Below are 57,671 nucleotides of genomic sequence, written 5' to 3'. Positions count from 1 at the left end.
CGCCTTGGCGATGCGCCGCGCAGCCTCTTCAGTATTCAGACCACGCTTTTCAACCCACAGCCACAGGTGCTCACCGTCGCCGGTCAGCGGGATATCCAGCACTTCGTCTACTTGGAAATCTTCAGCCGTCGCCTTCAGGACCGCGCTGCCCAAGGCCTCGCCATAGGCCCGTGGGCCCAGCAATTCCAAGTCATTCATGCGCGCAGCAACAAGGCAACGGAGTGCACCGCGATGCCTTCTTCCCGCCCGGTAAACCCGAGCTTTTCGGTGGTGGTGGCTTTCACGTTGACTTGATCCAATTCAATTTGCAGGTCCGCGGCAATCAATGCGCGCATTGATTCGATATGCGGGGCCATTTTCGGGGCCTGGGCGACAATGGTGTTGTCGACGTTGCCGACCTTCCAGCCTTTGGCGTGGATCAGGCCGACCACGTGGCGCAACAGCACGCGGCTGTCCGCGCCCTTGAAGGTTGGGTCGGTGTCCGGAAAGTGTTTGCCGATATCGCCCAACGCCGCCGCGCCGAGCAAGGCATCGCTCAAGGCATGCAACACAACGTCGCCGTCAGAATGAGCCAGCAACCCATGGTGGTGTGCAATGCGCACGCCGCCCAAGGTGATGAAATCGCCTTCAGCGAAACGGTGCACATCATAGCCGTGGCCAATACGCATAAAAAAACGCCCCGATTTAATTCAGGGCGTGATTCTACCTACTTTTGCCTCACATTAACCGAGCAAAGCACGACCATGATGTCGCAAATGATCTTCGATGAAGCTGGCGATAAAGAAGTAGCTGTGGTCATAGCCAGGCTGCAGGCGCAATTGGAGCGGGTGGTTGACCGCCTTGGCTGCCTGCATCAGGGCCTCGGGCTTGAGCTGCACGGCGAGGAAATCGTCGCGATCGCCTTGGTCCACCAGCAATGGCAGTTTTTCCGAGGCTTCGCTGATCAGCACGCAGGCATCCCACTCACGCCATTTAGAGCGCTCTTCGCCCAGGTAACGGGAGAAGGCTTTCTGACCCCACGGGCAATCCATCGGGTTGTTGATCGGCGAAAACGCCGACACCGATAGGTAACGCCCAGGGTTGCGCAAGGCACACACCAACGCCCCATGGCCGCCCATGGAGTGGCCGCTGATGCCGCGTTTATCTGAAGCCGGGAAATGCGCTTCAACCAACGCCGGCAATTCCTGCACCACGTAGTCATGCATCCGATAGTGCTTGACCCAAGGTTCCTGGGTGGCATTCAGATAAAAGCCCGCGCCGAGGCCGAAATCCCAGGCGTTGTCCGGGTCGCCCGGCACACCCGGCCCACGCGGGCTGGTGTCCGGTGCGACGATGATAAGCCCAAGCTCAGCGGCCATGCGCTGGGCGCCGGCTTTTTGCATGAAGTTCTCGTCGGTGCAGGTCAACCCGGACAGCCAATACACCACCGGCAACTTGCCGCCCTGCTCCGCTTGGGGCGGCAGGTAAACGGCAAAGGTCATGTCACAACCGAGCACATCGGAATGATGCTTGTAGCGTTTATGCCAGCCGCCGAAGCTCTTCTGGCAGGACAGGTTTTCCAGACTCATGGCCGACCTCAGAAATGGATGACGGTACGAATGCTCTTGCCTTCATGCATCAGGTCAAACGCTTTGTTGATGTCTTCCAGGCCCATGGTGTGGGTGATGAAGGTGTCCAGCGGGATCTCGCCGGTCTGGGCCATTTCCACGTAGCTTGGCAATTCGGTACGACCGCGCACGCCGCCGAACGCCGAACCGCGCCAGACGCGCCCGGTCACCAATTGGAATGGACGAGTGGCGATTTCCTGGCCGGCACCGGCAACGCCGATGATCACCGATTCGCCCCAACCTTTATGGCAGCACTCGAGGGCCGCGCGCATCAGTTGCACATTGCCGATGCACTCGAAGGAAAAGTCCACGCCGCCGTCGGTCAGGTCGACGATTACGTCCTGGATTGGGCGATCGTAGTCTTTCGGATTGAGGCAATCGGTGGCGCCCAGTTGCTTGGCGATTTCAAACTTTGCCGGGTTGATGTCGATGGCAATGATGCGACCCGCCTTGGCTTTCACCGCGCCGATCACGGCCGACAGGCCAATGCCGCCGAGGCCAAAGATCGCCACGGTGTCGCCCGGCTTAACCTTGGCCGTGTTAATCACCGCACCGATGCCGGTGGTGACGCCGCAACCCAGCAGGCAGACTTTTTCCAGTGGCGCTTCTTTAGGGATTTTGGCCACGGAGATTTCCGGCAGCACGGTGTACTCGGAGAACGTCGACGTACCCATGTAGTGGAAAATCGGCTGGCCTTTGTAGGAGAAACGCGTGGTGCCATCGGGCATCAGGCCTTTGCCCTGGGTGGAACGAATGGCCTGGCACAGGTTGGTCTTGCCCGACAGGCAGAATTTGCACTTGCCGCATTCCGGGGTGTACAGCGGGATCACGTGGTCGCCGACGGCCACCGAGGTCACGCCCTCGCCGATCGCTTCAACCACCGCGCCGCCTTCATGGCCGAGGATCGACGGGAAGATGCCTTCCGGGTCAGCACCCGACAAAGTGTAGGCGTCGGTATGGCACACACCGGATGCGACTACGCGCAACAGCACCTCGCCAGCCTTGGGCATGGCGACATCCACTTCAACGATCTCAAGGGGCTTTTTCGCTTCAAAGGCTACGGCGGCGCGAGACTTGATCATCCGGGATTCTCCAGGCAATTAAAAACTGAGGCGGTGAGTGTAAAACATGGCCCAGTGATTAATAATCCGGGCGAAAGCAAAACTTTATTGCTGTACAGGGATAATCGACATGCTGGAGAACCGCTGGGAAGGCATCGATGAGTTTGTTGCGGTGGCCGAATGCAGCCAATTCACAGCGGCAGCTGAGCGCCTGGGCGTGTCGTCTTCGCACATTAGCCGCCAGGTTGCACGCCTGGAGGAGCGACTACAGACGCGCTTGCTGTATCGCAGCACCCGCAAGGTGACCCTGACCGAGGCCGGCCAGACTTTCCTGCAACACTGCCAGCGTTTACAGGACGGTCGCGAAGAAGCCTTGCGCGCAGTGGGTGACCTCACCAGCGAACCCAAGGGCATGCTGCGCATGACCTGCGCGGTGGCGTACGGCGAGCGCTTCATCGTGCCGCTGGTCACACGGTTCATGGGCCTCTACCCGCAATTACGCGTGGATATTGAATTGAGCAATCGCCAGTTGGACTTGGTGCATGAAGGCCTCGACTTGGCGATCCGCCTGGGTCGCCTGCAAGATTCGCGCATGGTCGCCAGCCGCCTGGCCCCACGACGCATGTACCTGTGCGCGTCGCCGTCCTACTTGGCTCGTTACGGTCGGCCACATAGTTTGTCGGAATTAAGTCGGCATAACTGCCTGATTGGCAGCTCGGACATTTGGCAACTGGCGCAGGATGGGCGGGAATTTTCCCAACGGGTGCAAGGCAACTGGCGCTGCAACAGCGGGCAAGCGGTACTGGATGCCGCCCTGCAAGGCGTAGGGTTATGCCAATTGCCGGACTATTACGTGCTGGCGCATCTGCACAGTGGCGCACTGGTGTCGTTACTTGAAGCGCATCAGCCGCCGAACACCGCGGTGTGGGCGCTGTATCCGCAGCAACGGCATTTGTCGCCGAAGGTTCGCAAGCTGGTGGATTACTTGAAGACTGGCCTGGCTGAGCGGCCGGAGTATGGCGGGTAGTTATTCAGTGCCTGCACTGACCTCTTCGCGAGCAAGCCCGATCCCACAGGTTGGAATGCATTCCAAATGCAGGAGCGGGCTTGCTCGCGAAGGAGTGGACACGGTTTAACTGGCTACCTGCGGTTCACCCACCGCAGCCGGAGCCATTCCAGATCTTCCGGGCGGGTAACCTTGATATTGTCCGCACGCCCTTCGATCAGGCGCGGCGCCTGGCCCGACCATTCCATGGCCGAGGCTTCGTCGGTGATCACTGCGTCTGCCACCAGGCTGTCGGCCAGGGCGCGATGCAAGGCACCCAGGCGGAACATCTGCGGTGTATACGCCTGCCAGATGAGGCTGCGATCGACGGTTTCCACCACACGGCCGCGCTTGTCGATACGCTTGAGGGTGTCGCGCGCCGGCACAGCGAGCAAGCCGCCGACCGGATCATCGGCGAGTTCCGCCAACAACTTGTCGAGGTCATCACGGCTCAAGTTAGGGCGCGCAGCGTCGTGCACCAGCACCCAGTCGTCATCACTGGCGCCAAGCGCATTGAGCTGCAGCAACGCATTGAGCACTGAACCCGAGCGTTCGTCGCCGCCGTCCGCACGCACAATGCGAGAGTCGTTGGCACACGACAGGCTTGGCCAATAGGGATCATCTACAGCAAGACTGACCACCAGCCCCTTGAGGCTTGGATGGTCGAGAAAACAGTCGAGGCTGTGTTCAAGAATAGTGCGCCCGCCCAGTTGCAAATATTGTTTGGGACGGTCCGCGGCCATACGGGCACCGACGCCCGCGGCAGGAATCACGGCCCAGAAGGCCGGTAACGAAAGGTTCATTGGGCCAACTGGTAGAGGGTTTCGCCCTCCTTGACCATGCCCAACTCATGACGAGCCCGCTCTTCAACGGTCTCGGTACCTTTTTTCAGCTCAAGCACTTCGGCATCAAGGACGCGATTGCGCTCCAGCAGGATTTCGTTTTCGGCGTGCTGATCGGCAATTTGCTGGGTCAGTTCTTTCACCTGCGCGAAGCTGCCATTACCGACCCATAGGCGGTACTGCAGGCCAGCCAGCAATAAGAGCAAGACGAGGAACAACCAATTGGGACTGCGCATCGAAATCCGGGTATCCAGTAAAAAAAGACAGCCATATAAAACTTTTGAAGCAACTGATAGCACGAAGCCTGGATGAACCAGGCTTGTGCTTGTTAGTCATGAGATTAGCGTCGAAATTCACGCTGTCGTGTTTTTTCCGACGTAATCCGCTGACTTTTTACCATGCTTTACCACCAAGGAGCGATCAGCCGCGAAACTCGCTGCGACCGTTGTACTTGGCTTTACCTGCCAGTTGCTCTTCGATACGCAGCAATTGGTTGTACTTGGAAACGCGGTCGGAACGGCACAGGGAACCGGTCTTGATCTGCCCAGCCGAAGTGCCCACGGCCAGGTCGGCAATGGTCGAATCTTCGGTTTCGCCGGAGCGGTGCGAGATCACGGCGGTGTAGCCCGCGGCCTTGGCCATCTGGATGGCTTCCAGGGTCTCGGTCAGGGTGCCGATCTGGTTGAATTTGATCAGGATCGAGTTGGCGATCTTCTTGTCGATGCCTTCTTTCAGGATCTTGGTATTGGTCACGAACAAGTCGTCGCCCACCAGTTGGATTTTCTCGCCGATCTTGTCGGTAAGGACTTTCCAGCCCGCCCAGTCGGACTCGTCCAGGCCGTCTTCGATCGAGATGATCGGGTAGCGCTCACTCAGGCCCTTGAGGTAGTCGGCAAAACCTTCGGAGGTGAACACATGGCCTTCGCCGGACAGGTTATATTTACCGTCCTCGTAGAACTCACTCGCGGCGCAGTCCAAGGCCAGGGTCACGTCGGTGCCCAGCGTGTAGCCGGCATTGGTCACGGCTTCGGAGATCACTTTCAGTGCATCTTCGTTGGACGCCAGGTTCGGTGCAAAACCACCTTCGTCGCCCACTGCAGTGCTCAGGCCACGGGCCTTCAACACCGCTTTGAGATGATGGAAAATCTCGGTACCCATGCGCAGGCCTTCTGAGAAGGTCTTGGCGCCAACCGGCTGCACCATGAATTCCTGGATGTCGACGTTGTTATCAGCGTGCTCGCCACCGTTGATGATGTTCATCATCGGCACCGGCATCGAGTAAACACCCGGGGTGCCGTTCAGGTTGGCAATGTGTGCGTACAGCGGCAGGTCCTGATCCTGTGCGGCAGCCTTGGCAGCAGCCAGGGACACGGCGAGGATGGCGTTGGCGCCCAGGCTGCCTTTGTTTTCGGTGCCGTCGAGCTTGATCATCGCATGGTCCAGAGCTTTCTGGTCCAGCGGGTCCTTGCCCAGCAACAGGTCACGGATCGGGCCGTTGATGTTGGCTACAGCCTTGAGTACACCTTTGCCCAGGTAACGGCTCTTGTCGCCATCACGCAGTTCCAGCGCTTCGCGCGAACCGGTAGAAGCACCGGACGGCGCGCAGGCGCTGCCGATGATGCCGTTATCGAGAAGCACGTCGGCTTCGACGGTGGGGTTGCCACGGGAGTCGAGAACTTCACGACCTTTGATGTCGACGATTTTTGCCATTGTTGTAAACACTCCAAAGTTGACGAAAACGACGCAGCTGAAGGAAATCTTTTGACCGACCGCAAGGGTGGAACAACGGGGCAGGCTTGCAGGCGACAAGGCTCAGGCCCGCAGGCCTGAGCGTAAAGCGGGGAAAGTCTACCGGAGAAATGGCGCTTACGCGGTCTCTACTGTCGGAAAACTCTTGACCAGTTCGTCCAACTGCTTGAGCTGGGCCAAAAACGGCTCCAGCTTGTCCAGGCGCAGGGCGCATGGGCCGTCGCATTTGGCATTGTCCGGGTCCGGGTGAGCTTCCAGGAACAGGCCCGCCAGCGACTGGCTGATGCCCGCCTTGGCCAGGTCCAACACCTGGGCACGCCGCCCGCCGGCGGAATCGGCACGACCACCGGGCATTTGCAGCGCGTGGGTCACGTCGAAAAACACCGGGTATTCGAACTGTTTCATGATGCCAAAACCAAGCATGTCCACCACGAGGTTGTTGTAGCCGAAGCTCGAACCACGCTCGCAGAGGATCAACTGGTCATTACCCGCTTCCACGCATTTGTTCAGGATGTGTTTCATTTCCTGGGGCGCGAGGAACTGGGCTTTCTTGATATTGATCACAGCGCCGGTCTTGGCCATGGCGACCACGAGGTCGGTCTGGCGCGACAGGAAGGCCGGCAACTGGATGATGTCACACACCTCGGCGACCACGGCGGCCTGTTCAGGCTCGTGGACGTCGGTGATGATCGGCACGCCGAAAGCTTGCTTGATGTCCTGGAAGATCCGCATGCCTTCTTCAAGGCCCGGGCCGCGATAGGAGGTCACGGACGAACGGTTGGCCTTGTCGAAGCTGGCCTTGAACACGTAAGGGATACCGAGTTTCTGGGTAACCTTCACGTACTCTTCACAGACCTGCATCGCCATGTCGCGGCTTTCCAGCACGTTCATGCCGCCGAACAGCACCATGGGCTTGTCGTTGGCAATCTCGATGTCGCCTACGCGAATGATCTTCTGGGCCATCAGGTTTACGCCTTCTTCTGATGTTGCGTCAGTGCAGCTTTAACGAAACCGCTGAACAACGGGTGACCGTCGCGCGGCGTCGAGGTGAACTCAGGGTGGAACTGGCACGCCACGAACCACGGATGATCCGGCGCCTCGACCACTTCAACCAGCTTGCCATCACCGGATCGACCAGAGACTTTCAGGCCGGCTTCTTTGATTTGCGGCAGCAGGTTGTTGTTCACTTCGTAACGGTGACGGTGACGTTCGACGATCACGTCCTTGCCGTAGCAATCGTGAACCAGCGAGCCCGGCTCCAGCAGGCAGTCTTGCGCGCCAAGGCGCATGGTGCCGCCCAGGTCGGAGCTTTCGGTACGGGTTTCAACGGCGCCAGTAGCGTCTTCCCACTCGGTGATCAGGCCCACGACCGGATGGCCGCTGGTGTGATCGAACTCAGTGGAGTTGGCGTCTTTCCAGCCCAGTACGTTACGGGCGAACTCGATAACGGCCACTTGCATGCCCAGGCAGATACCCAGGTACGGCACTTTGTTTTCACGGGCGTACTGCACGGCGGTGATCTTGCCTTCCACACCACGCAGGCCGAAACCGCCGGGTACGAGGATCGCGTCAACACCTTCGAGCAGCGCGGTACCCTGGTTTTCGATGTCTTCGGAGTCGATATAGCGCAGGTTGACCTTGGTGCGGTTGCTGATACCGGCGTGGCTCATCGCTTCGATCAGCGACTTATACGCATCCAGCAGTTCCATGTACTTGCCGACCATGGCGATGGTGACTTCATGCTCAGGGTTGAGCTTGGCGTCGACCACGGCTTCCCACTCGGACAGGTCCGCGCCGTTGCACTGCAGGCCGAAACGCTCGACCACAAAATCATCCAGGCCTTGCGAGTGCAGGATGCCCGGGATTTTGTAGATGGTGTCGGCATCTTCCAGGGCAATCACCGCACGCTCTTCAACGTTGGTGAACTGCGCAATCTTGCGACGTGAGGAAATGTCGATCGGGTGATCGGAGCGGCACACCAGGACGTCCGGCTGCAGGCCGATGGAACGCAGTTCCTTGACCGAGTGCTGGGTAGGCTTGGTTTTGGTTTCGCCAGCGGTGGCGATGTACGGCACCAGTGTCAGGTGCATCAGCATCGCGCGCTTGGCACCGACTTCGAAACGCAACTGGCGGATGGCTTCGAGGAACGGTTGGGATTCGATGTCACCCACGGTGCCACCGATCTCGACCATCGCCACGTCGGCATCGCCTGCACCCTTGATGATGCGGCGCTTGATTTCGTCGGTGATGTGCGGGATCACCTGGATGGTTGCACCCAGGTAGTCACCACGGCGCTCTTTGCGCAGCACGTGCTCGTAGACACGGCCAGTGGTGAAGTTGTTGTTCTGGGTCATGGTCGTGCGGATGAACCGCTCGTAGTGGCCCAGGTCCAGGTCAGTTTCGGCGCCGTCGTGTGTGACGAACACTTCACCGTGCTGGAACGGGCTCATGGTGCCCGGGTCAACGTTGATGTACGGGTCCAGCTTGAGCATGGTGACCTTAAGTCCCCGCGCCTCCAGGATGGCCGCCAATGAAGCGGAGGCAATGCCTTTCCCCAATGAAGAAACAACACCGCCCGTGACGAATATGTAGCGCGTCATGAAAAACCCTAGAAGTCTGCGTTAAAGCGGTCCGAGCCGCCGGGGAAAGCGAAGGAAGGCCGAAGCCCCCGATCACCTGCATTAATCACAGTGCACCTTTCAAAAAAACCGCCGCGTTGTGACAGACCAGCAATGAAACACCGGTACGTTGATCGCTACACATTTTTTGGAATCGCCCAGCAAAGACTGCTTGGTAATCGGCAACTGCTGCGATTCAGTCGAATCCACAGAAGTTGTATCAAGAAGGGAGCGTAGTCTACCGGAAAGGCTCTATCAGCTCAAACCTTGATCGCACGTCTGTGGCATCCAATGTAATTGCCAGTCGCCCGGCGACATGGCCCATAGCCCTGCAAGGGTTGGGACAGCCAGCAATTGCTCACCCTGATAGAGCAGCGGCAATCTGCCACGCACGAAGCCTGGCAACCCACATTCGTTAAGCAGACGCTTCAAGTCACGCCGGCCCCGACCTGGCACTTCAATGATTTCGCCGCCCTGGCGGTAACGGACCGCCAACGGGCCCTCGGGGGCCTTGCCGATAAATTTCAGCTGGCCATTGCCGGGTAACTCTAGTGGGTTTTGCGGGCAGGGCCAGCTCACCGATGCGTCGGAAAATTCCGACCAAGTGGTGGGCAACCACCAAAGGCGTTCGCCGCAACGATGCAACTGACCGTCGGCCAGGCGCCACAGCGGCTGTGCGTCGCCCTTGGCGTCACGCAGGGAATACCAGCCGGCCCAGTGGTCGCTGTCGGGTAAACGGGTCAGCGGTGTCAGCCAGTGGCGCAGGACGTTGCGTTGACGGGCGTCGGAAAGTTCGCGCAATGGCGCAAGCACCAGCGACGGCAAAGCCAGCCAGGGAAACGGCGAAGGTTGATCGGCGGTTTGCAGGTCCATGCGCGCCAACTCGTCGAGCAGGCCTTGGGCTTCGCTCAGATGCTCAGCAGTGCGAGCCAGGCTGGAAACTGCTTGGGGCCAACGCTGCGTCAGCACGGGGAAAACACGGTGACGCAGGTAATTACGCGAGAAGCGTGGATCAGCATTGGAGGGATCTTCGATCCAGGCCAACTGATGCTCACGGGCGTAGGCTTCCAATTCAGCACGCGAGGCTTTCAGCAGCGGCCGCACCAAGTGGCCACCCGCCAAAGGGCGATGTGCGGGCATTGCCGCCAACCCGCGCACGCCGGCCCCACGCAGCAGGCGAAACAACAAGGTTTCAGCCTGATCGTCGCGATGCTGCCCGGTGAACAACACCTCCCCTGCCCCGATGACTTCGGTAAACGCCTGATAACGCGCGTCACGCGCCGCACGCTCAAGGCTGGCGCCCGATTGCACTTGCACGCGCATCACCCGCAAAGGCATGCCAAGGCTGTCGCATACCGCCTGGCAATGACCGGGCCAGGCGTCGGCGGCAGCTTGCAGGCCATGGTGGACATGGATTGCGCTGAGCGGTGGAAGGGTGTCGGTGTTTGCCAGGGTGGCCAGGAGGTGCAGCAGAACGGTGGAGTCCAGACCACCCGAGAATGCGACATGCCAGGCCGGGGCGTTGCGCCAGGGAGCCAGGGCTTGCAGAAGTTTGGCAGATAGGACCGATGTCATCGAAGCACCCCGAGCATGATCGTTCCCACGCTCTGCGTGGGAATGCATCGCGTGACGCTCCGCGTCACCTATGCGCAGGACTCAAGCCTTGCACCGCCCTCGGGACGCGGAGCGCCCCAGCCGGCGTTCCCACGCAGAGCGTGGGAACGATCGTAGCGTCGACTTTAGAGACCGTAGCTCATCAGGCGCTCGTAACGACGGGCCAGCAGCGCCTCGTTATCGAACTTCTTGAGCATCGCCAGTTGCGAGCCCAGCTCAGCGCGGATCGTCGCGGCCGCGGCGGCCGGGTCGCGGTGGGCGCCACCCAATGGCTCGGCGATGACTTTATCAACGATACCCAAGCCCTTGAGGCGATCAGCCGTGATGCCCATGGCTTCAGCAGCATCCGGCGCTTTTTCGGCGGTTTTCCACAGGATCGAGGCGCAACCTTCCGGCGAGATCACCGCGTAGGTCGAATATTGCAGCATGTTCAGTTGGTCGCAGACGCCAATGGCCAGTGCACCGCCAGAACCACCTTCACCAATTACAGTGGCGATGATAGGGGTTTTCAGGCGCGCCATCACCCGCAGGTTCCAGGCGATGGCTTCGCTCTGGTTGCGCTCTTCAGCGTCAATACCAGGGTACGCACCCGGGGTGTCGATGAAGGTCAGGATCGGCATCTTGAAGCGCTCGGCCATCTCCATCAGGCGGCACGCCTTACGGTAGCCTTCAGGGCGCGGCATGCCGAAGTTGCGGCGGACTTTCTCGCGTACTTCACGGCCCTTCTGGTGACCAATCACCATCACCGGCTGGTCGTCCAGGCGAGCGATACCGCCCACGATGGCTGCGTCGTCGGAGAAATGGCGGTCGCCGTGCAGTTCGTCAAACTCGGTGAAGATGTGCTGAATGTAGTCCAGCGTGTACGGACGGCGCGGGTGGCGAGCCAGACGCGCGATCTGCCAGCTGGTCAGCTTGCCGAAGATGTCTTCGGTGAGCGTGCTGCTCTTGTCTTGCAGGCGAGCGATCTCATCGCCGATATTCAGCGAATTGTCATTGCCGACCAGGCGCAATTCTTCAATCTTGGCTTGCAGGTCAGCGATCGGCTGTTCGAAATCAAGAAAATTCGGGTTCATAAGCGTCCGTCTTGGGTCGACGGCCAAGGAGTGCCTGGCCAGCCGGTTGTCTATTCGCGCCCTACCTTAAGGGAGAGGCGCGTTTAGGTCGAGATTAAATGTTCAGTCGAGATCAGACATATCTGACCGTCAACGGTATTGGAGGAAGACGTTGTCTCGCCCGAACTGGTCACGCAAAGCTTGAATCAAGCCATCAGCGGGATCAATTCGCCACGTCTCACCAAACTGCAGCATTGCCTTGGCGTCGTTGCCGGTGTACTCCATGGTCACCGGGCACGCGCCACGGTGGCGCTTGAGCAGATCACCCAACCAGCGTAGCTGATCGCCCTTGAGGGCTTCAGTCTTGACCTTCAAACGCAGGCTTTCTGCGAGGTTGGTGCGTGCGTCTTCCATGCTCATCACCCGCTTGATCCGCAGGCGCAGGCCACCGGAGAAGTCGTCGTTGCTGACCTCCCCTTCCACCACCACCATCGCATCAGTCTGCAGCAACGACTGCGCGGAATGGAAGGCGTCGGCAAACAGCGACGCTTCGATCCGGCCCGAGCGGTCGTCGAGGGTGATAAAGCCCATCTTGTCGCCCTTCTTATTTTTCATCACCCGCAGGGCGATGATCATGCCGGCGACGGTTTGGGTGTCGCGTGCCGGTTTCAGGTCGATAATGCGCTGACGAGCGAAACGGCGGATTTCACCCTCGTATTCGTCAATCGGGTGACCCGTCAGGTACAGGCCCAAGGTGTCTTTCTCACCTTTGAGGCGCTCCTTGAGAGTCAGCTCCTTGGCCTTGCGGTGGTTGGCGTACACGTCCGCGTCTTCTTCGACGAACAGCCCGCCAAACAAGTCGGCATGACCACTGTCGTGGGTGCGGGCGGTCTGCTCGGCAGCCTTGATCGCTTCTTCCATGGCGCTCAGCAACACCGCACGGTTGCGGTCGATATTCGCCTGATAAGCCTTCGGCTCATCATGGAAATACGGCCCAAGACGGTCGAGTGCGCCACTACGGATCAAGCCATCAAGGGTGCGTTTGTTGATGCGCTTGAGGTCCACCCGCGCGCAGAAGTCGAACATATCCTTGAACGGCCCATGCTGGCGCGCTTCGGTGATCGCTTCTACCGGGCCTTCACCAACGCCCTTGATTGCGCCGAGGCCATAGATGATGCGGCCTTCGTCGTTCACCGTGAACTTGAACTCCGAGGCGTTCACGTCCGGCGCGTCGAGGCGCAACTTCATGGTGCGCACTTCCTCGATCAAGGTCACGACCTTGTCGGTGTTGTGCATATCCGCCGAGAGTACCGCGGCCATGAACGGCGCCGGGTAGTGGGCTTTCAGCCAGGCGGTCTGGTACGACACCAGGCCGTAAGCGGCGGAGTGAGATTTGTTGAAGCCATAACCGGCGAATTTTTCTACCAGGTCGAAGATGTTACCGGCCAGGTCCGCGTCGATATTGTTGGTGGCGCAACCTTCAATGAAACCGCCGCGCTGCTTGGCCATTTCCTCGGGCTTTTTCTTACCCATGGCGCGACGCAGCATGTCCGCGCCCCCAAGGGTGTAACCGGCCATCACCTGGGCGATCTGCATCACCTGTTCCTGATACAGGATGATGCCGTAGGTCGGCGCCAGCACTGGCTTGAGGCCTTCATACTGGTAGTCGGAGTGCGGGTACGCCAGCTCGGCGCGACCGTGCTTACGGTTGATGAAGTCATCCACCATGCCCGATTGCAGCGGGCCGGGACGAAACAGTGCCACCAGTGCGATCAAGTCTTCCAGGCAGTCGGGCTTGAGCTTTTTGATCAGCTCCTTCATGCCGCGCGACTCAAGCTGGAACACCGCCGTGGTTTCGGCTTTTTGCAGCAGTTGGTAGGTCGGTTTGTCGTCCAGCGGGATAAACGCGATATCCAGCGGCTCTTCGTCGACCTTGGCGCGCTCACGGTTGATGGTCTTGAGGGCCCAGTCGATGATCGTCAGGGTCCGCAGGCCGAGGAAGTCGAACTTCACCAGACCGGCAGCTTCCACGTCATCCTTGTCGAACTGGGTGACCAGGCCACCGCCCTCTTCATCGCAATAGATCGGCGAGAAGTCGGTGAGCTTGGTCGGTGCGATCACTACACCACCGGCGTGTTTACCGACGTTACGCACCACGCCTTCCAGCTTGCGCGCCATGTCCCAGATTTCGGCGGCTTCTTCATCGATCTTGATGAAGTCGCGCAGAATTTCTTCCTGCTCGTAGGCTTTTTCCAGGGTCATGCCGACTTCGAACGGGATCATCTTCGACAGACGATCCGCCAAGCCATAGGACTTGCCCTGCACCCGCGCCACGTCACGGATTACAGCCTTGGCCGCCATGGAGCCGAAGGTGATGATCTGGCTTACCGCGTTGCGGCCGTATTTTTCGGCCACGTATTCGATCACGCGGTCGCGACCATCCATGCAGAAGTCGACGTCGAAGTCGGGCATGGAAACCCGTTCAGGGTTCAGGAACCGTTCGAACAGCAGGTCATATTCCAGCGGGTCAAGGTCGGTAATCTTCTGCACATAGGCAACCAGCGAACCAGCACCCGACCCCCGGCCCGGGCCAACCGGCACGCCGTTGCTTTTAGCCCACTGGATAAAGTCCATTACGATCAGGAAGTAACCGGGGAACCCCATCTGGATAATGATATCCAGCTCGAAATTCAACCGATCAACGTAGACCTGGCGCTTGGCCTCGTAGTCTTCGGTAGTGTCCTTGGGCAGCAGAACGCTGAGGCGCTCTTCCAAGCCATCGAAGGACACTTTGCGGAAATATTCGTCGATGGTCATGCCATCGGGAATCGGGAAGTTGGGCAGGAAGTGCTTGCCCAGCTTCACTTCGATGTTGCAGCGCTTGGCGATTTCGACGGAGTTTTCCAGGGCTTCAGGCAGGTCGCTGAACAGCTCGGCCATCTCGTCGGCGCTTTTGAGGTACTGCTCTTCGCTGTAGTTCTTCGAACGGCGCGGGTCATCCAGAGCCCGGCCCTCACCGATGCACACGCGGGTTTCGTGGGCCTCGAAATCTTCTTTCTTGATAAAACGCACATCATTGGTCGCGACCAGCGGCGCGCCCAGCTTGTCAGCCAGGGCCACGGCGGCGTGCAGGTGCTCTTCATCATTGGGGCGGTTGGTACGCTGGACTTCCAGGTAGAAGCGGTTGGGAAAAACCTGCATCCACTCGCGTGCTAGCACCTCGGCTTCCTGCGGGTTGCCGCCGAGCAGCGCGATACCGATCTCACCTTCTTTGGCCGCCGAGAGCATGATCAGACCCTCGCTCGCTTCAGCCACCCACTCGCGCTCGATGATGATCGAGCCATTGCGCTGGCCGTCGATAAACCCCCGGGAAATCAGTTCGGTGAGGTTGCGATAACCCACGCCGTTCATCGCCAGCAGGCTGATGCGGCTCAGGGGGTTATCCGGGTCTTTGTTCGACAGCCACAGGTCGGCGCCGCAGATCGGCTTGATGCCGGCACCCATGGCATTCTTGTAGAACTTGACCAGGGAACACATGTTGTTCTGATCGGTCACCGCTACCGCAGGCATGTTCATGCCCACCAGGGTTTTGACCAGCGGTTTGATCCTTACCAGGCCGTCGACCAGAGAGTATTCAGTGTGCAGGCGCAGGTGAACGAATGAAGCCGGCATAGTGATCCTGTCTAATACGTGGAGACAACAAGGCCCGGATTGTACCGGGCCTTGAGTAAAACATCAGCCTCGCGACTAAACCTCGCTGAGGCTTTCACGCCGCTCGTAAGCCTGACGCACCGGCGCGAACGAGCGGCGGTGGATTGGCGTGGGGCCGAGGCGAGCCAAGGCTTCCAGATGAACGGGCGTCGGGTAGCCTTTATGGCCGCCAATGCCGTAGCCGGGGTAGATCAATTCAAACGCAGCCATTTCACGGTCACGGCTGACCTTGGCCAGGATTGAGGCTGCGGCAATGGCCGGAACCTTGCTATCACCCTTGACCACCGCCTCTGAGGGCATTGCCAGTTTCGGGCAACGGTTGCCGTCGATCATCGCCATTTTTGGCGTGATGTGCAGGCCCTCCACTGCGCGCTGCATGGCCAACATGGTGGCGTGAAGGATGTTCAGCTCATCGATCTCTTCGACTTCGGCCCGGGCGATGTGCCAGCTCAACGCTTTTTCGCAGATCTCGTCGTAGAGCTTTTCACGGCGCGCTTCGGTGAGTTTTTTCGAGTCATTGAGACCGAGGATCGGGCGATTTGGGTCGAGGATCACCGCCGCCGTCACCACCGCGCCACACAACGGGCCACGCCCCACTTCATCAACACCGGCGACCAGTGCGTCGGCGTGTGCGACCAGACTGAAATCCAGGCCCATTTGCGTGGTCATAAAGCGTCCTGTTTTTGCCCGATCAAGGTCAGTACGGCATCAGCCGCCTGGTTCGATGCATCACGCCGCAGGGTGCGGTGGATGTCGTCAAAACCACGGGTCTGCTCTTCGCCGCCGTCGATCAAGGGTAGTAGAGTTTGTGCCAAGGCTTCGGGCGTTGCATCGTCCTGCAACAACTCCGGTACCAGCAGGCGTTGGGCCAGCAGGTTAGGCAAGGAGATGTAAGGGCTCTTGACCATGCGCTTGAGAATCCAGAAGGTCAGCGGCGCCAGGCGATAAGCCACGACCATTGGACGCTTGTAGAGCAAGGCCTCCAGCGTGGCGGTGCCCGATGCGATCAGTACCGCATCACACGCTGCCAAGGCCAGGTGCGATTGACCGTCCAGCAAGGTCACCGGCAGGTTGCGCCCTTCAAGCAGCGCTTCAATTTGTGCACGGCGTTGCGGGCTGGCACACGGCAACACGAAACGTATGCCGGGCTTCAAAGCCTGCAAGCGCTCGGCGGCATCAAAAAACAGCGCGCCCAGACGACCCACTTCACCACCACGACTGCCCGGCATCAGCGCGACGAGAGCACCGTCGGCCAGGCCTAGCTCAGCACGGGCGGCGGCGCGGTCGGCCTGCAAGGGAACGGTGTCGGCCAGGGTGTGGCCGACAAATCGGACCGGCACGCCTTTGTCTTCGTAAAACCTGGCCTCGAACGGCAGCAACGTCAGCATCAAGTCGCAGCCTTCACGAATCTTCAGCACACGCTTCTGACGCCACGCCCATACCGATGGGCTGACATAGTGCACGGTCTTGATCCCGGCCTGACGCAACTTGAGCTCGATATTAAGGGTGAAGTCCGGCGCATCGATTCCGATAAAAACGTCGGGATTTTCTTCGATAAGGGTCTGAATCAGCAGCTTGCGGCGAGCCAGCAACTCACGCAGACGGCCCAGCACTTCGACCAAGCCCATGACCGACAAGCGCTCCATGGGAAAGTAGGAAACCAGGCCTTCGGCCTGCATGAGCGGGCCACCCACACCGATAAACTCCACTGCAGGATGCTGGGCCTTGAGCGCCCGCATCAGGCCTGCCCCCAGAATGTCGCCGGAAGCTTCTCCGGCCACCAGCGCGATACGCAGATTAGCCATGATCAGCGAGTGATGCCGCGAGTCGAGGCCTGGATCGAGTCACGGAAGGCCGCGACTTCCGGGAACAACACTGCCGGCTCGGCCAGTTCGGTCAGAGCCTGATCAACCGTCAGCCCTTGGCGATAGACCACCTTATACGCGCGGCGCAGGGCGTGAATCGCGTCTTCGCTGAAACCGCGACGGCGCATGCCTTCGAAGTTCATGCTGCGCGCTTGCGCAGGGTTACCGAATACGGTGACGAACGCCGGAACATCCTTGCCGATCGCAGTGCCCATGCCGGAGAAGCTGTGAGCGCCAATATGGCAATACTGGTGCACGAGGGTGAAACCGGACAGAATCGCCCAGTCGCCAACATGCACATGACCCGCGAGCGCGGTGTTGTTGACCAGGATGCAATGATTGCCGATCACGCTGTCATGACCAATATGCGCATAAGCCATGATCAGGTTGTGATCACCCAAGGTGGTCTCGGCACGATCCTGTACGGTGCCGCGGTGAATGGTCACGCCTTCTCGGATGATGTTGTGGTCACCGATTACCAAGCGCGTTTCTTCACCCTTGTACTTCATGTCCGGGGTATCTTCGCCTACCGAGGAAAACTGGTAGATTCGATTGTGCTTGCCAATACGGGTCGGACCTTTAAGGATCACGTGCGGCCCGATGACAGTCCCCTCGCCGATTTCAACACCTGCGCCGACGATCGACCAAGGGCCGACCTCAACGTCGGCGGCCAGAACGGCCGACGGATCGATGATTGCGCGAGGGTCAATCAAACTCATAGTTTGCGTTCCGCGCAGATGATCTCAGCGGAGCACACGGGCTTGCCGTCTACCGAGGCCTGGCATTCGAACTTCCAGATCTGGCGCTTGCAACTGATGAACTTGGCTTCCAGGATCAACTGGTCACCCGGTGTGACCGGGTTGCGGAAACGCAGCTTGTCGGAGCCCACGAAATAGTAAAGCGTGCCATCGGCAGGCTTGAGGTCAAGCATTTTAAAACCAAGGATACCGGCAGCCTGGGCCATCGCTTCGATGATCAACACGCCCGGCATGATTGGATGCGCAGGAAAGTGACCATTAAAGAATGGTTCGTTGATGCTGACATTCTTGTAGGCACGAATGCGCTTTTCCTCGACGTTGAGGTCCACTACACGGTCCACCAGCAGGAACGGGTAACGGTGAGGCAGGTATTCGCGAATCTCGTTGATGTCCATCATTTCGGGGGGAAGCCTGTAATAAAGATTGGGGGCAGGCGGACTAAACGCACGCCCCGCTAGCAAATCAAGGAGGCAGTCTAGCGGCTGTGCACACTTGATATGGAAATGGTATCAGCCTTCTGATGAAGCATTACCGCCAGGGGTCACGTCCCCAACACGCTTTTCCAGCTGTTTAAGGCGTCGAGCCATGTCGTCAAGCTGCCTCAAGCGCGCTGCACTCTTGCGCCATTCATCCGCAGGCTGCATGGCCGTACCGGATGAGTAGGCCCCAGGCTCGGTAATCGAGCGGGTCACCATGGTCATGCCAGTAATGAATACGTTGTCGCAAATATCAATATGGCCCACCAGCCCAACGCCACCGGCGAGCATGCAATGCTTGCCAATCTTGGTACTGCCGGAAATCCCCACACAGGCGGCCATGGCGGTGTGATCGCCAATCTGCACGTTATGGGCGATCTGGATCTGGTTGTCGAGCTTCACACCGTTACCGATTACGGTATCGGCCAAGGCCCCGCGATCCACAGCCGTGTTGACACCGATTTCCACATCATCGCCGATCAATACGCCGCCGACCTGGGCAATCTTGTGCCAAACGCCTTTGGAGTTGGCAAAGCCGAAACCTTCACCACCAATCACAGCACCCGACTGAATGACAACCCGCTCACCGATACGCACGTCGTGGTACAGGGTCACGCGGGGGGCCAGCCAGCCATCGGCTCCGATTTCACAGCGCGCACCGATAAAGCAATGCGCGCCCACAGTGACACCCGCGGCAATGCGCGCGCCGCTCTCGATCACGGCGAATGCGCCAATGCTGGCCGCAGGATCAACCTGAGCATCATCGGCGATAAGGGCAGACGGGTGAATTCCACCAGCAGCCTTGGGCTTCGGATCAAACAGGTGCGATGCCCGGGCATAGGCCAGGTAAGGATCGGCCACCACCAACGCATCCCCGATAAACCCCTCGGCATCGGCGGCCTTCAGCAATACAGCTGCGGCTTGGCTGTCGACCAGGTATTTACGGTATTGGGGATTTGCAAGGAAGCTCAACTGAGCTGGGCCAGCCTCCTGCAAGGTGGCTAGCCCAGTGATTTCTTTCTCCGGGGAGCCACGTAAGGTGGCCCCCAGGAACTCGGCCAACTCGCCGAGTTTGATAGTCGCGGTCATGGCTTACTTCAGCTGGTTCATGCGCTCGATCACCTGACGGGTGATGTCGTATTGAGGCTTGACGTCAATCACGGCGCCGCGTTCGAACACCAGGTCAAAGGCACCTTTCTTGATGACTTCTTCCACGGCGCTGTCGAGTTTCGGCTTGAGCTGCTTTAGCATTTCACGGTCAGCAACGGCTTTGGCCTCGTTCAGCTCCTTGGACTGGAACTGATAGTCACGAGCCTTTTGCTTGAATTCAAGCTCCAGACGCTCACGCTCGCCTTGCTGCATTTTGTCGCCACCCGCTACCAGGCGGTCCTGGATACCCTTGGCACTGCTTTCCAGGGTCTTGAGCTTGGTCAACTGCGGACCGAATTTCTTCTCGGCATCTACGGCGTAACGCTTGGCCGCGTCGGATTCCAGCAGAGCCATCTGATAGTTCAGGACGGCGATTTTCATTTCGGCGAAGGCCGGGGTCGTTACCAGCACGGTGGCCAGCAGAACCAATTGAGTCAACTTACGCACGATGTACTCCTACAGAATCCGTTGTCGTTATCTTGGGTCAGACGCTTAGAACGTCTGGCCGAGGGAGAATTGGAAAATCTGGGTCTCAGCGTTATCTGGTTTCTTGATCGGCATGGCCAGAGCAAAGCTCAGTGGGCCAAGCGCGGTCACCCATGTAACACCAACACCCACGGAGCTGGCCAAGTTAGTCAGGCTGACGTCGTTGCACTGAGTCTGGGACTTCACGCCGCTCGGGTTGGTGACCTGCTGACACTTGGAGTCGAACACGTTACCCACGTCCCAGAAGAGCGAGGTCCGCAACGAACGCTGGTCCTTGACGAACGGCAGTGGGAACAGAAGCTCCGCGCCACCCTGAATCAACACGTTACCACCGAACGCCAGAGCATCATTGTTGGAGTCAACGGTGGTGCCCTGGTTACCGGTTACAGCCTGACCACGGCTTGGGGTACCACGTGGGCCCAAGGTGCTGTCCTTGAAGCCACGTACCGAGTTGAAGCCACCCGCATAGTAGTTCTCGTAGAACGGCAGCCCATTGGTCGAACCATAACCGTCGCCATAACCCAGCTCAGTGTGCAGGCGCATGGTGTAGTTATCGCTCAGCGGCTGGAACAACTGGCCACGGTAGTCGAGCTTGAAGAACGACAGGTCGCTGCCCGGCGTAGTGGCTTCCGCAGTCACACTTTGCGAATGACCACGGGTCGCCAGAACACCTTTGTTCAGGGTCGATTCCGACCAACCGACCGAAGCCTTGAAGTTCAGGAACTGGTCACCTTCACGGCGCACGAAGTCGAAAATCTCGTCCGTGGTGTACACGCCGGTCTTGATTTTGTCCTGTTGCGCAGTAAAACCGAAGGTCAGGCGCGAAGTCTCGCTGATCGGGTAACCAACGTTGACACCAGCGCCGAGGCTGTCGATCGCATAGCTTGCAACGTCAACGTTAAGGTCTTTGTAGTCGGTGGTGCGGTAGAAGGCGTTGTAGCCAAGGCTCACACCGTCAGCAGTCCAGTAGGGGTCGACATAACCGAAGTTATAGCGGCTCTGGTATTCGCTTCGGGTCAGGCCGATGGAAACCTTGTTACCCGTACCGAGGAAGTTGTTCTGGGTGATCGAACCACCGAGGATCAGACCCGCACTCTGTGCGAAACCGACGCTGGCCGTGATCGAGCCCGACGCTTGTTCTTCAACGGCGTAGTTCACGTCAACTTGGTCATCCACACCCGGTACGGCCGGGGTTTCGACGTTGACTTCTTTAAAGAAGCCCAGACGTTCAAGACGGGTCTTGGACTGGTCAATCAGGTAAGTCGACGCCCAGCCACCTTCCATCTGACGCATCTCACGACGCAGCACTTCGTCCGCAGACTTGGTGTTGCCACGGAAGTTGATGCGGTTTACGTAGGCACGCTTGCCTGGGTCGACAACGAAGGTGATGTCCACAGTGTGGTCATCATCGTGCGGAGTCGGCACGCCGTTGACGTTGGCGAAGGTATAGCCTTCGTTACCCAGACGGCGGGTGATCAGCTCGGAAGTGGTGGTCATCAGCTTGCGCGAGAACACTTGGTTCTTCTGCACCAGCAACAGCGCCTTAATCTGGTCTTCAGGTACTTTCAGGTCGCCGCTGAGCTTCACGTCACGAACGGTGTACTTCTCACCTTCGTTGACGTTAACAGTGATATAGACGTGCTTCTTGTCCGGGGTGATGGACACCTGGGTCGAAGCGATATCCATGTTGATATAGCCACGGTCTAGGTAGTAGGAACGCAGGCGCTCCAAGTCACCAGAGAGCTTTTCACGGGCGTACTTGTCGTCGTTCTTGAAGAACGACAGCCAGTTGGTGGTCTTGAGCTCGAACAGGTCGATCAGGTCGTCATCAGCGAACTTGGTATTACCCACCACGTTGATGTGCTGGATCGCCGCCACGGTGCCTTCGTTGATGTTGACCTTAAGGCCAACACGGTTACGAGGCTGGGGGATCACTTCAGTTTCCACGGACGCTGAGTAGCGGCCCTGGGCAACGTACTGGCGTTGCAGTTCGTTACGCACACCCTCAAGGGTGGCGCGCTGGAAGATCTCGCCCTCGGCCAGGCCGGATTGCTTGAGGCCCTTCATCAAGTCTTCAGTGGAGATCGCTTTGTTGCCCTCGATCTCGATACTTGCGACGGACGGTCGCTCGACGACAGTGATGACCAGGACATTGCCCTCGCGACCCAGTTGGATATCTTGAAAGAACCCGGTTTTGAACAGCGCACGAGTGGATTCCACCAGGCGACGATCATCCGCCTGTTCCCCGACGTTCAACGGCAAGGCACCAAAGACACTACCTGCGGAAACCCGCTGGAGGCCGTTGACGCGAATATCGGAGATAGTGAAGGACTCGGCGTGAACTTCGGCGATCATCAATACGGTGAGAACCGCAGTTAGCAGCAGACGTTTCATGAAGTCCTTTCTTATTCCAACTGGCAATAAACAAACTGCCGCAAAATGCGGCAGATTCGCAATTCAGCGAAGCGTTACAGTCGTCCCAGATCGTTGACCAGAGCTAACAACATCACTCCGACCACCAAACTGATACCGATCTGTATCCCCCAACCCTGCACCCGATCCGACAAGGGGCGACCACGCACCCACTCGACCAGATAAAACAACAGATGCCCCCCATCCAATACTGGAATGGGCAGCAAATTCAGAACTCCAAGGCTAATACTCAGATAAGCCAGGAAATTCAGGAAATCCGCGACACCCGACTGGGCAGAAGCGCCCGCCACTTTAGCAATGGTTATCGGTCCACTCAAGTTTTTTACCGAGAGCTCGCCGAACAACATTTTCTTGAGCGATTCGAGAGTCAGCACACTCATGGTCCAAGTGCGTTTTGCACCCTCGCCAATTGCCGCCAACGGCCCGAAGCTAACCTCCCGCACCATCGAAGGCGGCCACTCGACACCTTTCACCCCGGCACCTAGGTAACCCCCAGCCGCCTTGGCTTCCCCGCGAACCGACAGCGTCACAGGGACGTCGATTTGAGCACCATCACGCTCAACTTTCAGCACAATTTTGGTATCAGGGCGTACACGCACCAGGTCGACCACTTGTTGCCAGTCGCCCAGCGCCTGGCCATCGAGTGCCAGCAAACGGTCGCCAGTTTTTAAGCCGGCAGCCTGCGCCGGACCTTTCGGGTCCAGCTCGGCGAGCACCGGCGGCAACGCCGGGCGCCACGGACGAATGCCCAGGGACTTGATCGGGTCAGGCTCATCCGCCCCCTTGAGCCAATGGTCCAGAGCCAACTCACGCGGCGTCTCGGCGGTGGAATACTGATCGCGCACCACGACATTGATGGTGCCGCTTTCACCCATGCGGCGTACCAACTGCAAATTGACTGCGCCCCACCCTGTGGTCGGCTCGCCATCAATAGAAACAATTTCCTGCCCCACGACCAGGCCGGCCTTAGCCGCCATGCTGTCCGCCTCGACCGCGCCGATGACCGGGCGCACCTGCTGACTGCCCATCATGGCCAAGACCCAGAAGAACACGATCGCCAACAAGAAGTTGGCGATCGGGCCGGCTGCAACAATAGCGATACGCTGACGAACGGTCTTACGATTGAAGGTTTGGTCCAACTGATCAGCAGGCACTTCGCCTTCGCGCTCATCGAGCATCTTGACGTAGCCGCCCAACGGAATGGCTGCAATCACGAATTCGGTGCCACGACGGTCGTGCCAGCGCAGTAACGGCATGCCGAAACCGACGGAAAAGCGCAATACTTTGACGCCGCAACGACGCGCCACCCAGAAGTGGCCGAATTCGTGGAAGGTAACCAGCACACCCAGAGCAACCAGGGTGCCGACAATCATGTAGAGCGCACTCATCTAATTTCTCCGCATTCCAATCCAGTGCCTGAAGACTTAAACCTGCCCACAGACTAACGCGCGTTGCGGTTCAACCATTGCTCAGCCAGCGCACGGGCTTTTGTATCAACCTCGAACACTGCCGCTAAATCATTAACTGCCACTACCGGCTCAAGGCTCAAAACGTCCTCGATGATACTCGCGATCTGCGGAAAGCGGATGCGCCGTTCGAGAAACGCCGCCACGGCCACTTCATTGGCCGCATTGAGCATCGCCGGTGCACTGTTACCCACCTGCGCCGCCTGTCGCGCCAGGCGCAAGCACGGAAAACGCTGCTCATCCGGGGCCTCGAAGTCCAAGCGAGCAATCGCAAACAGGTCCAACGGAGCAACGCCGGAGTCAATCCGCTCCGGCCAAGCCAGGGCATTGGCGATTGGCGTGCGCATGTCAGGGTTGCCCAACTGGGCCAACACCGAACCGTCCACATAGTCGACAAGGGAATGAATCACACTTTGCGGGTGAATCACGACCTCGACCTGATCAGGCCGGGCATCGAACAACCAGCATGCCTCGATCAACTCCAGGCCTTTGTTCATCATGCTCGCCGAATCCACAGAGATTTTGCGCCCCATGGACCAATTCGGGTGTGCACACGCCTGCTCTGGCGACACGTGCTCAAGATCAGCCAATGGCGTTTGCCGGAATGGGCCACCGGAAGCCGTCAGAAGAATCCGCCGTACGCCCACCTGGCTCAGGCCACGGGCAAAGTCACCAGGCATGCATTGGAAAATCGCGTTGTGCTCGCTGTCCAGGGGCAGCAGAACGGCGCCGCTCTTGCGTACCGCCTGCATGAAGAGCGTGCCGGACATGACCAGCGCTTCTTTATTGGCCAGAAGGATCCGCTTGCCGGCATCAACTGCCGCCAGTGTCGGGCGCAAGCCTGCCGCCCCGACAATGGCCGCCACCACGGTGTCAACCTCGGAGTCGGCCGAGACCTGGCACAAGCCCTCCTCACCCACCAACACTTGCGTGGCAAGGCCTGCGGCTCGCAGATCACCCTGAAGGCCGCGCGCTGCTGTTGCTTCAGGCACTACCGCAAAACGCGGCGTGTGGCGAACACACAAGGCCAGCAATTCAGTTAACCGTGTGTAACCAGTCAGAGCAAACACCTGATAACGATCAGGATGACGAGCGATCACGTCCAGGGTACTCAGCCCGACCGAACCGGTCGCGCCCAGTACAGTCACCTGCTGCAGGCGGCTCACGAAGCCGTCATCCACAACAGCACAGCAAACACCGGAATCGCAGCGGTAAGGCTGTCGATACGATCCAGCACACCGCCATGACCCGGCAACAGATTGCTGCTGTCCTTGATCCCGGCCTGGCGCTTGAACATGCTTTCGGTGAGGTCACCGACCACCGAGATAAACACGACCACGGCCGCCCCCAGCAAAGCCAGGAGGATTTCCTTCACCGACCAGTCGCGCACAACACCGACAACCAACGTGATGACCAACGTTAATGCCAAGCCACCGTAAACACCTTCCCAGCTCTTGCCCGGACTGACCGCCGGCGCCAACTTGCGCTTGCCGAAAGCCCGACCGGAGAAGTAGGCACCGATATCCGCCCCCCACACCAGCACCATCACCGCCATGATCAACCAGTTGCCCATCGGCGAATTCTTGATTTCCACCAACCCTTGCCAGGCTGGCAGCAGAATCACCAGGCCAATGACCAATTTGCTGGCCACACTGGACCAGTGGCCACTGGTGCGCGGGTAGGTCAGCACGAGGAAGGTCGCGAGCGCCCACCACAGCACCGCTGCGCCCAACACCCAAGGCACGACAACGCTCGAAAGCGTATACATGAGGAACAGCAGCAGCGCCACGACAGCGGCGTACACCACGCGCGGCAACTGCGCACTGAAACCGGCCAGGCGCGCCCACTCCCAGGCACCCAGGGTCACGACCAGGCCGATAAACAGCGCAAAGCCAGAACCGTCGAGCAGGAAAAACCCGCACAAGGCGATCGGCAGCAGGATCAGTGCTGTGATGATTCGTTGTTTAAGCATTTAAACCCGGGCTCCAGCTTCGATCTGCTCGCTCGTTTTACCGAAGCGACGCTGACGGGAAGCGAAATCGGCCAGCGCATTGCGCATGGCATCGTGTTTGAAGTCCGGCCAGAACAGGTCGGAGAAGTACAGCTCGGTGTAGGCCAGCTGCCACAACAGGAAATTGCTGATGCGGTGCTCGCCACCCGTACGAATGCACAGGTCCGGCAACGGCAGGTCGCCGGTTACCAGGCAGGTTTGCAACAGTTCGGGCGTGATGTCGTCAGGCCGCAAATGCCCGGCCTGCACTTCGCGGGCAAGCCGCTGTGCAGCCTGGGCGATATCCCACTGGCCACCGTAGTTGGCTGCAATCTGCAGGACAAAACGGTTCGAGCCGGCAGTGATAGCCTCGGCTTCGCGCATGGCCGCTTGCAGTTCCGGATGGAACCGCGAGCGATCACCAATGATGCGCAGGCTGATGTTGTTGTCATTGAGGCGCTTGGCCTCACGACGCAGCGCCTTGAAGAACAGGTCCATCAAGGCACTGACCTCTTCGGCGGGCCGCTGCCAGTTCTCGCTGGAGAAGGCAAACAGGGTCAACACTTCAACCTTGGCCTCGGCACACACCTCAATCACGGCGCGCACCGCATCGACACCCGCTTTATGCCCGGCAACGCCCGGCATAAAGCGTTTCTTCGCCCAGCGATTATTCCCATCCATGATGATCGCGACATGGCGCGGCACCGCGGAGGGCACAGTCTGCTTGGTCTTTTCCATGAAGGCGTCCTGACCCCTTATACGGCCATCAGGTCCTTTTCTTTCTCTTCCGTGGCCTTGGTGATCTGGGCCTCGGCGTCTTTCGTCAGTTTGTCGATATCAGCGACAGCACGGCGCTCTTCGTCTTCGCTGATTTCCTTGTCCTTGACCAGCTTCTTCAGGTCACCCAAGGCATCACGACGGATGTTGCGCACGGCCACACGTGCATCCTCAGCGGCACTGCGCGCCTGCTTGGTGAAGCCCTTACGGGTCTCTTCGGTCAAGGCCGGCATGGAGATCAGCAGCAGCTCGCCCAAGTTGGTCGGGTTGAGGTTCAAGCCGGCGCTCTGGATCGCCTTGTCGACGGCGCCGAGCATGTTGCGCTCAAAGGCCACGACTTGCAGGGTTCGGGAATCTTTTACAGTGATGTTGGCCACTTGGGTGATAGAGGTATCAGCGCCGTAGTACGGCACCATTACACTGCCCAAAATGCTTGGGTGAGCCTTGCCGGTACGAATCTGGCCAAACGCATGATTCAGCGAGTCCAGGGATTTCTGCATGCGCTCTTGAGCGTCTTTCTTGATTTCGTTGATCATTGTTCGATTTCCTCGATCAGAGTCCCTTCCGCGCCGCCGTGTACGATGTTCAGCAGGGCACCGGGCTTGTTCATGTTAAATACGCGCAACGGCATCTTGTGGTCGCGGCACAGGCAAATTGCCGTCAGGTCCATCACGCCCAGCTTGCGATCCAGTACTTCATCATAAGTCAGATGATCGAACTTCTCGGCATGCGGGTCTTTGAATGGATCTGCTGTGTAAACACCGTCAACCTTGGTGGCTTTGAGGACCACGTCAGCGTTGATTTCGATACCGCGCAGGCACGCTGCCGAATCAGTGGTGAAGAACGGATTACCGGTACCAGCAGCAAAAATCACCACCTCTTTGGCATCCAGGTGACGCATGGCTTTGCGACGATCATAGTGATCCGTTACACCGACCATGGAAATAGCCGACATGACGATAGCGGTGATATTGGCACGCTCAAGGGCGTCACGCATGGCCAAGGCGTTCATCACAGTGGCCAGCATGCCCATGTGGTCGCCGGTGACTCGGTCCATACCGGCAGCACTCAGTGCCGCACCGCGGAACAAGTTGCCGCCGCCGATCACCAGGCCAACCTGAACACCGATACCGACCAGTTGGCCGACTTCCAGCGCCATGCGGTCGAGTACCTTGGGATCGATCCCGAACTCTTCCGAGCCCATCAGGGCCTCGCCGCTAAGCTTGAGTAGAATGCGTTTATAGCGAGCCTGATAACCACTGCCCTGCTGAGCCATTGCGAATCTCTCCTGCGGCGTATTTTTTAAAAATTCTTGGCGAGCCGTTTACGGCTTGCGTTCACTCTAGCTGGACGCCATCACAGCGCCATCGGAACACGGCTTTGTAAGCCAGTTCCGAAGGGAATCCAAATAAAATTGGCCTTCCCATTTGAAAAGAGGCTGCGCGCGTGAGCGGGCAGCCTCTTTCGGGCGACAGTTAAAAACTGTCTTATTGCTTGGCGGCAGCCAGCTGGGCAGCAACTTCTTCAGCGAAGTTGTCGACCGGCTTCTCGATGCCTTCGCCTACTTTGTAGTAAGTGAAGGAAACGATTTCAGCACCGGCCTTCTTAGCCAGTTCGCCAACCTTGATTTCAGGGTTCTTGACGAACGCCTGCTCAACCAGGCTCGCTTCAGCCAGGAACTTGCTGATACGGCCTTTGATCATGTTTTCAACGATGTTTTCTGGCTTGCCGGCGATCTTGTCAGCGTTCAGGCTCAGGAACACAGCTTTTTCGCGCTCGATTGCGTCAGCAGACACTTCCGATGGCAGCAGGAACTCAGGGTTGCTTGCCGCTACGTGCATAGCGATGTCTTTAGCCAGCTCAACGTCGCCGCCTTTGAGGGCAACCACAACGCCGATTTTGTTGCCGTGCAGGTAGCCACCGACCACATCACCTTCAATGCGAGCCAGGCGACGGATGTTGACGTTTTCGCCAACCTTGCCGACCAGTACCAGGCGAGCAGCTTCTTGAGCTTCGATCAACGGCTCAACAGTGGTCAGTTTGTCGGCGAACGCTTTTTCAACGCTAGCAGCAACAAATGCCTTGAAATCGTCCTGCAGAGCCAGGAAGTCGGTCTGCGAGTTCACTTCCAGCAGAACAGCGGACTTACCGTCTTCTTTCAGAGCGATAGCGCCTTCAGCAGCTACGTTGCCTGCTTTCTTGGCAGCCTTGATAGCGCCGGAAGCACGCATGTCATCAATGGCTTTTTCGATGTCGCCGCCGGCCTTGGTCAAGGCCTTTTTGCAATCCATCATGCCTTCGCCGGTGCGCTCACGCAGTTCTTTAACCAACGCTGCAGTAATCTCTGCCATTTCAAAATCCTCTTGGATAGGTTTTCAACCATTCCACCCGATCAAACGGGCGATCAATTCTTCCCGAATCACCCTTGTAGGCCGCTGCACGTTACAGGTGTTGTAGCTGCGCTGCCGACAAATGGTTTTCGAGGTGGCAAAAAGGGGGCCAAGCCCCCTTTTTGCTTACTGAGTCAACGCCAGGGCGTTAATTACTCAGCGGCAGCTACCGGAGCTTCTTCAACGAACTGCTCGGTACCACCAGCAACGTGGTTGCGACCACGGATTACAGCGTCAGCCATCGAACCCATGTACAGCTGGATAGCGCGGATTGCGTCATCGTTGCCTGGGATGATGTAGTCAACGCCTTCCGGGCTGCTGTTGGTATCGACTACGCCGATAACCGGGATGCCCAGCTTGTTGGCTTCGGTGATCGCGATGCGCTCGTGATCAACGTCGATAACGAACAGTGCGTCAGGCAGACCGCCCATGTCCTTGATACCACCCAGGGAACGATCGAGCTTTTCCAGGTCGCGAGTGCGCATCAGCGCCTCTTTCTTGGTCAGCTTGGCGAAAGTACCGTCTTCGGCTTGCACTTCAAGGTCACGCAGACGCTTGATGGAAGCACGGATGGTTTTGAAGTTGGTCAGCATGCCGCCCAACCAGCGGTGATCGACGTACGGCGAACCGCAACGTGCTGCTTCTTCAGCAACGATCTTGCCAGCGGAACGCTTGGTGCCAACGAACAGAATCTTGTTTTTACCCTGAGCCAGGCGCTCTACGAAAGTCAGCGCTTCGTTGAACATTGGCAGGGTTTTTTCAAGGTTGATAATGTGGATCTTGTTACGCGCGCCGAAAATGTACTTACCCATTTTCGGGTTCCAGTAACGGGTCTGGTGACCGAAGTGCACACCGGCCTTCAGCATATCGCGCATATTGACTTGGGACATGATAGTTCCTTAATAAGTCGGGTTTGGCCTCCACGTATCCCAATGACCAACCAGCGGCATTCGCCTCCGGCACCCAGGTCATCGTGTCGACACGTGTGTGGATTTAAGCTTTACGGGGCATCCCCGGAAAGCGGCGCATTTTATACCACACGAAGGACAAAAACGAAACCCGCAATCACATTTGCCGTCTTGCGCTTTTGCGTAAGCCTTTGAATAGAGCCACCCTGCCCCCACGTTATAGAGAGAAGCGATCGTCAGACGCTCATGATTTGCCGCCCGCGTCTGGTAGAATCGCGTTTTTTGTGGCGTGTGCGAATTCTGCAACCTTTTGTCGCACACCCGTAAACCGTATTGATTTCAGCGCGTCGCGCTAGAGAGAGCCTGTAATGACCGTTAGTTTGAAAACCGCCGAAGATATCGCCGGCATGCGCATCGCCGGCAAACTGGCTGCCGACGTGCTGGAAATGATCGCCGAACACGTCAAGCCCGGCGTCACCACCGAGACCCTGAACCAGATCTGCCACGACTACATCGTCAATGTGCAGGGCGCCATCCCTGCCCCTCTGAACTACAAAGGCTTCCCCAAGTCGATCTGCACATCGGTCAACCACGTCGTCTGCCACGGGATTCCAGGCGACAAGCCGTTGAAGGACGGCGACACCCTGAACATCGACGTCACCGTGATCAAGGACCGTTATTTCGGCGACACCAGCCGCATGTTCCACGTCGGCACCGTGCCGGTCTGGGCCGAGCGCCTGTCCCAGGTCACCCAGGAATGCATGTACAAAGCCATCGAGATCGTCAAACCCGGCTGCCGCCTGGGCGACATCGGTGAAGTGATTCAGAAGCACGCCGAAAAGAACGGCTTCTCGGTGGTGCGCGAATTCTGCGGCCACGGTATCGGCACGGTGTTCCACGAAGAACCACAGATCCTGCACTACGGCCGCGCTGGCACCGGCATGGAGCTCAAAGCAGGCATGACCTTCACCATCGAACCGATGATCAACCAGGGCAAGGCCGACACCAAGGTACTGGGCGACGGTTGGACCGCCATCACCAAGGACCGTAAGCTCTCGGCCCAGTGGGAACATACCCTGCTGGTCACCGAAACCGGCTACGAGATCTTTACGTTGCGTGCCGACGACACGATCCCACGCATTTCGGCCTAAGGGTTGCCTCGGTTTTCCCCCGTAACCCTGTGACCGCTTATAGATAGAAAGGAAAGCCGATCGATGCCCCAGGTGGATCCCGAACTCTTCGACCGTGGCCAGTTCCAGGCCGAACTGGCCCTGAAGGCGAGCCCAATCGCCGCCTTCAAGAAGGCTATCCGCCAAGCCCGCGAGGTGCTCGATGCACGCTTTCGCAGCGGCCGGGACATTCGTCGGCTGATCGAGGACCGCGCCTGGTTCGTCGACAACATCCTGCAAAAGGCTTGGGAACAGTTCAGTTGGAGTGAAGACGCCGATATCGCCTTGGTGGCCGTCGGCGGTTATGGCCGTGGCGAGCTGCACCCGTATTCCGACATCGACCTGCTGATTCTGCTAGACAGCGCCGATCATGAGATCTTTCGCGATTCCATCGAGCGTTTTCTGACGCTTTTGTGGGACATCGGCCTGGAAGTAGGTCAGAGCGTGCGCTCGGTGGACGAATGCGCCGAAGAAGCCCGCGCCGACCTCACCGTCATCACCAACCTGATGGAGAGCCGTACCATTGCCGGCCCCGAGCGCCTGCGTCAGCGCATGCTGCAAGTCACCAGCACAGCGCACATGTGGCCAAGCAAGGATTTCTTCCTGGCCAAGCGCGCCGAGCAGAAAGCCCGGCACCACAAATACAACGACACCGAATATAACCTGGAACCCAACGTCAAAGGTTCACCGGGCGGGCTGCGAGATATCCAGACGATCCTGTGGGTGGCGCGTCGCCAATACGGCACCCTGAACCTGCGCGCCCTGGCTGGCGAAGGCTTCCTGGTGGAAAGCGAAAATGCCCTGCTGGCCTCGTCCCAGGAGTTCCTGTGGAAGGTGCGCTACGCCTTACACATGCTCGCCGGGCGTTCCGAAGACCGCTTGCTGTTCGATCACCAGCGCTCCATCGCCACTCTGTTGGGCTTTGAAGGCGAAGACGCGAAGACCAGCATCGAAAGCTTCATGCAGCAGTACTACCGGGTGGTGATGAGTATTGCCCAGCTCAGCGATCTGATCATCCAGCACTTCGAAGAGGTGATCCTGGCCCCCGACGACGAAGCGCCGCCACAGCCGATCAATGCGCGCTTCCAACTGCACGATGGCTATATCGAGGCACGCAACGACAACGTATTCCGCCGCACCCCGTTCGCCATGCTGGAAATCTTCGTATTGATGGCCCAGCAGCCGGAAATCAAAGGCGTGCGCGCCGACACCATTCGTTTGCTGCGGGAAAACCGTCACCTGATCGACGACGAGTTTCGCAACGATATCCGCAACACCAGCCTGTCTATCGAGCTGTTCAAGTGCCGCATCGGCATCCACCGCAACCTGCGCCGGATGAACCGCTACGGGATTCTCGGGCGCTACCTGCCGGAGTTCGGCTTCATCGTCGGGCAGATGCAACACGATCTGTTTCACATCTACACCGTCGACGCCCACACCCTGAACTTGATCAAACACCTGCGTAAGTTGCAGTACACCCAGGTGTCAGAGAAATTCCCGCTGGCCAGTAAGCTGATGGCCAAGCTGCCCAAGCCCGAGCTGATCTACCTGGCTGGCCTGTACCACGACATCGGCAAGGGCCGGCATGGCGATCATTCGGAAATCGGCGCGGTGGACGCTGAAGCCTTCTGTCAGCGCCACCAACTGCCGCTGTGGGACAGCCGCCTGATTGTCTGGCTGGTGCAAAACCACTTGGTAATGTCGACCACCGCCCAGCGCAAGGACCTGTCCGACCCGCAGGTGATCCACGACTTCGCCGGGATCGTCGGTGATGAAACCCGCCTCGACTATTTGTATGTGCTGACCGTTTCCGACATCAACGCCACTAACCCGACGCTGTGGAACTCGTGGCGCGCCAGCCTGCTGCGCCAGCTCTACACCGAGACCAAGCGCGCGCTGCGCCGTGGCCTGGAAAACCCGGTGGACCGCGAAGAGCAGATCCGCCGCACGCAAAGCGCGGCCCTGGATATCCTGGTGCGCGGCGGCAATGACCCGGATGACGTCGAGCAGTTGTGGTCGCAACTGGGTGACGATTACTTCCTGCGCCACACTGCTGGCGATGTGGCCTGGCACAGTGACGCAATCCTGCAGCAGCCGGCCGACGGCGGCCCGCTGGTGCTGATAAAGGAAACCACCCAGCGCGAATTCGAGGGTGGCACGCAGATCTTCATCTACGCGCCCGACCAGCACGACTTCTTCGCCGTGACCGTGGCCGCCATGGACCAGCTCAACCTGAACATCCATGACGCCCGCGTGATCACCTCGAGCAGCCAGTTCACCCTCGACACCTACATCGTGCTCGACACCGACGGCGACTCCATCGGCGACAACCCGGTGCGCGTGAAAAAGATCCGCGAAGGCCTGACCGAAGCCCTGCGTAACCCGGACGATTACCCGACCATCATCCAGCGCCGGGTGCCGCGCCAGCTCAAGCACTTTGCCTTCGCGCCACAGGTGACCATTTCTAACGACGCCCAACGCCCGGTGACCGTACTGGAGCTCAGCGCGCCCGACCGCCCGGGCCTGCTCGCGCGAATCGGCGGAATTTTCCTGGAGTTCGACCTGTCGCTGCAGAACGCCAAGATCGCGACCCTCGGCGAGCGCGTGGAAGACGTGTTTTTTATTACCGACGCCGACAATCAGCCGCTGTCCGATCCTGAACTGTGCCGACGTTTGCAGGATGCAATCGTGCAGCAATTGAGCGTGACCCAGGAACCCGGTATCGAGCTGACGCGACTGACTATATGAACCTACGGCTTCTGCTGTGGCGCCGGGCTTGTGTGGGAGCGGGTTTGCTCGCGAATGCGGCGGGTCAGCCAATATAGGCATAGCTGACAAGCCGTCTTCGCCCGCCTGCCCGCTCCCACCCTTAAATTGCTTTGCCTAGCAGACCGAATGCTTTCAACCGAATTTGACGAGATTTGCGATGAACAACGCCCTGAACCAGCTACAGCCCTACCCGTTCGAGAAACTGCGCGCCCTGCTCGGCAGCGTCACGCCTAACCCGGCCAAACGCCCTATCGCGCTGTCCATCGGCGAGCCTAAGCACACGTCCCCGACGTTCGTGGCCGAGGCGCTGAGCAATAACCTCGATCAGATGGCGGTGTACCCGACCACCCTGGGCATCCCGGCGCTGCGCGAGGCCATCGGCGCCTGGTGCGAGCGCCGCTTCAACGTGCCCAAGGGCTGGTTGGACCCGGCGCGCACTGTCTTGCCGGTCAATGGCACCCGCGAAGCACTGTTCGCTTTCACCCAGACCGTGGTAAATCGCGGTGAAGATGCACTGGTGGTGAGCCCGAACCCGTTCTACCAGATCTACGAAGGCGCCGCGTTCCTGGCCGGGGCCACACCGCACTACCTGCCCTGCCTGGACGCTAACGGCTTCAACCCGGATTTCGACGCGGTGTCGCCGGACATCTGGAAACGCTGCCAGATCCTGTTCCTGTGCTCCCCAGGCAACCCGACCGGCGCATTGATTCCAATCGACACCCTGAAGAAACTCATCGCCCTGGCCGACGAACACGACTTCGTGATCGCCGCCGACGAGTGCTACAGCGAGCTGTACTTCGACGAACACACCCCGCCGCCGGGCCTGCTGAGCGCCTGCGTCGAACTGGGCCGTCAAGACTTCAAGCGCTGCGTGGTGTTCCATAGCCTGTCCAAGCGTTCCAACCTGCCGGGCCTGCGCTCCGGTTTTGTCGCCGGCGATGCCGACATCCTCAAGGCTTTCCTGCTGTACCGCACCTACCATGGCTGCGCGATGCCGGTGCAAACCCAACGGGCGAGCATCGCGGCCTGGCAGGACGAAGCCCACGTGCAGGCCAACCGTGACCTGTACCGGGAAAAGTTCGACGCCGTGCTGGCGATACTTAAGCCGGTACTGGACGTGCAAAGCCCGGATGGAGGTTTTTACTTGTGGCCGAATGTGAATGGCGACGATGCCGCCTTCTGCCGTGACTTATTCGTGGAAGAACACGTGACCGTGGTGCCGGGCTCGTACCTGTCGCGGGAAGTGGACGGCGTGAACCCTGGGGCCGGACGTGTGCGAATGGCACTGGTTGCGCCGTTGGCGGAGTGCGTGGAAGCGGCTGAGCGGATTCGCGATTTTATCCAGCGCCGCCGTTAAGGCTGCCGCCGCCCCCCACACAGTGGGGGCGGCGGCTACAGATTCATCTTGTAACCCATAAGATGGAACACCTACTCGCAAACACCTCACCTAAGTGCATCCGCCCTCCACTTCGGTGAACATTCATGACGCTCAACAATTCGCCCTTTTGCACGCCCGCCCATGCGGTGCCTAAGACCGTTGCCGACCCACTCTTGCCACTGAACAGGACTAAACGCGGCGTAGCGCTGCCCAACAAAACATGGCCTCAGCATTCGGTTTTGACTATCTCTTTGTTGAATATGACGACAAAACAGAAAGGCCTGGTAAAACACAATATTAATAAATGGGCGCCCTATACCAATCTCTACTTCAAGTTTACTGACCGCGCCAACGGCGACATAAGGATCGCCGCCGATAATAACGCCAGTTCAGGATGGTCAAAGATCGGCACCGATGCAAAAGAGGTACCGTTGCATAAAGCCACCATGAGCATCGGCTTTAACTGCTCGCCCACCGAGCTGGCCGCGATGATCCAGCATGAGTTCGGCCATGGCCTGGGTTTGAAACATGAACACCAGCACCCTGAGCGGACATTGGATCTGAATAAACAGAGCATTTACCTCGAGTATGAGTTGCAAGGAGAGTTCCCATGGCAGGCCGACCACAACCTCATCCAGAAACTGCCAGCCAATAAAGTAACGGTCTCGCCTTATGACAAGGACTCCATCATGCACTATGGGTTTGCTGCATCAAGACTCAACAGCGGCGACCCTGTCCCTCACACTGAACAACTGTCCGCCGGGGATAAACACTTCATGCAAACACTTTACCCAACGGATAACTCGTTTTTCGCAAAGCTGCTCAACACCGCCACACGCGCAATGATCAACACCTCAGTTACTTAACACTTCCCAAGTTCGCCTCGCTCATGTCCAAGTCCGCGAGCACTTCACGCAGAACGTCATCCCCAATCTGGTGATGACGGCTCAAGCTGTACAACTCCAACCGCTGCGCGCGCAGGGCCTTGAGCCGCAATTTGCGTTCCAACTGGTCCATCTGCTGCGCCAGCGCCTGAGCTTCGGCGGAGTCATTGAACACTTCCAACTGATGGCGATATTCCGACATCAGCCGCGCCTTGAGCTCAGCGGCCAGGGCAGCCTGGGCGGCGTCCTGGGTTTCGGTTTCTGCAGGCTCTTCTGCTTCAAGAGCATGGATGGCAGCCACGGCGGTCTTCTTCCATGCCTCGCGTACCTCGTTGTGGCGCTTTTCATCAGGACTCTTTTCGATGCCGCGCAGGAGCAACGGCAGCGCGATGCAGGCGGCAACCAGTGATAGCAGGATCACGCCGGCAGCGATGAAAATCAGCAGGTCGCGCTCGGGAAAGCGCTGCCCAGGGGCCAGCAGCAAAGGCACCGACATCACACCGGCCAGGGTCACGGCGCCGCGCACACCACCAACGGTCAACAACCAGCAGGACCGGGCAGTCGGCACCAGCGTCAGCTCGCTTTTCCCACGTAGCCGGCGCAGCAGTCCCGACAGGCGCCAGATGCTCTGCACCCAAATAAAGCGCAACACCAGCAGCACCAGGAAGATCGCGACCACCTCCAGGCAGCGATAAAACAGGGCCGGCCACAACGTCGGCTCATGGCTGACCACCGCCTTGATGATATCCGGCAGTTGCAGGCCCAGCAGCAGGAAGATCAAACCGTTGAATGCAAACTCCAGCAGCGACCAGACACTGCGGTTGAGCAAGCGTGTGCTGGTCTGGCGTGGCAACAGGTCGAGCCAGCTTTGCATCATGCCCGCTGCTACCGCCGAGAGAATGCCCGATGCGCCCAGGCGTTCAGCCAATACATACGCAGCAAACGGCAGCAGCAACATGAACACTACGTGGGTGGCTGGGTCGTCCCAGCTCCGCGCGATCATCCAGGCACGCAAACGGCCGACCAGCCAGCTCAGCGCCACGCCCACCGCCAGGCCTCCAATGGCCACCAGCACAAAGGTCAGGCTGGCGTCCGCCAGGGAGAACACCCCGGTCAATGCCGCCGCCAGGGCAAACTTGAAGGTCACCAGGCCCGAGGCATCATTCATCAGCGCTTCGCCCTGGAGCATGTGCATCAGCGGCTTCGGCAGCCGGTTTTGGGAAATGGCCGACACCGCCACGGCATCTGTCGGTGATAAAACAGCCGCCAGGGCGAAGGCCACGGGTAACGGGATCGTAGGCAATAGCCAATGAATGAAGTAGCCAGCGCCGACCACGGTAAACAGCACCAACCCCACCGCCAACGTCAGAATCGGGCCTCGCAATCGCCACAGCTCGCGCTTGGGCATGCGCCAGCCATCGGAGAACAACAACGGCGGCAAGAATAAAAACAGGAACAGCTCGGGGTCCAGGACTACGTGCAGCCCCAGCGTAGGCCAGGCCAGCAAGGCGCCGGCAGCGATCTGCACCAAGGGCAACGGGAGTGGGATGATGCGCCCCACAAGACGCGAAACGCTGACCAGCATCAGCAGGATAAGAACGGTGTAGGCGGTTTGCATTACGCGGGTTTCCCGGACAATCGACTTGCAACGACACACATCAGGCAACAACTGGCCGTTGAAGTGCCACATTACCCGGCTATCTTACCCGTCTATGCTGCACGATGGCATTTGCACAAAAGTCGCACTGAGCCATAAGCAGTATGACGAGCGGCACCCAAACCCGCTGGTCATGGCATAATCCGTGACCTTTCGTTTCTACTTGGTCCAAAGGGGGGCAATTCCTTGACCGCTTCAAGCAAAACGTTGCACCTTTTCGGCATCAAAGCCTGCGACACCATGAAAAAAGCGCGCACCTGGCTCGAAGAGCACGGCGTTAGCTATGAATTCCACGACTACAAAACGGCCGGTATCGACCGCGAACACTTGACCCAATGGTGCAACGAGCACGGTTGGCAGGTGGTTTTGAACCGTGCGGGCACCACCTTTCGCAAACTCGAAGACGAACGCAAAGCCGATCTCGATCAGTCGAAAGCCATTGAATTGATGCTCGCACAACCCTCGATGATCAAGCGCCCCGTGCTCGATCTCGGTGACAGAACCCTGATTGGCTTCAAGCCAGAAAGTTATTCGGCAGCCCTCAAGTAGGCCAGCCTTCCATTTTTGTAGAGGTAACAGCATGTCCAATTCCCTGTTCAGCCTGGGCTTCGGCGTCGGCACTCAGAACCGCCAAGGTGCTTGGCTGGAAGTGTTTTACGCACAACCCTTGCTCAATCCGTCGGCTGAAATCGTCGCAGCGATTGCACCGATCCTGGGCTACACCGAAGGCAACCAAGCCATCACTTTCAGCGTTTCCCAGGCCCTGCAACTGGCTGACGCACTCAAAGGCGTCGACGCCGCCCAAGCCGCCCTGCTGAGCCGCCTGGCTGAAAGCCACACGCCGTTGGTTGCGACCCTGTTGGCCGAAGACGCTGCACTGACCTCCACGCCTGAGGCCTACCTCAAGCTGCACCTGCTGTCCCATCGCCTGGTCAAGCCGCATGGCCTGAGCCTGGCCGGTGTGTTCCCGCAGCTGCCGAACGTGGCCTGGACCAGCCAGGGCGCGATCGACATCAGCGAACTGGCTGAACGCCAACTGGAAGCGCGCCTGCGTGGCGAGCTGCTGGAAGTGTTCTCGGTGGACAAGTTCCCGAAAATGACCGACTACGTGGTCCCAGCCGGCGTGCGCATCGCGGACGCCGCGCGGATCCGCCTGGGCGCCTACGTGGGCGAAGGCACCACCGTGATGCACGAAGGTTTCATCAACTTCAACGCCGGCACCGAAGGCCCGGGCATGATCGAAGGCCGCGTATCGGCTGGCGTATTCGTGGGCAAGAATTCGGACCTGGGCGGCGGTTGCTCCACCATGGGCACCCTGTCGGGCGGCGGCAACATCGTGATCAAAGTCGGCGAAGAGTGCCTGATCGGTGCCAACGCCGGTATCGGCATCCCGTTGGGCGACCGCAACAAGGTGGAATCGGGCCTGTACGTCACCGCAGGGACAAAAGTTGCGCTGCTCGACGAGCAGAACCAACTGGTCAACGTGGTCAAGGCGCGCGAACTGGCCGGCCAACCGGACCTGCTGTTTCGCCGCAACTCCGAGACCGGTGCCGTGGAGTGCAAAACCCACAAATCGGCCGTCGAATTGAACGCAGCGCTGCACGCTCACAACTAAGCAGCCACTCGATGCCACTGGCGAGCCGCGCCTTCGGGTGCGGTTCGCTTATACGAGTCTTGAACCCCATGCTTGTGCCCTCTCCCTGGCGCGCCGATTTTCCGGCCATCGCCACCCTGCAACGGCAAGACCAGACCTACCTGGACAATGCCGCTACCACGCAAAAACCCCAAGCCCTGTTGGATGCCATCAGCCATTACTACGCCAATGGCGCAGCCAATGTGCACCGTGCCCAGCATCTGCCGGGCGCCCATGCGACCCAGGCCTTTGAAGACAGTCGCAGCAAGGTCGCGCAGTGGTTGAACGCAGGTGACAGCGGGCAAATCATCTTTACCCACGGCGCAACCTCTGCGCTGAACCTCCTGGCCTATGGCCTGGAGCACTTATTCAATGCGGGCGATGAGATTGTCATCAGCGCCCTGGAACACCACGCCAACCTGCTGCCCTGGCAGCAACTGGCCAAACGTCGCGCGCTCACGCTGGTGGTATTACCGCTGGGCGATGACGGCGTGATCGATCTGCAAGCCGCCGCCGAATTGATCGGCCCGCGCACACGCGTGCTGGCCGTGAGCCAATTGTCCAACGTGCTGGGCGCCTGGCAACCTTTGGGCGCCTTGCTGGCAATGGCCAAGGCTCACGGCGCGCTGACCGTGGTCGATGGCGCCCAAGGCATCGTGCACGGCCGCCACGATGTACAAGTGCTGGGCTGCGACTTCTATGTCTTTTCCAGCCACAAACTCTATGGCCCCGACGGCGTTGGCGTGCTGTATGGACGCAACGAAGCCTTGCATCACCTGCGTCACTGGCAGTTTGGTGGCGAGATGGTGCAGCAGGCGGACTACCACAGCGCGAGCTTTCGCCCTGCGCCTTTGGGTTTTGAAGCGGGCACACCGCCGATTGCCAGCGTGATCGGCCTGGGCGCCAGCCTGGATTACCTCAGCTCGCTGGATCAACCCGCGGTGTTCGCCCACGAAGCGGCACTGCACGACTACCTGCTACACGGGCTGACCGCGCGCAAGGGCGTTCGCGTATTGGGCTCGCCGCAGGTAGCGCTGGCAAGCTTTGTGGTGGAAGGGGTGCACAACGCCGACCTTGCGCACCTGCTGACCGAACAAGGTATCGCAGTACGTGCCGGCCATCACTGCGCAATGCCATTGCTCAAGGCGATGCATTTGACCGGGGCGATCCGTGTGTCCTTGGCGCTTTACAACGACTCCGATGACTTGGAACGCTTCTTTGAAGCGCTGGACCAGGCGCTGGACATGCTGCGATGAGCCTGCCAGCCGATGCAGTGGCCGCACTTGAGTCGTTTCAATCAGTGGGCAGTTGGGAGCAGCGCGCGCGGATGCTGATGCAATGGGGCGAGCGGCTGCCAGCCTTGGCGGATGAGGACAAGGTTGAAGCCAACCTGGTGCAGGGCTGCGAAAGCCTGGTGTGGCTGGTCGGCCGTTTGCAGGACGGCCACTGGCAGTTCGCCGCGAGCAGCGACGCGCGCATGATTGGTGGGTTAGTGGCGTTGCTGCTCGCACGGGTTAATGGGCTGTCGGCGGCTCAGTTGCAGGCGATCGATTTGCCGGATTGGTTTACACAGTTGGGGCTCTCGCGACAGTTATCGCCTTCACGCAGTAATGGGCTGAATGCCGTCCTGCAGCGCATGCGCGAGCTAAGCCGTACGCAAAACTAAATGTGGGAGAGATTTAAGTGGGCTTGACCCGCTCTGAAGGCCTGCGCACCCCAGCCACAATCTTATCCACCGCCTTGGTCGCCGCCACCATGCCGAAGGTGGCTGTCACCATCATCACCGCGCCAAACCCACCGGCGCAGTCCAGCTTCACCCCATCGCCGACAAAACTCTTCTGCAAACAGATGCTGCCGTCCGGCTTCGGGTAGCGCAGCTGCTCGGTGGAAAACACGCACGGCACGCTGTAATGACGGGTCACGGTGCGCGAAAAACCGTAGTCACGGCGCAGGGTCGAACGCACTTTCGAGGCCAATGGGTCATTGAAGGTGCGGTTCAGGTCGCACACCTGAATCAGCGTCGGGTCGATCTGTCCGCCCGCGCCGCCGGTGGTGATGATCTGGATCTTGCGCCGCTTGCACCAGGCAATCAGCGCGGCCTTGGCGTTGACGGCGTCGATGCAGTCGATCACGCAATCAATGTTCGGGGTGATGTACTCGGCCATGGTGTCGCGGGTGACGAAGTCCGCCACCGCATGCACGGTGCACTCCGGGTTGATGCTGCGCAGGCGTTCGGCCATCACTTCGACCTTGGGCTTGCCCACCGTGCTGTCCAGGGCGTGCAACTGGCGGTTGCTGTTGCTAACGCACACATCGTCCAGGTCAAACAGCGAAATCTCGCCTACCCCGCAACGGGCCATGGCTTCCGCCGCCCACGAGCCCACGCCGCCGACGCCGACGATCGCCACATGGGCCGCCTTCAAGCGTTCCAGGCCTTCAATGCCATACAAGCGGGCGACGCCTGCAAACCGCGGATCTTCTGTGCTCATGACCATTACCCCAAAAACCGGCGCGCATTATGGACTACACGGCGACAAGATCGAAGCGACAAGCTACAAGTAAAGAACTTAGATGGTCTTTCGCTGACTAACGTCCGGCTTTTCTCTGTCTGCTGTACGCTCAGTGAAAGGCCGGTGTAGGATGCGCGCCGTTCGGCGTAGGCCGACCCCTCTTTTCGTTCCACACCCTTTGGAACCCGAAATCGCCATGTCATCGCGTAAATTTGGACTCAACCTGGTGGTGGTGCTGGCAATTGCCGCGCTGTTCACCGGCTTCTGGGCGCTGATCAACCGCCCGGTCACTGCCCCCAACTGGCCTGAACAAATCTCCGGGTTCTCCTACTCGCCATTCCAGCAAGGCCAGTTCCCGCAGAAAGACCAGTACCCAAGCGACGAAGAAATGCGTCGCGACCTCGAAATCATGAGCAAGCTGACGGATAACATCCGTACCTACTCGGTCGACGGCACCCTGGGGGACATCCCGAAGCTGGCGGAAGAGTTCGGCCTGCGCGTGACCCTCGGTATCTGGATCAGCCCGGCCCTGGAACGTAACGAGCGCGAGATTCAGCGCGCCATCGAACTGGCAAATAGCTCGCGCAGCGTCGTACGCGTGGTGGTCGGTAACGAAGCGTTGTTCCGCGAAGAAATCACCCCACAAGCGCTGATCGTGCTGCTGGACCGCGTGCGAGCCGCCGTGAAGGTCCCGGTGACGACGTCCGAACAGTGGCACATCTGGGAAAAGAACCCCCAACTGGCCAAGCACGTCGACTTGATCGCCGCGCACATCCTGCCGTTCTGGGAATTTATTCCGATGGACAAGGCTGGCCAATACGTACTCGACCGTGCCCGGGACCTGAAGAAGCTGTTCCCGAAAAAGCCGCTGCTGCTGTCGGAGGTTGGCTGGCCGAGTAACGGACGCATGCGCGGAGGTAATGAAACTTCGCCGGCAGACCAGGCGATTTACCTGCGTACGCTGGTCAACAAGCTGAACCGCCAAGGCTATAACTACTTCGTGATCGAGGCGTTCGACCAGCCGTGGAAAGTCAGCGACGAAGGCTCGGCGGGCGCTTATTGGGGCGTGTACAACGCAGCGCGCCAGCAAAAATTCAACTTTGAAGGCCCAGTAGTCGCTATCCCGCAATGGCGCGTGCTGGCCATCGGCTCAGTGGTGCTTGCGCTGCTGTCGCTGACCCTGCTGATGATCGACGGCTCGTCGCTGCGCCAGCGTGGCCGTACGTTCCTGACTTTTATCGCGTTCCTGTGCGGATCGGTGCTGGTGTGGATCGGCTACGACTACAGCCAGCAATACAGCACTTGGTTCAGCGTAACCGTCGGGATCTTGCTGGCACTCGGCGCCCTCGGCGTGTTTATCGTGTTGCTGACCGAGGCCCACGAGCTGGCGGAAGCGGTGTGGACCCACAAGCGCCGGCGGGAATTCCTGCCGGTGGAAGGCGATTCGGACTACCGCCCGAAAGTCTCAATCCACGTGCCGTGCTACAACGAGCCGCCGGAGATGGTCAAACAGACCCTCGACGCCCTGGCCGCCCTCGACTATCCGGACTACGAAGTCCTGATCATCGACAACAACACCAAAGACCCGGCCGTGTGGGAACCGGTGCGCGACTACTGCGAAACCCTCGGCCCACGCTTCAAGTTCTTCCACGTCGCACCCCTGGCTGGTTTCAAGGGTGGCGCGCTGAACTACTTGATCCCGCACACCGCCAAGGATGCCGAAGTGATCGCGGTGATCGACTCGGACTACTGCGTGTCGCCGAACTGGCTCAAGCACATGGTGCCGCACTTCGCCGACCCGAAAATCGCCGTGGTGCAGTCGCCGCAGGATTACCGCGACCAGAACGAAAGCACCTTCAAGAAGCTCTGCTACGCGGAATACAAAGGCTTCTTCCATATCGGCATGGTCACCCGCAACGACCGCGACGCGATCATCCAGCACGGCACCATGACCATGACCCGCCGCTCGGTGCTCGAAGAACTCGGCTGGGCTGACTGGTGCATCTGCGAAGACGCCGAACTGGGCCTACGCGTATTCGAGAAAGGCCTGTCGGCGGCGTATTACCATGACAGCTACGGCAAAGGTTTGATGCCGGATACCTTTATCGACTTCAAGAAGCAGCGTTTCCGCTGGGCCTATGGCGCGATCCAGATCATCAAGCGCCACACCGCCAGCCTGTTGCGCGGCAAAGGCACCGAGCTGACCCGTGGCCAGCGCTACCACTTCCTCGCGGGCTGGTTGCCGTGGGTGGCAGACGGCATGAACATCTTCTTCACCGTCGGCGCCCTGTTGTGGTCGGCGGCGATGATCATCGTGCCGACGCGTGTCGACCCGCCGCTGCTGATTTTCGCGATCCCGCCATTGGCGCTGTTCGTGTTCAAGGTGGGCAAGATCGTTTTCCTCTACCGCCGTGCGGTGGGTGTGAACTTGAAAGATGCGTTCTGCGCAGCCCTGGCCGGGTTGGCGTTGTCCCACACCATCGCCAAGGCGGTGCTGTATGGTTTCTTCACCACCAGTATTCCGTTCTTTCGTACACCGAAAAACGCGGATAACCACGGTTTCTGGGTAGCAATTTCCGAAGCCCGCGAAGAGATGTTCATCATGCTGCTGTTGTGGGGCGCGGCGCTGGGGATCTACCTGGTGCAGGGCCTGCCGAGCAATGACATACGCTTCTGGGTCGTGATGCTGCTCGTGCAGTCGCTGCCGTACGTAGCGGCGATGATCATGGCGTTCCTCTCGTCGCTGCCAAAACCTGCGCCAGCGGTTGAGCCGGCAACGGCTGAGTAAAAACTTGCGCAATGCACTAAACGGCGGCCTCTGGCCGCCGTTTTGCTATAAGATAACGGCCGTTTTGTGAGTCTCGGCCCAGGCCCAGTGCCCACATTCGTCCTGCGCCCATTACACGCTTTCCGGAGTTTCCCCATGACGGCCCATGCCGACCTTTCGCCGACCCTTCAACTCGCTATTGACCTGATCCGTCGCCCGTCGGTCACGCCAGTCGACGCCGACTGTCAGAAGCTGATGATGCAGCGCCTGGGCGACGCCGGTTTTGCGCTCGAGCCGATGCGTATCGAAGATGTGGACAACTTCTGGGCAACTCACGGCCAGCACGACGGCCCGGTGCTGTGCTTCGCCGGCCACACCGACGTGGTGCCGACCGGCCCGGTGCAAGCCTGGCAGAACGACCCGTTCGACGCGTTGATCGACGAAAATGGCATGCTTTGCGGCCGTGGCGCGGCGGACATGAAAGGCAGCCTGGCGGCAATGCTGGTGGCATCCGAGCGTTTTGTTGCCGACTACCCGAACCACAAGGGCTCGGTGGCTTTCCTGATCACCAGCGATGAAGAAGGCCCGGCGCACCATGGCACCAAAGCCGTGATTGAGCGCCTGGCCGCGCGTAAGGAGCGCTTGGACTGGTGCATCGTCGGCGAACCGTCGAGCACCACGCTGGTGGGCGACGTGGTCAAAAACGGCCGTCGCGGCTCTCTCGGCGCCACCTTGACTGTGCGCGGCGTGCAAGGCCACGTGGCCTACCCGCATCTGGCGAAGAACCCAATCCACCTGGCCGCCCCGGCACTGGCGGAACTGGCGGCCGAGCATTGGGATGACGGCAACACCTTCTTCCCACCGACCAGCTTCCAGATTTCCAACCTCAATTCCGGCACCGGCGCCACCAACGTGATCCCCGGTGACCTGACGGCGGTGTTCAACTTCCGCTTCTCCACCGAATCGACTGTCGAAGGGCTGCAGCAGCGTGTTGCGCAAATCCTCGACAAGCATGGCCTGGACTGGCACGTGGAATGGGCCTTGTCGGGCCTGCCGTTCCTCACCGAACCGGGTGCCCTTCTGGATGCGGTGTCTGCCAGCATCAAGGCGATTACCGGCCGCGAAACCCAGGCATCCACCAGCGGCGGTACGTCCGATGGGCGCTTCATCGCCACGCTGGGCACCCAGGTGGTCGAGCTCGGCCCGGTCAACGCAACGATCCACCAGGTTAACGAACGCATCCTGGCCAGTGACCTCGATGTGCTGACCGACATTTATTACCAGACCCTGATCAAGTTGCTCGCCTGATGCTCGCTTGCCCCATTTGCAGCGCACCGCTCAGCGCGGTGAACAATGGCGTGGCGTGCCCCGTCGGGCACCGTTTCGACCGCGCGCGCCAGGGTTATCTGAACCTGCTGCCAGTGCAGCACAAGAACAGCCGCGACCCGGGCGATAACCTCGCGATGGTCGAGGCGCGCCGCGACTTCCTCAACGCCGGGCACTACGCCCCGGTGGCCAAGCGCCTGGCGGAGCTGGCCGCCGAACGCGCACCGCAGCGTTGGGTGGACATCGGTTGTGGCGAGGGTTACTACACCGCGCAAATCGCCGAGGCCCTGCCCCATGCCGACGGCTATGCGCTGGACATCTCCAAGGAAGCGGTCAAGCGCGCGTGCAAACGCAACCCGGCGCTGACCTGGTTGATCGCCAGCATGGCGCGCGTGCCACTGGCCTCGGGCAGTTGCCAATTTCTCGCCAGCGTTTTCAGCCCTCTGGATTGGGAAGAGGCCAAGCGCCTGCTCAGCCCCGGCGGCGGCCTGATGAAGGTCGGCCCGACTGCTGGCCATTTGATGGAACTGCGCGAGCGCCTGTACGACGAAGTGCGTGAGTACACGGACGACAAACACCTGGCCCTGGTACCGGACGGCATGAGCCTGGCGCACAGTGAAACCCTGGAATTCACCTTGAGCCTGGCCGAGCCCAAAGACCGCGCCAACCTGCTGGCGATGACGCCACACGGCTGGCGCGCAAGTGCCGAGCGCCGCGCCGAGGTGATCGAGGCCGCCGAACCGCTGCAGGTCACGGTGTCGATGCGCTACGATTATTTCGTACTTCAATAACCGACTTTTAAACATCCGCGAATGGATTTTCGAATCCCGCAACGAGGAACATCCATGCGCCAACCTGATATCGAGATTTACCTGAAGGACGCCGACCACAAGGCTATCGCCGCCTGGCTGGGCGCCGCCCTGGGCCCGTGCACCGACTGGGTCCAGAAGGGCCAGACCTACAAGTGCAAGGCTGGCAACGTGCCTGTCACCTGGCTGCCTAAGGCAGTAGGCAAGTGGAACAGCCTGTACCTGGAAAGCGACCAGACCCCGTGGGACGACGACATCGCCTGCGCCCGCGCTGCGTTCGCTGCACTGGACGTCGAAGTGCGCTGTGCGCCAGGCACGTGGGTTGAGGAAGAAGGTGAGGAAAGCGCTGACACCTGGATTCGCATCAGCGTTGACGGTGAAGAGCAGATCACCTGGAAAACAGCCTAAACCTGAACGGTGACCCCAATCAAAATGTGGGAGCGGGCTTGCTCGCGAAAACGGTGGATCAGTCACTTTTGTACTGACTGACACACTGCTTTCGCGAGCAAGCCCGCTCCCACATGGGTTCAGCGGTGTAGCAAAATCGAGCTTAAAGACCCACCACATCCTCCGCCTGCAAGCCCTTCTCGCCGGTCACCACGGCGTATTCCACCTGCTGGCCTTCGGCCAACGAGCGGTGACCATCACCGCGAATGGCGCGGTAGTGCACAAACACATCCTTGCCGTCTTCACGCTGAATAAAGCCATAGCCCTTTGCATCGTTGAACCACTTCACATTGCCAGTTTCGCGCGTTGCCATCTGTTTTGCTCCCACATGCATTTTATTGTTGAGTCAGTTGCATTGAACTGCCGAGTATAAGACAGGCTCAAAAACGATCAACTCAAGTTTACATCGCCGCTTTTTTGCCGATTTTCGACGAATACGGCACACTACCCACCCGAGCGCCTGCTCGGTTTTTTTTCCACTTGAAGCAGCACGCCTATGACCCGCTCCCCGTTCCGCCGTCTGGTGTTTGGCACCTTGCGCCGACTGTTGTACCTCTGGGTTCGCTCCGAGACGATCAATCAGTCGTCCCTCACCCTTAACCTGGACCGCAGCCGGCCGGTGTTTTACGTCCTGCAATCACCCTCCCTCACCGAATTGGCCGTGGTCGACACCGAGTGCACCAAGGCCGGCCTGCCGCGCCCGGTGCTGCCGGTGTCGGTGGGCCCGCTGATCGAACCAGCGGCGTTCTTCTACCTCACGCCGGAGCCCGACTGGCTCGGCCGTCAGGACAAGCGCGGTGCACCGCCGACCCTGACCCGGCTGGTCAACACCCTGAGCGAACACGCCGAAGAGAATGCACAAATCATTCCGGTCAGCGTGTTCTGGGGGCAGTCGCCCGAGAGCGAGTCCAGCCCATGGAAACTGCTGTTTGCCGATAGCTGGGCTGTCACCGGGCGCCTGCGCCGGTTGTTGAGCATCCTGATCCTGGGTCGCAAGACCCGCGTACAATTCTCCGCGCCTATCAACCTGCGTGAATTGATCGAGCACAATAAAGGTCACGAACGCACCGTGCGGATGGCCCAGCGCATCCTGCGGGTGCACTTTCGTAACCTGAAGACAGCGGTCATCGGCCCGGACCTGTCGCACCGCCGCAACTTGGTCAAGGGCCTGGTCAACATGCCGCTGGTGCGCCAGGCCATCCTGGATGAAGCCGAACGCGAAAAAATTTCCCCGCAAAAAGCCAAGGCCCAGGCACTGCGCTACGGCAACGAGATCGCCTCGGACTACACCTACACCGCGATTCGCTTCCTCGAAGTGGTATTGAGCTGGTTCTGGAACAAGATCTACGACGGCATCAAGGTCAATAACATCGAAGGTGTGCAAAAGGTTGCCCAGGGCTATGAGGTGATCTATGTGCCTTGCCACCGCAGCCACATCGATTACCTGCTGTTGTCCTACTTGCTGTTCAAAAACGGCCTGACTCCGCCACACATCGCCGCGGGTATCAACCTGAACATGCCGGTGATCGGCAGCCTGCTGCGCCGTGGCGGCGCGTTTTTCATGCGCCGTACCTTCAAGGGCAACCCGCTGTACACCTCGGTATTCAACGAATACCTGCACACGCTGTTCACCAAGGGTTTCCCGGTCGAGTACTTCGTCGAAGGCGGACGCTCGCGCACCGGGCGCATGCTGCAACCGAAAACCGGCATGCTGGCGATCACCCTGCGCAGTTTCTTGCGCTCCTCGCGCATGCCGATCGTGTTTGTGCCGGTGTATATCGGTTATGAACGTGTGCTGGAAGGCCGCACCTACCTCGGCGAGCTGCGCGGTGCGAGCAAGAAGAAAGAGTCGATCTTCGATATTTTCAAAGTGGTCGGCGCGCTCAAGCAGCGCTTCGGCCAAGTGGCGGTCAACTTCGGCGAGCCGATCAAGCTGGCCGAGTTTCTCGACGCCGAGCAACCCGACTGGCGCGCCCAGGAGCTGGGCCCGAACTACAAACCGGCGTGGCTCAACGAAACCACCCACCGCCTCGGCGAACAGGTGGCGCGCCACTTGAACGAAGCCGCCGCAGTAAACCCCGTGAACCTGGTGGCCCTGGCGCTGCTCTCGACCACGCGCCTGGCCCTGGATGAACAGGCCATGGCGCGCCAGTTGGACTTGTACCTGGCGCTGCTGCGCCGCGTGCCCTACTCGCCGCATACCACCCTACCAGAAGGCGATGGCATGGCGCTGATCAAGCACGTCAAGGACATGGACCTGCTGTCGGAACAGAGCGACGCACTGGGTAAGATTTTGTATTTGGACGAGCAAAACGCCGTCCTGATGACCTATTACCGCAACAACGTGCTGCACATCTTCGCCCTGCCGGCGTTGCTGGCGAGCTTCTTCCAGAGCAGCTCGCGCATGAGCCGCGAACAGATCCTGCGCTACACCCGTGCGCTCTACCCGTACCTGCAATCGGAGCTTTTTATCCGCTGGTCGCTGGACGAGTTGGACGCGGTGGTCGACCAATGGCTTGCGGCGTTTGTCGAACAAGGTTTGCTGCGCTTCGAGATCGACGTGTACCTGCGCCCGGCGCCGAGTTCACGCCACTTTGTACTACTGACACTGCTGTCCAAGAGCATCGCCCAGACCTTGCAACGCTTCTACATGGCGATCTCGTTGCTGCTCAACAGCGGCCAGAGCAGCATCAGCGCCGAAGAGCTGGAAGACCTGTGCACGATCATGGCCCAGCGCCTGTCGATCCTGCATGGCCTCAATGCCCCGGAATTCTTCGACAAGAGCCTTTTCCGACATTTTATCCAGACACTGCTGGAGCAAGATGTGTTGCGCCGCGATGAAGCCGGCAAGTTGAGCTACCACGACCTGCTCGGTGAATTGGCCGAAGGTGCGGCCAAACGCGTGCTGCCGGCCGATATTCGTTTGTCGATCCGCCAAGTGGCCTTGCATCGCGTGGATGGCGCGGCGGAGGCGCCGGCCGAAGCTCAAGCTGTCACACCTGAAGAAAGCCGCTAGATTGAATGAGGCGTCGGGCAGTTTCCGGCGCCGTTAAAAAGGAGCTGTACCATGAAGAAGATCATTCTCCTGGGCCTGACCGCCCTGCTCGGAGCCTGCCAATCCATGACCCCGAAAGCCAGCCTCGACGGCGAAGTGTTTTACCTGCAACGCATCGCGCTGCCGCCTGCCGCGACTTTGAGCGTCAGCCTGCAGGATGTGTCCTTGATGGACGCACCGGCCGTGACCCTCGCCGAACAAAAAGGCCCGGTCAAAGGCCAGGTGCCACTGCCGTTTCACCTGAGTTACGACCCGGCCCAGATCAAGCCCGGCCACACGTACTCGGTGAGCGCTCGCATCGAGCTGGATGGCAAGCTACTGTTTATCACTACCGAACGAAACGCTGTGCAGCTCAACGGCCAAGACCCACAACCGCTGCGCCTGCGGGTTGATGCGGTCGCACACTGATCACTCCATTTATAAAGGAAGCGCTCATGCTCCGTAACTCCCTTCGCCTCACTGCCCTGTGCGCCGGCCTGTTGTTCGGTGCCAACGCCATGGCCCTGGACCTTGGCAGCCTGTCCCAAGGAGACGCCAGCGGCGGCCTCAAGGATGCACTGACCCAAGGCGCACAGATCGCCGTGAAACAACTGGGCAAACCCGGTGGCTTCAGCAATAACCCCGAAGTGAAAATCGGCCTGCCCGGCAAGCTGGGCAAAGTCGCCGACAAACTGAAAATGTTCGGCATGGGTGATCAGGTCACGCAACTGGAAACCAGCATGAACAAAGCGGCAGAAACCGCCGTGACCCAGGCTCAGCCGATCCTGGTCAATGCGGTGAAAAACATGAGTGTGACCGACGCCAAGGGCATCCTCACCGGTGGCCAGGACTCTGCTACGCAATACCTGAACAAAAGCAGCCGCGAAGAGATCCGGGCCAAGTTCCTGCCGATCGTCAAGGCCGCCACCGATAAGGTCGGCGTCGCCCAGCAGTACAACGCTTTGGCCGGCAAGGCGGCAGCGTTTGGCGCGGTTGATGCCAAAAGTGCCAACGTCGAAAGCTACGTGACCGAACAGGCGCTGGACGGCTTGTTCAAGATGATCGCGCAGCAGGAAGAAACCATTCGCAAGAACCCGGCGGCTGCGGCCACCAGCTTGGCGAAGAAGGTGTTTGGCGCGCTGTAAACCCTAAGAATCATCCTCACTCACTGCACCCAGGTCAGTACGGGCCTGGGTGCAGCTGTCTTACGCTAGCAGCCTAGCGACTCAACGATACATCGGATACAAAGGCCGGCAAAGCACTGGCTGCTCACAGGTCGGGTAAGCCTGTGGTCGTGGCTGTGGATGCGAGTTGGTGTAGCCCGGCCGGGCGGTGTGGGAATGACAATCAACGGTCTGCTCACAAATCGGGTAAGTCTGTGGCTGCGGTTTAGCGTAGATCGGCCTGGTGGTCTGGTGATGACTGGTTTGCCCATACACTGGCCGCTGCGGCCTAATGTTCCCACTCTCGTTACAAGGCAATTTGTTGCCCACCAGCGTCCCCAGAAATGCACCTTTGAAAGCAGCAACGGCATTAAAAAACGACATGTAATACTCCATAAACTCATTGAAATAGGCACGACCGCCAAAAGGCAAAGCCGAAACCTGCGCCTGTCCATCAGGCAATTCTGAGTGGAGTAAAAAAGTCGATCGTTCCAGATGAACCGAGGCCGCTTTGAGTCAGCATGTAAATCAATAAATAACCGAGTCCGCCAATCGCTCTATCATGAGCGTGGCGAAACAGCAGATCGTCAGGGACGTCGCGCGGTTAATCTTCAACGGTGCCAGCCATGCCTTGTGACCCCCTTCGAAACGGGTGCCCAGCACGATCGAGGTCGCCGCTACCGGAATCCTCCCCACGCCAGCACGTGGGCGCTATTGAGGCGTTAACAGCCGTCAGCGGATTTCAGGCTTTTCCCACGCCTTCTGCCCTCATCTGAGCACCGTCCCATCTCCCGACCTAAACTATCGCGCGTCCTTTTTGACCCGGAACCACGCCGCATACAGCGCCGGCAGGAACAACAGGGTCAACGCCGTCGCCACAATCAACCCGCCCATGATCGCCACGGCCATCGGCCCGAAGAACACGCTGCGTGACAGTGGGATCATCGCCAGCACCGCCGCCAGGGCTGTCAGCACAATCGGGCGGAAGCGTCTCACAGTCGCTTCAATGATTGCTTGCCACGGCGCCAGGCCGGCCTTGATGTCTTGTTCTATCTGGTCCACGAGGATCACCGAGTTACGCATGATCATCCCCGACAAGGCGATGGTCCCGAGCATGGCGACGAAGCCGAAGGGTTGGCGGAAGACCAACAGAAACAAGGTCACGCCGATCAGGCCCAGGGGCGCCGTGAGAAACACCATCGCAGTGCGTGAGAAGCTGCGCAGTTGCAGCATCAACAACGTCAACACCACCACGATAAACAGTGGCACACCGGCCTTGACCGAGTTCTGACCACGTGCGGAATCTTCGACGGTGCCGCCGACTTCCAACAAGTAACCATCCGGCAGTTCGGCGCGTACGCCTTCGAGGGTCGGCAGGATTTGCTGGACCAGTGTCGCCGGTTGCTCCTTGCCGTAAATATCGGCGCGTACGGTTACGGTCGGCAGGCGGTTACGGTGCCAGATAATGCCCTCTTCAAAGCCATATTCGAGGGTCGCAATCTGCGACAGCGCGACACTTCTGCCGTTATCTGTGGGTACGGCAAGGCTCGGCAACAACGACAATTCGGTGCGTTCATGCACGGTGCCGCGCAGAAGGATCTCGATCAACTCGTTGTCCTCGCGGTACTGGCTGACGCTGGAACCGGTGAGTGAACTCTGCAGGAATTTCGACAGATTGGCCGTGCTCACGCCCAGCGCGCGCGCGCGGTCCTGGTCAATATTGAGGTAGACGATCTTGCTTGGTTCTTCCCAATCCAGGTGCACGTTGACCACGTGGGTATTTTCGCGAACCTTGGCCGCCACCTTGCGCGCCAAGGCGCGGACTTCTTCGATGTGTTCGCCAGTCACGCGAAACTGTACTGGGTAACCCACAGGCGGACCGTTCTCCAGGCGGGTAACCCGCGAACGCAGCTCGGGGAATTGTTCATTCAGGGTTTCAATCAGCCACGTGCGCAGGCTTTCGCGCTCTTCGATGGTCTTCGCCAGCACCACAAATTGCGCGAAGCTGGCGGCCGGCAGTTGCTGGTCCAGCGGCAGGTAGAAGCGCGGCGAGCCGGTGCCGACATAGGCCACATAGTTGTCGATGCCGGCGTGTGCCTTAAGCAAAGCTTCCAGGTGCTTGACCTGCTCGGCGGTATTGCTCAGGGAGGCGCCTTCCGCCAGTTTGAGGTCGACCATCAACTCCAGTCGCCCGGAGGCCGGGAAGAACTGTTGCGGCACAAAGCGGAACAGCGCAACCGAGCCGATAAACAGCAACAAGGTCAGCACGATCACGGTTTTGCGCCGACGCACACACCATTCAACCAGACGTCTTACGCGCTGATAGAAAGGCGTGCCGTAGGGATCGGGACCATCGGTGCCATGTTTGGCAGCGTGAATCTTCGCCAAATCCGGTAGGAGCTTTTCTCCCAAGTACGGCACAAACACCACGGCGGCAACCCAGGACGCCAACAATGCGATGGTCACCACCTGAAAGATTGAGCGGGTGTATTCACCGGTGCTCGATTGCGCGGTGGCAATCGGCAGGAAACCCGCCGCCGTAATCAACGTGCCGGTGAGCATCGGGAACGCGGTGCTGGTCCAGGCGAAGCTAGCGGCTTTGAGCCGGTCGTAGCCCTGCTCCATTTTGATCGCCATCATTTCCACGGCGATGATCGCATCGTCCACCAGCAAGCCGAGGGCCAAGACCAACGCGCCGAGTGAAATCTTGTGCAAGCCGATGCCAAGGTAATACATGGTGGCAAAGGTCATCGCCAACACCAGCGGTATCGCCAGGGCCACGACCATGCCGGTGCGTACGCCAAGGGAGAAGAAACTCACCAGCAAGACGATGGCCAGCGCCTCGGCGAGTACCTGAACGAATTCGCCGACGCTGGTTTTCACCGCTGCGGGTTGGTCCGACACCTTGCGCAGCTCCATGCCTGCTGGAAGGTTCTTCTGCAGACGTGCGAATTCACCTTCTAGGGCCTTGCCCAGTACCAGAATGTCGCCGCCATCACGCATGGCCACGGCCAGGCCAATAGCGTCCGCGCCCATGTAGCGCATCCGGGGTGCCGGTGGGTCGTTGAAGCCACGGTGGATATCGGCCACGTCGCCAATGCGGAAGGTGCGGTCACCTACACGAATCGGGAAGTTGCGAATTTCCTCCACCGTCTTGAAGTTACCCGAGACGCGCAGTTGCACACGCTCGGTCGGGGTTTCGAAGAAGCCGGCGGTAGAGACCGCGTTCTGCTCCTGCAAGGCCTGCTGTACAGCGGCCAATGGCAGGCCGAGGGTGGCGAGCTTGAGGTTGGACAGTTCGATCCAGATCTTCTCGTCCTGTAGGCCAAGCAGCTCGACCTTGCCCACATCCGGCACGCGTTGCAGTTGAATCTGGATGCGGTCGGCGTAGTCCTTGAGCACCGCGTAATCGAAACCTTCACCCGTCAGGGCATAGATATTGCCGAAGGTGGTGCCAAATTCATCGTTGAAAAACGGCCCCTGAATATTCGGCGGCAAGGTCTGGCGAATGTCGCTGATCTTCTTGCGCACCTGATACCACAAGTCGGGAATCTGCGCGGAGTGCATCGAATCGCGGGCTATAAAAGTGACCTGGGATTCACCGGGACGTGAGAAGGAGACGATGCGCTCATAGTCGCCGGTCTCCATGAGTTTTTTCTCGACGCGCTCGGTAACCTGCCGCGAGACTTCCTGGGCCGTGGCCCCGGGCCAATTGGTCTTGATCACCATGGCCTTGAACGTGAATGGTGGGTCCTCGCTTTGCCCCAGCTTGGTGTAAGACAGAGTGCCGACCACCGCCAGAAGGATCATCAGGAACAGTACGATCTGGCGATTACGCAACGCCCATTCGGAAAGATTGAAACCCATCGGGGACTACTCCTTGTTGGCCGCCAGATTCACTACGCGGTTGGAGCGATCCACCGGGCGCACTTGCTGGCCCTCATGGAGCACATGCACACCGGCTGCAATCACCCAGTCGCTGGGAGCCAGGCCCTCCAGTACCGGTACGGTTTTTTCGCCAAAGGCGCCGATGCGTACCGGAGTGCGCTTGAGCGTGTTGTCCGGCTGCACCCGCCAGACGTAGGGCGCACCATTCTCCGCACTCAGTGCTGACAGCGGCACCGACAGAGTAATAACGCCGTCAGCCTGTACGAATACGCGGGCGCTTTGGCCCAGTTCAGCCGGGACTTTGCCGCCGGTAAACGCGACGCGGGCGGCGAAAGTGCGGGATTTTGGATCGGCGGCGGGCGACAGCTCACGAATGCGCCCGGCAAAACGCTGGTCGGGCTGGCTCCATAATTCGACCGACACCGGCTGGCCGATCTTGAACCGACCGAAGCCTTGCTCCGGCAGGCTGATCAGCACTTCACGCTCGCCATCGGTGGCCAAGGTGAATACGGTCTGGCCAGCGGACACCACTTGGCCGACTTCCACCGCACGTTTGGCGACCACACCGTCTTGGGGCGCGCGCAGCACAGCGTAGCCCGCCTGGTTGCTGGACACGTCGAACTCGGCCTTGACCTGCTTCAGGCGTGCCTCACCGGATCGGTAGAGGTTTTCGGAATTGTCGTACTGGGAACGGCTGACCATCTGACGGTCCATCAGGGTCTTGTAACGATCACGCTCGGCGCGCACAAGGCTCAGGTTGGCTTCGGCGGCGGCCACCTGGGCACGGGTGGCTTCCAGTTGCAGGCGCACGTCCTGAGGGTCGAGTTCGGCCAGCGGCTGATTGGCCTTGACCCGTTCGCCCTCCTCCACCAGGCGTTTGCTGACTTTGCCGCCAATGCGGAAGGCCAGGTCCGGCTCATATCGGGCACGCACCTCACCAGGGAAACTGTCCATCGCCTGCGCCGAGGGTTGTGGTTGTACCACCATCGCCGGGCGGATGGTGGTGTGAGCCGCTTCTTCATGGCCGCAGGCGGCCAACAGGAAGATCAGGCTGACAGGCAACGCAAGGGGCAGGAAGGTGCTGCGCATGCTGAAGGACCTTTCGCAAATGGAGCTAGGAATAATTATACTTGCCGGTATGTTATTAATACCAAACTCGCCAGTCCAGTATTAAAGGTGAAAATGTCCGACAATCCTGTAAACACCAATAGCCCCGGGCGTCCCAAGGACATGGCAAAACGCCAGGCAATCCTCGAAGCAGCGAAAACCCTGTTCTTGAGTAATGGCTACGCCAGCACCAGCATGGATGCCGTGGCCCTTGAGGCCGGCGTGTCGAAACTGACCGTCTACAGCCACTTCACCGACAAAGAGACCTTGTTCACCGCCGCCGTCGTGGCGAAGTGCGAGGAACAATTGCCGGTGATGTATTTTGAGTTGCCAGTAGGTATGCCCGTGGAAACCGTGCTGCTGAACATCGCACGGGGCTTCCATCGGCTGATCAACAGTGAGGAGTCGGTGAACCTGCATCGCCTGATGATGACCACCGGCAATCAGGACGTGAAACTCTCACAGATCTTCTTTGAAGCGGGCCCCATGCGCATGCTGCAGGGCATGGAACGCCTGCTCAGCCGCATCAACCAGAGCGGCGCCCTGAGCATCGAAAAACCGTTTACGGCGGCCGAGCACTTCTTTTGCCTGCTCAAGGGCACGGCGAATTTCTGTTTGCTGTATGGCTGTGGCGGGCAACTGAGTGAGGAAGCCGCCGAAGCGCATGTGCAGGAGGTGGTGGGGTTGTTTATGCGGGCCTATAGGGCCTGACGCCGGGTTGTTGAGGGGCTGCTGGGTGAATATCCGTTATTTCGATAACGGCTGATATGGGTTCCGCTCTTACAGCGGCTCACTTTGGAAAAGCCCCAACGTAACCAAAGGGCTCTTGCCCCACCACGCGCCAAAGCCTGCGTTCGGCCAGCGTGGTTTTACGGGGCGCCTAAGATCAAAAGCAGATCAAAAGCAAGAGCACGGCGGCCTGACAGCCGACCTGATATTTGAAACTGAACTCAATCTAATGTGGGAGCGGGCTTGCTCGCGAAGGCGGCGTGTCAGGCAGCTAATGGGTAAATGATCCACCCCCTTCGCGAGCAAGCCCGCTCCCACATTGGGATCCCATTACCTTTGATAGACAGGGCGGTGCCCAGCGTCTGCCACACTTGTGCACCGCCTCGGCTGTGCTCTTGCGTCAT

Annotated in this window: 49 protein-coding genes (1 of these 49 running past the window's edge); 17 read left to right on the top strand and 32 right to left on the bottom strand. The window is 59.4% G+C overall.

Going from position 1 to position 57,671, the window contains the following annotated elements; genetic code table 11:
* The 4 genes in view from truD to E0F99_RS10700 are tightly spaced (at most 54 nt apart) and all read right to left on the bottom strand, a layout consistent with a single transcriptional unit that may run on beyond the window.
* Positions 1-198, bottom strand: the 5' portion of a protein-coding gene (gene truD / locus E0F99_RS10715; RefSeq protein WP_083359795.1) for a tRNA pseudouridine(13) synthase TruD. Its footprint begins 861 nt before the window's first position; 198 of the gene's 1,059 nt are visible here — the first part of the coding sequence; it begins with the start codon at positions 196-198; its stop codon lies beyond the left edge, outside the window.
* Positions 195-668: a 2-C-methyl-D-erythritol 2,4-cyclodiphosphate synthase gene (ispF, locus tag E0F99_RS10710; RefSeq protein WP_012722614.1), complete on the bottom strand. Its 474-nt coding sequence runs from the start codon at positions 666-668 to the stop codon at positions 195-197. Before ispF ends, truD begins: the two co-directional genes overlap by 4 nt.
* 54 nt (positions 669-722) lie before the next feature.
* A complete protein-coding gene (gene fghA, locus E0F99_RS10705) occupies positions 723-1,568 on the bottom strand; it encodes an S-formylglutathione hydrolase (RefSeq protein WP_083359796.1) in 846 nt (281 codons plus the stop codon).
* A gap of 8 nt (positions 1,569-1,576) precedes the next feature.
* Positions 1,577-2,689, bottom strand: a complete 1,113-nt coding sequence (locus E0F99_RS10700; protein ID WP_083359797.1) for an S-(hydroxymethyl)glutathione dehydrogenase/class III alcohol dehydrogenase — start codon at positions 2,687-2,689, stop codon at positions 1,577-1,579.
* 109 nt (positions 2,690-2,798) lie between these two features.
* Here E0F99_RS10700 and E0F99_RS10695 point away from each other — a divergent pair, with 109 nt between their 5' ends.
* Positions 2,799-3,695, top strand: a complete 897-nt coding sequence (locus E0F99_RS10695) for a LysR substrate-binding domain-containing protein (protein WP_083359798.1) — start codon at positions 2,799-2,801, stop codon at positions 3,693-3,695.
* 113 nt (positions 3,696-3,808) lie between these two features.
* Here the strand turns inward: E0F99_RS10695 and ispD are convergent, their stop codons facing one another.
* The 23 genes from ispD to rpsB form a co-directional block, all read right to left on the bottom strand.
* Complete coding sequence (ispD, locus tag E0F99_RS10690; protein WP_083359799.1) at positions 3,809-4,516, bottom strand: 2-C-methyl-D-erythritol 4-phosphate cytidylyltransferase; 708 nt, start codon at positions 4,514-4,516, stop codon at positions 3,809-3,811.
* A complete protein-coding gene (ftsB, locus tag E0F99_RS10685) occupies positions 4,513-4,791 on the bottom strand; it encodes a cell division protein FtsB (protein ID WP_058412406.1) in 279 nt (92 codons plus the stop codon). The genes ispD and ftsB overlap by 4 nt, the downstream gene beginning before the upstream one ends.
* A gap of 184 nt (positions 4,792-4,975) precedes the next feature.
* The gene (eno, locus tag E0F99_RS10680; protein ID WP_083359800.1) at positions 4,976-6,265 is read right to left on the bottom strand and encodes a phosphopyruvate hydratase; all 1,290 of its coding nucleotides are present in this window, start codon (positions 6,263-6,265) and stop codon (positions 4,976-4,978) included.
* 156 nt (positions 6,266-6,421) lie between these two features.
* The gene (gene kdsA / locus E0F99_RS10675; RefSeq protein ID WP_010563535.1) at positions 6,422-7,267 is read right to left on the bottom strand and encodes a 3-deoxy-8-phosphooctulonate synthase; all 846 of its coding nucleotides are present in this window, start codon (positions 7,265-7,267) and stop codon (positions 6,422-6,424) included.
* A 5-nt stretch (positions 7,268-7,272) separates the two neighbouring features.
* Positions 7,273-8,904, bottom strand: a complete 1,632-nt coding sequence (locus tag E0F99_RS10670) for a CTP synthase (protein ID WP_083359801.1) — start codon at positions 8,902-8,904, stop codon at positions 7,273-7,275.
* A gap of 273 nt (positions 8,905-9,177) precedes the next feature.
* Positions 9,178-10,497, bottom strand: a complete 1,320-nt coding sequence (gene tilS / locus E0F99_RS10665) for a tRNA lysidine(34) synthetase TilS (RefSeq protein ID WP_083359802.1) — start codon at positions 10,495-10,497, stop codon at positions 9,178-9,180.
* 164 nt (positions 10,498-10,661) lie between these two features.
* Entirely contained in the window at positions 10,662-11,609 is a 948-nt protein-coding gene (locus E0F99_RS10660) for an acetyl-CoA carboxylase carboxyltransferase subunit alpha (protein ID WP_064451162.1), read from the bottom strand.
* A gap of 129 nt (positions 11,610-11,738) precedes the next feature.
* The gene (gene dnaE / locus E0F99_RS10655) at positions 11,739-15,260 is read right to left on the bottom strand and encodes a DNA polymerase III subunit alpha (RefSeq protein WP_083359803.1); all 3,522 of its coding nucleotides are present in this window, start codon (positions 15,258-15,260) and stop codon (positions 11,739-11,741) included.
* A gap of 75 nt (positions 15,261-15,335) precedes the next feature.
* On the bottom strand, positions 15,336-15,968 hold the full coding sequence (rnhB, locus tag E0F99_RS10650) for a ribonuclease HII (protein ID WP_083359804.1): 633 nt from the start codon (positions 15,966-15,968) through the stop codon (positions 15,336-15,338).
* Positions 15,965-17,104 carry a lipid-A-disaccharide synthase gene (lpxB, locus tag E0F99_RS10645; protein ID WP_083359805.1) on the bottom strand — a complete coding sequence of 380 codons (1,140 nt, stop codon included), beginning with the start codon at positions 17,102-17,104 and terminating at the stop codon, positions 15,965-15,967. The genes rnhB and lpxB overlap by 4 nt, the downstream gene beginning before the upstream one ends.
* Before the next feature lie 2 nt (positions 17,105-17,106).
* Positions 17,107-17,883: an acyl-ACP--UDP-N-acetylglucosamine O-acyltransferase gene (gene lpxA, locus E0F99_RS10640; protein ID WP_083359806.1), complete on the bottom strand. Its 777-nt coding sequence runs from the start codon at positions 17,881-17,883 to the stop codon at positions 17,107-17,109.
* Positions 17,880-18,320 (bottom strand): 3-hydroxyacyl-ACP dehydratase FabZ, encoded by a 441-nt coding sequence (fabZ, locus tag E0F99_RS10635; protein ID WP_003172281.1) that lies wholly within the window; start codon positions 18,318-18,320, stop codon positions 17,880-17,882. The genes lpxA and fabZ overlap by 4 nt, the downstream gene beginning before the upstream one ends.
* A gap of 111 nt (positions 18,321-18,431) precedes the next feature.
* Positions 18,432-19,487, bottom strand: a complete 1,056-nt coding sequence (gene lpxD, locus E0F99_RS10630; protein WP_083359807.1) for a UDP-3-O-(3-hydroxymyristoyl)glucosamine N-acyltransferase — start codon at positions 19,485-19,487, stop codon at positions 18,432-18,434.
* A gap of 3 nt (positions 19,488-19,490) precedes the next feature.
* Positions 19,491-19,994 carry an OmpH/Skp family outer membrane protein gene (locus E0F99_RS10625; protein WP_003189173.1) on the bottom strand — a complete coding sequence of 168 codons (504 nt, stop codon included), beginning with the start codon at positions 19,992-19,994 and terminating at the stop codon, positions 19,491-19,493.
* Positions 19,995-20,039: 45 nt separating this feature from the next.
* Positions 20,040-22,427, bottom strand: coding sequence for an outer membrane protein assembly factor BamA (gene bamA, locus E0F99_RS10620; protein ID WP_083359808.1), 2,388 nt, complete (start codon positions 22,425-22,427; stop codon positions 20,040-20,042).
* A gap of 74 nt (positions 22,428-22,501) precedes the next feature.
* Complete coding sequence (gene rseP / locus E0F99_RS10615; protein ID WP_083359809.1) at positions 22,502-23,854, bottom strand: sigma E protease regulator RseP; 1,353 nt, start codon at positions 23,852-23,854, stop codon at positions 22,502-22,504.
* A 53-nt stretch (positions 23,855-23,907) separates the two neighbouring features.
* The gene (gene ispC / locus E0F99_RS10610; RefSeq protein ID WP_083359810.1) at positions 23,908-25,098 is read right to left on the bottom strand and encodes a 1-deoxy-D-xylulose-5-phosphate reductoisomerase; all 1,191 of its coding nucleotides are present in this window, start codon (positions 25,096-25,098) and stop codon (positions 23,908-23,910) included.
* On the bottom strand, positions 25,095-25,904 hold the full coding sequence (locus E0F99_RS10605) for a phosphatidate cytidylyltransferase (RefSeq protein WP_083359811.1): 810 nt from the start codon (positions 25,902-25,904) through the stop codon (positions 25,095-25,097). Before E0F99_RS10605 ends, ispC begins: the two co-directional genes overlap by 4 nt.
* Positions 25,905-26,660 (bottom strand): polyprenyl diphosphate synthase, encoded by a 756-nt coding sequence (gene uppS / locus E0F99_RS10600; protein ID WP_064451153.1) that lies wholly within the window; start codon positions 26,658-26,660, stop codon positions 25,905-25,907.
* Positions 26,661-26,677: 17 nt separating this feature from the next.
* Entirely contained in the window at positions 26,678-27,235 is a 558-nt protein-coding gene (frr, locus tag E0F99_RS10595; RefSeq protein WP_049709667.1) for a ribosome recycling factor, read from the bottom strand.
* On the bottom strand, positions 27,232-27,975 hold the full coding sequence (gene pyrH, locus E0F99_RS10590; protein ID WP_071487452.1) for a UMP kinase: 744 nt from the start codon (positions 27,973-27,975) through the stop codon (positions 27,232-27,234). Before pyrH ends, frr begins: the two co-directional genes overlap by 4 nt.
* A 211-nt stretch (positions 27,976-28,186) precedes the next feature.
* Positions 28,187-29,050 carry a translation elongation factor Ts gene (gene tsf, locus E0F99_RS10585; protein ID WP_083359812.1) on the bottom strand — a complete coding sequence of 288 codons (864 nt, stop codon included), beginning with the start codon at positions 29,048-29,050 and terminating at the stop codon, positions 28,187-28,189.
* A 191-nt stretch (positions 29,051-29,241) separates the two neighbouring features.
* A complete protein-coding gene (gene rpsB / locus E0F99_RS10580) occupies positions 29,242-29,979 on the bottom strand; it encodes a 30S ribosomal protein S2 (protein WP_003219330.1) in 738 nt (245 codons plus the stop codon).
* 386 nt (positions 29,980-30,365) lie between these two features.
* Between rpsB and map the strand changes: the two genes are divergently transcribed.
* The 4 genes from map (at position 30,366) to E0F99_RS10560 (ending at position 36,179) form a co-directional block, all read left to right on the top strand.
* Entirely contained in the window at positions 30,366-31,148 is a 783-nt protein-coding gene (gene map, locus E0F99_RS10575) for a type I methionyl aminopeptidase (protein ID WP_083359813.1), read from the top strand.
* 63 nt (positions 31,149-31,211) lie between these two features.
* Positions 31,212-33,914 (top strand): [protein-PII] uridylyltransferase, encoded by a 2,703-nt coding sequence (locus E0F99_RS10570; RefSeq protein WP_130908761.1) that lies wholly within the window; start codon positions 31,212-31,214, stop codon positions 33,912-33,914.
* A gap of 178 nt (positions 33,915-34,092) precedes the next feature.
* Entirely contained in the window at positions 34,093-35,292 is a 1,200-nt protein-coding gene (gene dapC / locus E0F99_RS10565; protein ID WP_083359815.1) for a succinyldiaminopimelate transaminase, read from the top strand.
* Between the two features lie 125 nt (positions 35,293-35,417).
* Positions 35,418-36,179, top strand: coding sequence for a M12 family metallopeptidase (locus E0F99_RS10560; protein WP_083359816.1), 762 nt, complete (start codon positions 35,418-35,420; stop codon positions 36,177-36,179).
* Here the strand turns inward: E0F99_RS10560 and E0F99_RS10555 are convergent.
* The gene (locus E0F99_RS10555) at positions 36,172-37,815 is read right to left on the bottom strand and encodes a Na+/H+ antiporter (protein WP_083360491.1); all 1,644 of its coding nucleotides are present in this window, start codon (positions 37,813-37,815) and stop codon (positions 36,172-36,174) included. The two genes, E0F99_RS10560 and E0F99_RS10555, sit on opposite strands and share 8 nt — an antisense overlap.
* Before the next feature lie 279 nt (positions 37,816-38,094).
* On the opposite strand from E0F99_RS10555, the gene E0F99_RS10550 reads away from it, so the two are divergent.
* The 4 genes from E0F99_RS10550 (at position 38,095) to E0F99_RS10535 (ending at position 41,153) form a co-directional block, all read left to right on the top strand.
* On the top strand, positions 38,095-38,403 hold the full coding sequence (locus E0F99_RS10550; RefSeq protein WP_232000172.1) for an arsenate reductase: 309 nt from the start codon (positions 38,095-38,097) through the stop codon (positions 38,401-38,403).
* A gap of 31 nt (positions 38,404-38,434) precedes the next feature.
* Positions 38,435-39,469, top strand: a complete 1,035-nt coding sequence (dapD, locus tag E0F99_RS10545) for a 2,3,4,5-tetrahydropyridine-2,6-dicarboxylate N-succinyltransferase (protein ID WP_083359818.1) — start codon at positions 38,435-38,437, stop codon at positions 39,467-39,469.
* Between the two features lie 68 nt (positions 39,470-39,537).
* Entirely contained in the window at positions 39,538-40,743 is a 1,206-nt protein-coding gene (locus E0F99_RS10540; RefSeq protein ID WP_083359819.1) for an aminotransferase class V-fold PLP-dependent enzyme, read from the top strand.
* Positions 40,740-41,153 (top strand): SufE family protein, encoded by a 414-nt coding sequence (locus tag E0F99_RS10535; protein WP_083359820.1) that lies wholly within the window; start codon positions 40,740-40,742, stop codon positions 41,151-41,153. The genes E0F99_RS10540 and E0F99_RS10535 overlap by 4 nt, the downstream gene beginning before the upstream one ends.
* 13 nt (positions 41,154-41,166) lie before the next feature.
* Here the strand turns inward: E0F99_RS10535 and tcdA are convergent, their stop codons facing one another.
* Entirely contained in the window at positions 41,167-41,982 is an 816-nt protein-coding gene (tcdA, locus tag E0F99_RS10530; protein WP_083359821.1) for a tRNA cyclic N6-threonylcarbamoyladenosine(37) synthase TcdA, read from the bottom strand.
* Positions 41,983-42,193: 211 nt separating this feature from the next.
* Here tcdA and E0F99_RS10525 point away from each other — a divergent pair, with 211 nt between their 5' ends.
* The 4 genes from E0F99_RS10525 (at position 42,194) to E0F99_RS10510 (ending at position 47,307) form a co-directional block, all read left to right on the top strand.
* On the top strand, positions 42,194-44,785 hold the full coding sequence (locus E0F99_RS10525) for a glycosyltransferase (protein ID WP_130908760.1): 2,592 nt from the start codon (positions 42,194-42,196) through the stop codon (positions 44,783-44,785).
* Positions 44,786-44,920: 135 nt separating this feature from the next.
* Positions 44,921-46,072 carry a succinyl-diaminopimelate desuccinylase gene (gene dapE / locus E0F99_RS10520; RefSeq protein WP_083359823.1) on the top strand — a complete coding sequence of 384 codons (1,152 nt, stop codon included), beginning with the start codon at positions 44,921-44,923 and terminating at the stop codon, positions 46,070-46,072.
* On the top strand, positions 46,072-46,881 hold the full coding sequence (locus E0F99_RS10515; RefSeq protein WP_083359824.1) for a putative RNA methyltransferase: 810 nt from the start codon (positions 46,072-46,074) through the stop codon (positions 46,879-46,881). Before dapE ends, E0F99_RS10515 begins: the two co-directional genes overlap by 1 nt.
* A gap of 54 nt (positions 46,882-46,935) precedes the next feature.
* Positions 46,936-47,307, top strand: coding sequence for a hypothetical protein (locus E0F99_RS10510; RefSeq protein WP_083359825.1), 372 nt, complete (start codon positions 46,936-46,938; stop codon positions 47,305-47,307).
* A 142-nt stretch (positions 47,308-47,449) separates the two neighbouring features.
* On the opposite strand, the gene E0F99_RS10505 is transcribed toward E0F99_RS10510, so the two are convergent.
* A complete protein-coding gene (locus E0F99_RS10505; protein WP_032891681.1) occupies positions 47,450-47,659 on the bottom strand; it encodes a cold-shock protein in 210 nt (69 codons plus the stop codon).
* A gap of 183 nt (positions 47,660-47,842) precedes the next feature.
* Here E0F99_RS10505 and plsB point away from each other — a divergent pair, with 183 nt between their 5' ends.
* The 3 genes from plsB to E0F99_RS10490 are packed head-to-tail and all read left to right on the top strand — an operon-like array spanning position 47,843 to position 51,525.
* Positions 47,843-50,362 (top strand): glycerol-3-phosphate 1-O-acyltransferase PlsB, encoded by a 2,520-nt coding sequence (gene plsB, locus E0F99_RS10500; RefSeq protein ID WP_083359826.1) that lies wholly within the window; start codon positions 47,843-47,845, stop codon positions 50,360-50,362.
* Positions 50,363-50,413: 51 nt separating this feature from the next.
* The gene (locus tag E0F99_RS10495) at positions 50,414-50,809 is read left to right on the top strand and encodes a YbaY family lipoprotein (protein WP_083359827.1); all 396 of its coding nucleotides are present in this window, start codon (positions 50,414-50,416) and stop codon (positions 50,807-50,809) included.
* Positions 50,810-50,835: 26 nt separating this feature from the next.
* A complete protein-coding gene (locus E0F99_RS10490; protein WP_083359828.1) occupies positions 50,836-51,525 on the top strand; it encodes a DUF4197 domain-containing protein in 690 nt (229 codons plus the stop codon).
* 819 nt (positions 51,526-52,344) lie between these two features.
* On the opposite strand, the gene E0F99_RS10480 is transcribed toward E0F99_RS10490, so the two are convergent.
* Together E0F99_RS10480 and E0F99_RS10475 are read right to left on the bottom strand one after the other, a co-directional pair.
* Positions 52,345-55,410: an efflux RND transporter permease subunit gene (locus tag E0F99_RS10480; protein WP_083359829.1), complete on the bottom strand. Its 3,066-nt coding sequence runs from the start codon at positions 55,408-55,410 to the stop codon at positions 52,345-52,347.
* Between the two features lie 6 nt (positions 55,411-55,416).
* Positions 55,417-56,520 carry an efflux RND transporter periplasmic adaptor subunit gene (locus tag E0F99_RS10475; RefSeq protein ID WP_083359830.1) on the bottom strand — a complete coding sequence of 368 codons (1,104 nt, stop codon included), beginning with the start codon at positions 56,518-56,520 and terminating at the stop codon, positions 55,417-55,419.
* A 93-nt stretch (positions 56,521-56,613) separates the two neighbouring features.
* Here E0F99_RS10475 and E0F99_RS10470 point away from each other — a divergent pair, with 93 nt between their 5' ends.
* Positions 56,614-57,249, top strand: coding sequence for a TetR/AcrR family transcriptional regulator (locus tag E0F99_RS10470; RefSeq protein ID WP_083359831.1), 636 nt, complete (start codon positions 56,614-56,616; stop codon positions 57,247-57,249).
* The last annotated feature ends 422 nt before the right edge of the window (positions 57,250-57,671 follow it).

Source organism: Pseudomonas antarctica (genome assembly GCF_900624995.1).
Taxonomy (GTDB): Bacteria; Pseudomonadota; Gammaproteobacteria; order Pseudomonadales; family Pseudomonadaceae; genus Aquipseudomonas; species Aquipseudomonas antarctica.
Note: the sequence above shows the minus strand (reverse complement) of the source record. Positions and strands in the feature narration are given on the sequence as shown.

What these genes read in the sequence shown, in the direction of transcription:
- dapE (WP_083359823.1), top strand. Translation starts at nt 44,921, where the DNA reads ATGACGGCCCATGCCGACCTTTCGCCGACCCTTCAACTCGCTATTGAC.
- fghA (WP_083359796.1), bottom strand. Translation starts at nt 1,568, where the DNA reads ATGAGTCTGGAAAACCTGTCCTGCCAGAAGAGCTTCGGCGGCTGGCAT.
- frr (WP_049709667.1), bottom strand. Translation starts at nt 27,235, where the DNA reads ATGATCAACGAAATCAAGAAAGACGCTCAAGAGCGCATGCAGAAATCC.
- ftsB (WP_058412406.1), bottom strand. Translation starts at nt 4,791, where the DNA reads ATGCGCAGTCCCAATTGGTTGTTCCTCGTCTTGCTCTTATTGCTGGCT.
- lpxB (WP_083359805.1), bottom strand. Translation starts at nt 17,104, where the DNA reads ATGGCTAATCTGCGTATCGCGCTGGTGGCCGGAGAAGCTTCCGGCGAC.
- E0F99_RS10505 (WP_032891681.1), bottom strand. Translation starts at nt 47,659, where the DNA reads ATGGCAACGCGCGAAACTGGCAATGTGAAGTGGTTCAACGATGCAAAG.
- uppS (WP_064451153.1), bottom strand. Translation starts at nt 26,660, where the DNA reads ATGGAAAAGACCAAGCAGACTGTGCCCTCCGCGGTGCCGCGCCATGTC.
- fabZ (WP_003172281.1), bottom strand. Translation starts at nt 18,320, where the DNA reads ATGATGGACATCAACGAGATTCGCGAATACCTGCCTCACCGTTACCCG.
- E0F99_RS10495 (WP_083359827.1), top strand. Translation starts at nt 50,414, where the DNA reads ATGAAGAAGATCATTCTCCTGGGCCTGACCGCCCTGCTCGGAGCCTGC.
- E0F99_RS10475 (WP_083359830.1), bottom strand. Translation starts at nt 56,520, where the DNA reads ATGCGCAGCACCTTCCTGCCCCTTGCGTTGCCTGTCAGCCTGATCTTC.
- pyrH (WP_071487452.1), bottom strand. Translation starts at nt 27,975, where the DNA reads ATGGCTCAGCAGGGCAGTGGTTATCAGGCTCGCTATAAACGCATTCTA.
- E0F99_RS10605 (WP_083359811.1), bottom strand. Translation starts at nt 25,904, where the DNA reads ATGCTTAAACAACGAATCATCACAGCACTGATCCTGCTGCCGATCGCC.
- dnaE (WP_083359803.1), bottom strand. Translation starts at nt 15,260, where the DNA reads ATGCCGGCTTCATTCGTTCACCTGCGCCTGCACACTGAATACTCTCTG.
- kdsA (WP_010563535.1), bottom strand. Translation starts at nt 7,267, where the DNA reads ATGGCCCAGAAGATCATTCGCGTAGGCGACATCGAGATTGCCAACGAC.
- E0F99_RS10540 (WP_083359819.1), top strand. Translation starts at nt 39,538, where the DNA reads ATGCTTGTGCCCTCTCCCTGGCGCGCCGATTTTCCGGCCATCGCCACC.
- E0F99_RS10660 (WP_064451162.1), bottom strand. Translation starts at nt 11,609, where the DNA reads ATGAACCCGAATTTTCTTGATTTCGAACAGCCGATCGCTGACCTGCAA.
- tcdA (WP_083359821.1), bottom strand. Translation starts at nt 41,982, where the DNA reads ATGGTCATGAGCACAGAAGATCCGCGGTTTGCAGGCGTCGCCCGCTTG.
- tilS (WP_083359802.1), bottom strand. Translation starts at nt 10,497, where the DNA reads ATGACATCGGTCCTATCTGCCAAACTTCTGCAAGCCCTGGCTCCCTGG.
- plsB (WP_083359826.1), top strand. Translation starts at nt 47,843, where the DNA reads ATGACCCGCTCCCCGTTCCGCCGTCTGGTGTTTGGCACCTTGCGCCGA.
- E0F99_RS10525 (WP_130908760.1), top strand. Translation starts at nt 42,194, where the DNA reads ATGTCATCGCGTAAATTTGGACTCAACCTGGTGGTGGTGCTGGCAATT.
- rpsB (WP_003219330.1), bottom strand. Translation starts at nt 29,979, where the DNA reads ATGTCCCAAGTCAATATGCGCGATATGCTGAAGGCCGGTGTGCACTTC.
- E0F99_RS10470 (WP_083359831.1), top strand. Translation starts at nt 56,614, where the DNA reads ATGTCCGACAATCCTGTAAACACCAATAGCCCCGGGCGTCCCAAGGAC.
- rseP (WP_083359809.1), bottom strand. Translation starts at nt 23,854, where the DNA reads ATGAGTGCGCTCTACATGATTGTCGGCACCCTGGTTGCTCTGGGTGTG.
- rnhB (WP_083359804.1), bottom strand. Translation starts at nt 15,968, where the DNA reads ATGACCACGCAAATGGGCCTGGATTTCAGTCTGGTCGCACACGCCGAC.
- E0F99_RS10535 (WP_083359820.1), top strand. Translation starts at nt 40,740, where the DNA reads ATGAGCCTGCCAGCCGATGCAGTGGCCGCACTTGAGTCGTTTCAATCA.
- E0F99_RS10490 (WP_083359828.1), top strand. Translation starts at nt 50,836, where the DNA reads ATGCTCCGTAACTCCCTTCGCCTCACTGCCCTGTGCGCCGGCCTGTTG.
- tsf (WP_083359812.1), bottom strand. Translation starts at nt 29,050, where the DNA reads ATGGCAGAGATTACTGCAGCGTTGGTTAAAGAACTGCGTGAGCGCACC.
- E0F99_RS10560 (WP_083359816.1), top strand. Translation starts at nt 35,418, where the DNA reads ATGACGCTCAACAATTCGCCCTTTTGCACGCCCGCCCATGCGGTGCCT.
- E0F99_RS10510 (WP_083359825.1), top strand. Translation starts at nt 46,936, where the DNA reads ATGCGCCAACCTGATATCGAGATTTACCTGAAGGACGCCGACCACAAG.
- E0F99_RS10700 (WP_083359797.1), bottom strand. Translation starts at nt 2,689, where the DNA reads ATGATCAAGTCTCGCGCCGCCGTAGCCTTTGAAGCGAAAAAGCCCCTT.
- lpxD (WP_083359807.1), bottom strand. Translation starts at nt 19,487, where the DNA reads ATGACCGCGACTATCAAACTCGGCGAGTTGGCCGAGTTCCTGGGGGCC.
- E0F99_RS10480 (WP_083359829.1), bottom strand. Translation starts at nt 55,410, where the DNA reads ATGGGTTTCAATCTTTCCGAATGGGCGTTGCGTAATCGCCAGATCGTA.
- E0F99_RS10570 (WP_130908761.1), top strand. Translation starts at nt 31,212, where the DNA reads ATGCCCCAGGTGGATCCCGAACTCTTCGACCGTGGCCAGTTCCAGGCC.
- dapC (WP_083359815.1), top strand. Translation starts at nt 34,093, where the DNA reads ATGAACAACGCCCTGAACCAGCTACAGCCCTACCCGTTCGAGAAACTG.
- ispF (WP_012722614.1), bottom strand. Translation starts at nt 668, where the DNA reads ATGCGTATTGGCCACGGCTATGATGTGCACCGTTTCGCTGAAGGCGAT.
- eno (WP_083359800.1), bottom strand. Translation starts at nt 6,265, where the DNA reads ATGGCAAAAATCGTCGACATCAAAGGTCGTGAAGTTCTCGACTCCCGT.
- ispD (WP_083359799.1), bottom strand. Translation starts at nt 4,516, where the DNA reads ATGAACCTTTCGTTACCGGCCTTCTGGGCCGTGATTCCTGCCGCGGGC.
- E0F99_RS10555 (WP_083360491.1), bottom strand. Translation starts at nt 37,815, where the DNA reads ATGCAAACCGCCTACACCGTTCTTATCCTGCTGATGCTGGTCAGCGTT.
- bamA (WP_083359808.1), bottom strand. Translation starts at nt 22,427, where the DNA reads ATGAAACGTCTGCTGCTAACTGCGGTTCTCACCGTATTGATGATCGCC.
- E0F99_RS10695 (WP_083359798.1), top strand. Translation starts at nt 2,799, where the DNA reads ATGCTGGAGAACCGCTGGGAAGGCATCGATGAGTTTGTTGCGGTGGCC.
- E0F99_RS10670 (WP_083359801.1), bottom strand. Translation starts at nt 8,904, where the DNA reads ATGACGCGCTACATATTCGTCACGGGCGGTGTTGTTTCTTCATTGGGG.
- E0F99_RS10550 (WP_232000172.1), top strand. Translation starts at nt 38,095, where the DNA reads ATGAAAAAAGCGCGCACCTGGCTCGAAGAGCACGGCGTTAGCTATGAA.
- E0F99_RS10515 (WP_083359824.1), top strand. Translation starts at nt 46,072, where the DNA reads ATGCTCGCTTGCCCCATTTGCAGCGCACCGCTCAGCGCGGTGAACAAT.
- dapD (WP_083359818.1), top strand. Translation starts at nt 38,435, where the DNA reads ATGTCCAATTCCCTGTTCAGCCTGGGCTTCGGCGTCGGCACTCAGAAC.
- map (WP_083359813.1), top strand. Translation starts at nt 30,366, where the DNA reads ATGACCGTTAGTTTGAAAACCGCCGAAGATATCGCCGGCATGCGCATC.
- lpxA (WP_083359806.1), bottom strand. Translation starts at nt 17,883, where the DNA reads ATGAGTTTGATTGACCCTCGCGCAATCATCGATCCGTCGGCCGTTCTG.